Genomic DNA, 57,671 nt, shown 5'->3' with positions numbered 1-57,671 from the left:
TGTCGAGCAGGCGATTGCCCAGACGGAATGAATAACTATCGAAGGGGCCGGAGGTGGGAACACCCACATGCCAGTAACCCTGGCGTCCGGGGAAATCCTGAATGGTGGTTTGGGTTCCGCCTTGGATCACATCAATGCGTGCTGGCTTAAATACAAAGCTGTTTAAATAGCGCGTGGTCATTTTGCCTTGCTGTAATTTTTCATCCTGCAACAGGCTGCGCAAATAACCCAGATTGGTTTCAATGCCGTAAAGCTGGGTACTTGCCAGGGCATTGCTCAGGGTTGCCAATGCCTCGGTACGATCGCTGCCTTTGACAATAATTTTGGCGAGCATGGGGTCAAAAAACGCAGGCACTTCTATGCCGCTTTCAATCCAGTGATCGATCCGCAGTTGGTCATTAAGTGCGGGGAATTCAACCTTGCTGAGTAAACCGGCGCAGGGTTGAAAATTCAGTGCCGGATCTTCGGCGTAAACGCGCACTTGAATCGCGTGACCCTGGGGTGTGAGTTGATCGCGCAACTGGCGAATATTGCCCAGTTCGCCGGCGGCTTGCTTGAGCATCCACTCCACCAGATCCACACCATAAACCTCTTCAGTAACCCCGTGCTCCACCTGCAAGCGGGTGTTTACTTCCAGAAAATAAAATTTGTTGTCGAGCGAATCATAAATAAATTCTACGGTACCGGCGTTGCGGTAACTGACTGAGGCGAGCAATTGTTCCGCCACTTTTTGCATAGCGCTGCGCTGTGCGTCCGGCAAATTGGGCGCAGGGCATTCTTCTACCACTTTTTGATTGCGTCTTTGGCTGGAGCAATCGCGCTCGCCAATGGCGACGGCGGTGCCTTTGCCATCGCCAAATACTTGCACTTCAATATGGCGTGCGGCGGCAATAAATTTTTCCAAAAATACGCCGTCATCGGCAAAGTTATTTTTGCCCAGGCGTTTGACTGAATCGAAGGCCGCAACCAATTCTTCTTCGCTATTGCACAACTGCATTCCAATACCGCCGCCCCCGGCAGTACTTTTTAACATGACCGGATAGCCGATTTGCGCGGCCGATGCCCGTGCCTCCTCGATATTTTTTAAAAGGTCGGTGCCGGGGCAGAGGGGAACTTGTGCGGCCTGCGCCAATTCGCGCGCTTTATGTTTTAACCCGAAGGTGAGCATCTGTTCGGCGGTGGGGCCGATAAATACTATGCCCGCCGCTTCGCACTCCGCCACAAAGAGGGAGTTCTCGCTTAAAAATCCGTAGCCTGGGTGAATTGCCTGAGCGCCGGTTTGCTGTGCCAGTGCAATTATTTTTTTGCGATCCAGATAGGTTTGGGCGGCGGCGCCTTCGCCCAGTGAGTAGGCTTCATCGGCGAGGCGAACATGCAAGGAATCGACATCGGATTCTGCGTATACCGCGACCGATTGAATGTTGAGTTTTTTGAGGGTGCGAATAATGCGGGTGGCTATGGCGCCGCGGTTGGCGATCAGGACTTTGGTGAACATTTCCGGCTCCGGCGGGTCGTCCCGCAGGTAGTTTTTACGACAGTGGTCGTCCACTGAAGATGATTCAAAAATTTAATTCCAAACGATCACTTCAATCGGCGTAGGGTTATAGCCATTGCAAGGATTGTTTAATTGCGGGCAATTGGATATCAGCATCACAATATCCATTTTCGCTTTCAGCTCCACGTATTTTCCCGGGGCAGAAATGCCATCCTCAAAGGTGAGTCCACCTTGTGCGGTGACGGGAACATTCATAAAGAAGTTGATGTTGTGGGTAATGTCGCGCTTGCTGATATGAAATTCCGGGTGTTCGGCAATTGCCAGCATCCAGCTGTCGCGGCAGGCGTGCATGCAGCGCTTTTCCAGACTGTAGCGCACGGTATTGCTCTCGGTGGCGCAGGCGCCGCCCAAGGTGTCGTGACGGCCGCAGGTGTCGGCGACGATTTCCAATAATTCATTATTGGCGTTGGACATTAATTTGGTGCCTGCACTTAAATACAAATTGCCTTGCGTGCGAATGGTGTCCATCGCACTGTAGCGTTCGCTGGGATCTTTGGCGTTGTAAAATAAAACATCCGCCGCTTGATTGCCTTCCAGATCCACAATGCGAAAGGTTTGGCCTTGTTTAATTTCACCCAAAAAATAATCGCCGGCTTTTACATGATGGCGCGCGACAGACGTTTCAGGATGTAGATTGCTTGCTAGAAGTGACATTTTTTTGCCTCAATCAGTTGATCGTTTGCTCCACTCTCCTGGATAAGTATTTTTCACGACACGCCGTGAATCAATCCTTGGAGGCTCGTCGTCGACTTCCTTGTCTCCGACAGTCGTGAAAAATATTATCCCGGATAGCTCCGCCGACGTTTTTTAGCTGCTTTTTATTGGACAGCCAAATAATAGAGTTGGTTGTTGTGAAATCCGCGCTGGTTTTCCGGGCGGAAGTTTTTGCAGAAATCATCGTCGGTGACGGGGTCTGCTTCGCCCAATTCAATCTGTACGGATTTAAACGGGTATTTTTCAGCGGAGCTCAATGGATGGGGGCAAGCGTGCATCACCACCAGAGTGTCCATTTCAAAGCGCAAGGTGACGCTGTTGCCCGCCGCTTGATTTTGGGTATCCAGCGAAATATTGCCGCTGTCATCGGCAACGACTTTGCTAAACCAATTGATGTTAGCGGCCATGTCGGCGCGCCCCATACCGTATTTGGCCAGCTCTACCAGAAAGGCGTCATAACCATTTTGTAGCCATTGATTGCGATCGGTTTGATAATCGCGCTGGCCCCAGCGGCCCGCCACTATCTGTGCGTTGCTATTGCCGCATAGGGTATCGTGCCAATTGCCTGCGCCATTGGCAGAGTAGTCTTCTATGATGGAAGCGAAAATTCGTCCCATATCGGAATACAAACAATTGCCACGCTGCAATTTAAACGTGTGTTGGCATTTGAGTGTGTCGGGGGCGTTGTAGCGCTCCAATAAATTGCGCGGGTTGTAAAACAGCATGCCGAGGTTAGCACCGCCTTCGATGTCGGTGATTTTCATCAGGCTGCCGCGTCGCAATTCCAGCGACCAGTGGCCGTTGCCGGGAAGGGTGGTGGTGTACAACATCTTGCTCATGGTGATCGATCCGAAAAAATTAAAGTTCCAGTGGTTCTTTAGTCAGTGTTTGCAATTCACTGGGAAGTTCGCTGCTGCGGCGGGTAACCGGTAGGTCGTAAGTGATGCTGGCGCCATAGGCGTTGGGCGCTTGATTGTCGCGGCGTAATTTGTCGAATACCCAGAGGCGGGTGCCGAGATAAAAACCTTCACTTAAATCGTGAGTCACCATAAACACAGTTAACTGGTGCTCGCGCCAGAGCTTTAAAATCAATTGATGCATGTCGGCGCGAATGCCCGGGTCCAGGGCGCCAAAGGGTTCATCCAGTAATAAAATACGCGGTTGACGAATTAGCGCCTGGGCAATGGCCAAGCGCTGTTTCATGCCGCCAGATAATTCGTGTGGATAGCGATTAATCGCATGACTTAAGCCTACGGATTCCAGCAGTGCTTTGGCTTCCTCGACCACCTTGCGTTTGCGGCTGCCGAATAATTTTCCCAGCAAGGGCGAGTGTTCAAATTCCCGCGCGATTATCACGTTTTGCAATACGGTCAGATGGGGAAATACCGAGTATTGTTGAAAGACTATGCCGCGCGATTGATCCGGCTCGTCCGGAATAGGTTTGCCTTCCAGTAATAATTCACCGGAGCTGGGTGATTCCATCCCCAGCAGCATTTTCAAAAAGGTACTTTTGCCGCAGCCGGAGGTGCCGACCATGGTGATAAATTCACCGGCGTTGACGCTCACGTTCATGCGTTCCAGCACCACGTTATCGCCGTATTTTTTCCACAGATTTTTTGCCTTGATTAATGGCATGGCTTTAGCTCGTTTCTGTTCAAGAATTTTTTTATCGAACGGAAGAATTGTCATAGCAGTTTCCGTCCATTAATTCGCGTTAGGGTAATGCCAGGGGAAGCAAAACCGACTGATCTTGGCGAGTAGCCAGTCCACCAAAAATGCCAAGAGGGTGATCCAGGCCACGTAGGGCAAAATCACATCCATAGACATATAGCGGCGCACTAAAAATATGCGGTAGCCCAAGCCGTCGGTTGAGGCGATGGCTTCAGCGGCAATTAAAAATAACCAGCCCGCGCCCAGCGACAGGCGCACTGCATTAATCAGTCGGGGCAATAATTGCGGAATTAATACGCGGACTAAAATTTGCCAGGTAGAGGCGCCCAGCGTTTGCGCTTTGACTAATTGTTCTTGCGGAATTTCCTGCGCGCAGCGCTGAATATCGCGCGCAATAAAGGGCGCAACACCTATTACGATTAGGGCAACTTTGGAGAGCTCGCCCAAACCGAACACAATAAATAAAATCGGTAGTAGGGCCATGGGCGGCACCAGGGAAATAATCGTTAGCAGCGGCGCTACTGGTGAATGAATTGAAGGAATAGCTCCGGTGAGTAGACCTATAGTAAAGCCGAGCACGGCGGCGATAAAAATGCCCATGGTTAAACGGTAGAGACTGCTGAAAGTATCCTGCCAAAATAAATATTCACCGCTGCGTTTACTCGGTTCAAAGGCCAGCGAATGAATCGCATCGCCCATTTGCGCAAAACTGGGCAGGAGTTTGTCGGTAGCGTTTTCAGCCAGGCGTGCATCAGACGCTATTAAATAGACAAAAAAAATGGCGATGAAAGGTATAAGCCCAAGCAGTAAGCGCGTGGGTTTAGAGGGTGTAAGATTTATTAGTCTTTTCATAAGGTGGTAAAGCTAAGTAGTGGGAAAACTTTTTTACTTAATGTTAAAGGCTAAGGTCACCCCACCTCGCGCCGATGCTCTGGCGAGGCAGGGCGAGGTGCCGTGTTAAAGTTTTTTATCGGCAGCCATTTGCATGTAAGTGGTATCGAAGCGCAGTTTCACGTTCTTCTTATCACCATAGACGCCTTTGGGGCCTTCTACGCCGATATATTTTGCGTCCGGTGCGCCTTCCCCCAGTAGGCCGTGATCAAGAGAAAACTCGGCGACTTTTTGCATGGTTTTTAACAGCTCGTCGCTGTTCACCAGATCGAGTGCGGAGGCGGGGGTGTAGAACATCTTGGTGCTGGCCAGTTGGGATTCGAAACCAGCAAGGTCGGTGCCTGAGGCGGTCGCCATGGCAGTTTTTGCGGTCGCGGCGGCTTTATCTGCTCCGCTCATCACTCCCATAATTTCATACCAAGCGCCGACGAGAGCTTTGCCCAGCGCCGGATTGGCTTTGAGGGTTTTGGTGTTTACCACCATCAAATCCATAATTTCGCCGGGGATTTTGGAGGAATCGAATACTTTGGTGCTGTTGGGCTGGGTGAGGATTTCGCTCAACAATGGGTTCCAGGTAGTGACGGCGGTGACGTCTTTAGTGCCGTAAACCGCGACCATGTCGGCATCGGAGGTATTAACTACTTTCACGTCTGCTTCTTTCATGCCCACAGATTCAAGCGCGCGTGCCAGCAGGTAGTGAGACACGCTCAGCTCTACCAGGTTGACGCTTTGGCCTTTGATGTCCTTCAGGGTTTTGTTGGCGCCTTTGAGTACTACGCCGTCATTCCCGTTGGAGAAGTCGCCCACAATCAATGCGGTGGAATCTACCCCGCCGGCGGCGGGAATGGTGAGAGCGTCCATATTGGTCATCACACAACCATCAAACTGACCGGCGGTGTATTGGTTAATCGACTCAACGTAATCGTTGATTTGAACGATTTCGACCTCAATGCCGTATTTTTTTGCCCACTTGTCCATGATTTTCTGTTCGTCGGCATAGCCCCAGGGCATCCAGCCCACGTAAATGGACCAGCAGACTTTAAACGGTTCGGCAGCGGAGGTTAGCGCAGTGGAAAATAACAACGACAGAGCGACTAATGTTTTGGTCAGTCGGCTTTTGGTGAGGCGAGCGTGGTGCAACATGAGCAACCTCCAAGGGTATGGTGACAGCGGCTTTTTTAATAGGGAGCACTCTGGCGGTTAGGCCAACAATCTCCCGGGCTTTTATCCCGCCGTGTAACCCCTGTCGCTGATATCCAGCCTGAGGTCGAAAGCTCTCGGACCAGACATCGCAGAACAATTCTGCAACCGGAACCCTAGCTCTCTATTTACAAATTGTGGTTAACAAATTGTGTAGAACAGTTTGTCGAATAGCCAAAACCACCCAGAGTGCGGATCAGTTATTACAATAGTAGCCTTCGCAATATGGGTGCCAATGTGTTAACGGACTGATTTTTAAAGGTATTTGTATCTTGGGAGATATGCTGGATTATTTGTCATGCACCAATATGGGTTGTCATGGTGGTGCAGGGTGATTTGTTTTGGTGCAGTTCTTTTGTAACTAATTGTGGTGCTGATATCCTTATAAAATGTAATTTTTATCGACACATCAGGCAGTTACAAGAATATCGTGCTATTTTTAATCAAGTGCGTTTGTGTGTGGAACTATTTTTCCAAGCTGATAAGATTGGCGCACAGGACAACCTAATTAAGACTCACTCACGCGTCTCCAGGTTTTGCAGGCTCAGTTCTTCGAAGCAACAAATGATAAAAGTTGGGAGCTTCTGGGCTAGGGAAACATGACCATCATGGAAAAACACGGAATAACTATGCGCAACTCAGGCTTACCGGGCTCTGATACTCAAAAAACGTCGACTTACACATCAGTCGCTATGTCAGAGCAATTGGTTATCCAACATTTAAAACATTGTCGCGATCTTACGCGCGGCTTTGCTTATCGGGTTTTTCCCAATTTTTGGCGGCAGTGGTGCAAACAGGTTTTGGAAATTGCGGAGCAGGCCAAATCTAACAAAGAGCAAATTGCCCTCTATGAAATACAAAACCTGCTGTCCGCCGTTCAGCAAGCGGCAGAGCAGGAGTTTTGCCAGCATCTGGCAAATGGATTCGTAAAATTCAAAAACAAATCATTGAACACACTAACGGGTGAGGAACGTTTTAGCGGCGATATCCTATCCTTGGTAGAGCATTCAGACCTGGAAGAAACCATCGCAATTACCTCTATTACCCATCGCGCAGATAATTTTTTTGCCGATCACTTGTGGGCTTTTCAACAGCGCCTCGCGTTACTCAATGACGGTGAAAAAATTGATGAGCGTAGCAATCCGGTCAGCCCGGTGCAATTTTGTGAGGCGTTGCGCAAGTTGCTCGCGAATCTGGATGTGGATGTTAAAACCAAGATCATAGGTTACAAGCTTTTTGATCAAGACGTTGTCGGTTTGCTAGATGAACTTTATCTGGAATTAAATGATTATCTGGTTCGTCAAAACCTGTTACCCAATTTGCGCTTTGTCCAGAATAATCAGGAAAAGGCTACGGGTGCTGCCAAGCGCGAGGAAGTGGTCGCAGATGATCCCCTTGATACTGTGGTGACTCCGGCCGAGCAACAAACTGAAGAGGAAGCACAGCAACATCATCGCCGCGCGAGCGATAAATTACTGAGCGGTTCGCTGAACCCCAACGATATTCAATACCAAACCAGTTTGCTCAATGCAATTCGATTGTTGCAGGTCCATGTAACTCAGCAGTTACCTGCTGTGCAGGCAACCCAGGTGTTGCATCCGCAGTCAGTTCCGGGTGCGGGGGCGCAAGTTGCTGCAGGTGCTCCGGTTTTGCCGGCGAGTTTGCAGGTGTATTCCCAGCCGCAGTTGGTGGGCGTGCTGGAGCATATGCAAACCCAGGCCTTAAATTATACGCAGCAAGCATTGGCCAATCATGAGACTGGCCCAGTGGCGATTCAAATGCAAAGTGTGGCTGATGTGGGCCGCACTATGATGGAGAAAATCGCCAGCGAAAGTGAAAACGGTGCTGTGGAAGCGGGCGATATGCAGACCATAGATTTGGTCGGTATGTTGTTTGAATACATGTTGTCCGACGATCACTTACCCGATTCGGTGAAAGCGTTGCTCAGTTATCTGCACACCCCTTTCTTGAAAATTGCCTTTATCGACAAGAACTTTTTCGAGCAGCCGGAGCATCCAGCTCGCGTGCTGTTAAATAGCCTCGCTGAATCTGGCGTGCGCTGGGTCAGCAATGATGGCAGTGATCAATACGATATTTTTACCAAGATCAAAACTACCGTATTTCGCCTGCTGCAGGAATTCAAAAACGATGTACGTATTTTTGCCGAGTTGTTGATTGAATTTAATGCCTATACGCACAACGTTGCCCGTCGTCAGGAGTTAATGGAGCGACGCGCGCTTGAAAAAGCCCAAGGCGAAGAAAAACTGCGCGAAGCTAAAATTCAAGTGAACACTGAAGTGCGTAGCCGCACAGATAATCGCGAAATGCCTTCAGCGATTTTGCTGCTGTTGTTACAGCCCTGGTCAGATTATTTGTCATTTGTACTGCTGCGCTACGGCGATAAGTCCGATAGTTGGAAGCGCGCGCTGCAAGTGATTGACGATTTACTCTGGTCCATCGAACCCAAAACCAAGCAAGCGGATAAGGTTCGTCAAATGGAAGTGCAGGATGAATTGGCGAGTGCGCTGGAGCGCGGTTTTGAGACCATAGGTTACGAGCAGGCAAAAGGGCGTAAGCTTTTGGATGCTGTCGTCTCCCTGCAGCGCATGGCATTGTTGAGCCGTAAAGCGGAGCCGGCGCCGGCGCCTATGCGGACTAAACTGGAAAGCCTGGCGGCGGAAAAAGCGGGTCATATTTCCGAACAGTCGCAAGAGCCTTCGCCTGAAGAGGCGAAAATTGTCGACAGTTTGAAGATGGTGGAATTTGGCACCTGGTTTGAATTCGAAGGTGGCAAGCGTTTGAAGGTGGCTTGGTATAACAAAAAAACCCAGCACTATATGCTGGTGGATCAACAGGGGCGCAAGGTGTCCCTGGCGGCCGGTTTGCAATTGGCGCGCGACATGCTCGCTGGTCGCGCAAAAATTATTGCCGGTAGTACCAAACCTTTCTTTGAGCGCGCGCTGGAAAATATCTATCACACCTTGAACGAGCGTGCCGACGCGCTGAAAACCGGGAGCGGATCATGACCCATAGTTGCTCACGTGAACATGACCGGGAGTTGGAGCGCCACACTATCAACGGCGATGTAGACGTGTACGATAACCTGCGCGATTTATACGTTGGTCGTTTGGTCAATATTCATGCGCAGGGATTAATGGTGGTTGGCGATGTCGCCATGGAGGAAGATCGTATTTACACCTTGGATCTGCATGTGCCCGAACCGGTAAATGGCCAAATGGTTATCCAGTTGGGTGTCGATTGTTTGTGGACACGCGATGCCGATTTATCGGGGAAGCACTGGACGGGCTTTTCGATTATTGATGTTTCACCTCAGTCGTCTGAATCGATTCGGACACTGGTGAATATGCTTGGCGAATCGCTTTAAAACAAATCGGTAAATACAATACCCAACGCAAATACTTCCTGATCCGCGTTGTAATCAATCAGGCTGTGGCCATAGCCATTAAAATATTTAAATTGTCCGCGCAGGTTAGTGCGAACCGGAAAGCTCCAGCCTAGTTCCATAGCTCCTTTGTTATCGGCATCAAAATTATTACGTAACATGATGTTGAAAATGTTATCGCCTTTTTCATAAGCACCCGTAAATTCAAAATGCCCCATGTAATGAGTGATATCCGGATTGTCATCGCCGTCGGGATCGCCCGGGTATTTCTGCTCGGGTTCAGATATCCGATACCAGGGGCTTAGTGCAAAAATAAATCGGCCGCGCTCAAATACGCTGTTCATCATTACTCGGTTCCAACTGCGCGATTCAATTCCACCTTTACCGTTTGATTGATGTGTGAGGGCTACTTCGTTTAGTACATTGCGAAAACCAAAAATTTCCCAGTCATTGGTAAAGCTCAGCAATAGTTCGGGTTGATGATCAATTTCCCGAAACGGTGCTGAGTCGGCATCGCTATAAATTTGCCAAAACGAATGATTGGTATAACCCAGATACAAGTGCCCGTTATCATCAAAAATATTTTCATAAATCAGAATTTTGGTGCTGAATTGAAATTCAGCTTCCGCATGCCTTAAATCGGCAAGGGCTTTTTCTTCATCATCATTTTTAAGGTAGGGTTCGGTATTGGTGTGAGTTATATAGCTGATGGGCGAAAAATAATTGCGCTTGTGTGGAGTCAAAATAAAGCGGTTGGAGCGATTGAGTGCCTCCATGGTCATGCGGCGTTTTAATAACCGACCTTCCGGATTAGTTTCCGGGGATGTGGAGCTGACAACTTGCTGCTCTTCGATTTGCGGCGCCGTATCGGTGTTTTGGTTGAGATACAGTTGACGGCAGGCTTCGTGCAGTTCCGCAATTGTCATGGCGGTGTCGGCAGTAATTACCGATGATTGCAAACAGGTGTTGATGGCTTCAGTGGTGGGTTCCTGTGCGCCAAATGCCTGAGGGTGGAGTAGTGCAAGTGCGAGGGAAACGTAACGCAAAACTTGTTGTGATCGCATCGAGAGGCCTGAATGAGGTGCAGTGCATTAGGAGGCCTATTGTATGCCGTCAGACGCGATAGACAAGTTTGCCGGTTCAATTTCCGGAGTAAAGAAATAACAATGATGATCCGGTAAAAATAAATGGCTCTTTATTGCGCTAATACGACTGCACCCAGACTTCTATATCCTGTTCGTGCCAGAGGGTCAGCAGCTGCACGCCTTCATCCACCACTTTCAAATACACATCGATGATGTCAGTGGCCAAGCTAAACAGCCGATTGCTGTCGGCGTTAATCTGGTGTGGGTTCACGACATCTGCTTCGACCATGGAGAGCAAAAACTCCAGTTTGATTTCGTAACTTTTTAATTGGCTCAGCAGGGCTAAATCGCTGTCCAGCAAACCTTCCAGTCGCTTGGTTTGGTGGCGAAGCTTTTCATTGTTCACGCGCGTACACTGAATTACGTAGCGTAGTTTGCTGGCGAAATCTTTATCGCAATAACCTAGTGCAGCGGCATAGGTGGCTAGTGCGCGAATACGGCCAATTTGTTCGGCGACTGCCGGCATCAAGCGCGTTGCGAAGTGCAGCACTTCCAAATATTTGAAACGGTTGGGGTAGAGCGCTTCATCGGCGTGGATAACCTTGGGTTCCTGGGTATCCGGCATGCATTGCGAGGTTGGTTGTTCCAATTGCTTGCCTAGCGCAGCAACCATGCTCAGCAGTTGCTCGATCAGGTGGCAGTGCAGCTCGTAGTTATCGATAACAGAATCTTCCTGCCAGTTGCGACTGATGGTCAGCCAGGCATTGCTCAGATTGTCTTGGTCACGTGGGCTCAGCAAATTAATGGAGCGGGCAGAAAATGCTTGCAGCAGCTCCAGACGTCGTTCCAATTGCACTTGTAGGTGATTGAGATCGTCGCGGAATTGCTGGTTGCCTCCCAGGGTACCCATGGTCATGCCGCGATGTCGTTGCACAGCCTTAATCATGTGGATCAGTTGCTTGGCGAGGGTCAGTGCGTCCAGTCGTTGCTGATAGAGGTCGCAGAAGTGTGCAAATTGCCCGGCCTTATTGCCACGCGATGGTGCAATAGAGACTATGCCTTGAGAGTTAATGGTGCTTGCTGCCATTCTTTGCTTCACTCCAATCGTCCAAAAACGTTTTTTCTGCCGTTCAATTCCACCTGTAAACAACGGCATTGCCAATTTGCAGTCTTTACAGCAACTGCTATGCCAGTGAGGCAACTTTGGCTCACTATCGCCGCATTCAGCATGTTAATGTATGATTAATGATACTTTTAGCGTCAGTAAAACAATAATCTCTCGGGGCAATTAATCGCCTGCTGCATTTATCTGGAGCCTTTCAATGACCAAATCCATCAAAAAAATACTCATTGTGGGTGGTGGCACTGCCGGGTGGATGACCGCAGCATTTCTAGCGCGCTGGATCGCGAAGACGGGTGTGGAAGTCACACTGGTGGAGTCGGAGCAAATTGGAACTATTGGTGTTGGTGAGGCAACTGTGCCGGGTATCCATCAGTTCATGAGGGATTTGGGAATCAATGAAACCGAGTTTATTAAAGCGACTAATGCGACCTTCAAGCTGGGGATAGAATTTGAAGGTTGGTCTGCGCCCGACAAGCATTTTTTTCACCCGTTTGCCGGTTACGGTGTGCAAATTGAGGAGCGCCCCTTTTACCAAACCTGGTGGTCCGCCAAGCAGAAAGGTTATACGGAGGGCTTGGATAGCTTTTGCCTGTGCACCCAACTTGCCCGTCAGGGCAAATTTGCCCAACCTAGCTTCGATGAGGATAGTCGCCTTGCGTGGTACAACTACGCGTACCATTTTGATGCTTCTCTGTTTGCAAGGTATCTGCGCCAGTTTGCAGAACGGCTTGGAGTGACGAGGGTAGAGGGAAAGGTAGGCAGTATTAATCTGGACGAGACCAACGGATTTATTGCATCGGTACAAGTAGAAGAAGGCATGCTTCTCGAGGCCGATTTGTTTGTCGATTGCACAGGCATGTCGGCCTTGCTGATCCATAAAACCCTGGGTGTCGAATACGAGGACTGGAGTCACTGGTTACTTAGTGACAGCGCTTTGGCCGTGCAGACCAAGAGCGTTGTCGCACCAGACCCTTTTACCCGTTCTTCGGCGCGTTCAGCGGGTTGGCAGTGGCATATCCCGCTGCAGCACAGGGTCGGCAATGGCTATGTATATGCCAGCCAATTTATTTCCGATGAGCAGGCGCGTGAGGAACTGGTCGCAAATCTGCGTGGCGAGCTGGTGACCGAACCGCGTTTGATTCGCTTTACTACGGGAATGAGAAAGGACTTTTGGCACAAAAACTGTGTTGCCATCGGTCTCTCTAGCGGCTTTTTAGAACCCCTTGAATCCACCAGCATTTCGCTGATTCAAACCGGCATTTCCAAAATGGCGGCGTTTCTGGTGAATTTTGTCCTGGACGAAAAGTTGGTCGCCGAGGCCAATCGGCTTAATCGGCTGGAATACGAGCGTATCCGCGATTTCATTATTCTCCATTACAAGCTGAATGGACGCACTGGTGCCTATTGGAATCACGTGCGGGACATGGCTATTCCGGCAACGCTGGTCGACAAAATAGAGACATTTAAGGCCTCCGGGAGCATCCAGATGCTAGAACAAGAGTCCTTTCGAGAGGATTCATGGGTCAGCATGTATAGCGGTTTTGGTGTTGATCCGCAGGGTCTCGTGGCGTCCGAACATAGTGATCGGGCCTGGCTGTTGATGGACAAAATGAAGCGAGCAATTCTCAAGGGGTGTGATGTTGCTGGCAGTCACGAAGAGTTTTTGGGCACTGTTATTCCTTAGTCAGACTCCTTGGGCACGGGGAGATTCCTGCTGCCCTTCATTACCGCACCATTTTTCAAGCGAATAATTCGAGCGCTCCCACCTCACGGGCTAGGGTGGCGTTTCCTTTCGTATCACCCAAATTGGCATATTTTTTATCATATATGATATCTGTTGCACAAATAAAAACATTGCCTTAGTATCCCGCCAAATAGTCATATATACCATATTATAAAGTGACACTTTTGATGACGCCTTCTTTACCCCTGACACTACTGAATAGGTTCCTGGCCGGAGCTATCACTCCGCGACTTTTAGTTGTGCTGTGCAGCTTGTGCGTATGGGCTACAGACGTTGCAGCTGAATCCAGTATTCGTTTTGACCGACCGGCAAAGGATTGGGAAAGCGAAGGTCTGCCAATTGGCAATGGCGCCTTGGGGGCTGTCGTCAGTGGCGGGGTTATTACCGACAAGATTCAGTTTAATGAAAAAACGCTTTGGACCGGTGGCCCAGGGGCGGAAGGTTATGATTTCGGGTGGCCAGAAAAGCCACAAACTTCAGCCGTGAAGGAAGTGCGCAAGGCAATTGCAACGAATGGATCAGTTACTCCAGAGTTGGCGGCCGAACGCATGGGCAGAAAAATTACTGCCTACGGGGATTATCAAACCTTTGGCGAACTCGTTTTACGTTTTGCCGGAAATGACAGCGGTGTCACCCGCTATCAGCGCGCGCTCTCACTGGACAATGCGCAAGTTGATGTGAGCTTTGCGCAAGGTGGAGTCAACTATAAACGCGAATATTTGGCGAGTTATCCAGATGGCGTGATTGCCGTAAAAATCTCAGCCAGCCAACCTGGCAAGATTTCAGTAACGGCCGGTCTTGTTGTTCCCGATAATCGCACACTGACCGCGCGTGTAGAAAATGGGCGTCTAATTGCTACCGGTAAATTGCACAGCAATAGTTTGCAATTTGAAACCCAGATTCAATTTTTACCACAAGGCGGGACTCTTTCTGTTGTTGATAACCAGCAGGTGCAAATTAGCGGCGCAGACAGTCTGGTAATTTTACTTAATGCGGGTACTGACTACGCGCAGCAATTTCCGCGGTATCGCGGCACAAATCCTCACGAAAATCTGCAACAGCGTATGGATGCAGCGACTGCAAAAACATTCGCACAAATTCAACAGAATCACCGCCAGGATTATCAATCGCTATTTAATCGCGTACGGTTGGATATAGGCCAGCAAGCGCTTGCTAAAAATACCCCCGAATTACTTGGTCACTATAAAAAAGGTGATGCGATTCTGGATCGCACACTTGAGGCAACTTATTTCCAATTCGGTCGTTACCTGTTAATTGCCTCTTCGCGCGCGGGGTCCTTGCCAGCCAATTTACAAGGTGTGTGGAATAACTCAGTCACACCACCGTGGAATGATGACTACCACGTAAACATCAATTTGCAGATGAATTATTGGTTGGCAGAAACCACCAATATGCCGGAGTTGATGACGCCCTATTTTGATTTTGTTGATAGCCTGGTTGAACCGGGAAAAATTTCTGCCCGGCGTGTTGCCGGTGTCAATAAAGGCTGGACGCTTTTTCTCAATACCAATATTTGGGGTTTTACCGGTGTTATTCAATGGCCAACGGCGTTTTGGCAGCCGGAGGCCAGCGCTTGGCTCGCACAACATTATTACGAGCATTATTTATTTTCCAATGACCAACACTTTTTACGGGCGCGTGCCTACCCGCTCATGAAAAGTGCGGCGGAATTTTGGTTGGAATTTTTAATTAAAGACCCACGCGATGGCCAATGGATAGTCTCACCCAGTTTTTCCCCGGAGCAGGGGCCTTTTACCAATGGCGCTGCTATGTCCCAACAAATTGTATTTGATTTGCTGCGCAATACCTATGAAGCAGCAATGATTGTTGGTGATAAATCATTTGGAAAAAAACTGGACAAAAAATTAAAAAACTTCGATGAAGGTTTACGTATTGGTTCCTGGGGCCAGCTACAAGAATGGAAAGAAGATCTGGACGATCCGAAAAATGAGCATCGTCATATCTCCCATTTATTTGCCCTGCATCCTGGCCGTCAAATCGATGGGCATAAAAATCCAGAGTTACTAAAGGCAGCGCGTACAACATTAAATGCTCGCGGTGATGGCGGCACAGGTTGGTCGCAAGCCTGGAAAGTGAATATGTGGGCGCGCGCGCTGGATGGCAATCGGGCACATAAGGTTTTGGGTGAGCAATTGCAGCGCAGCACGCTCGCCAATTTATGGGATAACCATCCTCCTTTTCAAATTGATGGAAACTTTGGTGCAACCGCCGGTGTTGCTGAAATGTTGGTACAAAGCCACCACGGCGAATTGCATTTATTGCCCGCGCTACCAGACGCCTGGCCAACGGGCTCTGTTACCGGTTTGCGCGCGCGCGGTGGCATCAACGTGGATTTGAAATGGCACAATCGCGAGCTATCTGAAGCAAAAATTTCTCTAAATACTGAATCAAAAGCCGCAACCACGCTGCGACTGAGAAGCTCGCATTCATTCGCTAATTATTCGTTAATCGAAACGACTGGGAACACCACCATCGAGCTAACGCTTGAGGGTAATACGGGAGTATTTAAAGCACAGGGAAGAGGCACATATCTCTTACAAAAAAAATAAAGGGATAGCTTACGGGGTAGTCAAAAATAATGCTAACTGGAGAAAATCATGACCACAAAAAATAAAATGTTTTTGAAAAAGAAATTGCCGCACTACATAAAACTGGTTTCCGGCCTGTCACTGGCGATTGGATCGGCAGGTTTCGCGCTGCAGTCTGTTGCACAAGCGGCGGCGGATGAACAAGTTGAAGAAGTTATTGTTAGCGGTCAGCGCGCGAGTATTCAGTCCGCGCAGGACATAAAAAAGAATTCGAACGTAGTGGTGGATTCCATTGTTGCGGAAGACATCGGTAAGTTGCCGGATCGCAGTGTGACTGAAGCATTGCAACGTGTACCCGGCGTGACGGTAGGTCGTTATACCAACAATGACGCTGAGCATCCGGCCGCTGAAGGTAGCGGCGTCGCTGTGCGCGGTTTGTCGCAAGTTCGCGCCGAATTAAATGGTCGCGATGTGTTCTCTGCTGCAAGTGGCCGCGGTTTAAGTTTTGAAGACGTTCCGGCCGAATTGATGTATGCCGTGGACACTTACAAAAGTCCATCTGCCGATATGATTGAAGGTGGTTTGGGCGGTACCGTAAATCTGCGTACCCGTATGCCGTTTGATTCCGATGGTCAACTAGCAAGCGTCTCCGTGAAAGCCAACTACGGCGATCAATTAAAAGAAACCAATGGCGAATATTCTGGTTTGTACAGCAATCGCTGGGAAACCGGTGCAGGTGACTTTGGTGTTTTGGTTAACGCGTCTACCTCTGATTTATCCAGCCGCTCCGATCAGGTTTATACCCGTCCTTTTTTGCCTAGAACAATTGACGGTGAAAATGTATGGGTTTCTAAAGGTGTAGATTGGCGTCGCAACGATTATGAAAGTACCCGTGAAGGCAGTTACCTCGCATTGCAATGGGCACCTAACGATGCGACTGAGGTTTATTTCACTGCGTTCCAAAGTAAACATGACACTACTTATGATGAAAACGCCTTCTTCCTCGAAGGTGCTAATGGCGATCAAGCGCTATTCCCTACGGCGGAAGACGACTGGGGATATGATGAAAACGGTGCGCTTCAATCAGGTTCTGTGACTGTTTCTAATCCTGCGCAATGGGGATTGGATTTTGGTACCAGTACGCGTTGGGCTAACAATGTTTCAAAAACCACTGACTATTCTACTGGTATTAAGTGGAGCCCGGACGATCACTGGAAATTCTCTGCTGATTTGCAATTCGTAGAAGCAGAAGCAACTGTCGATGATTACACATTAGGTTTAAAAGTTATTCCTGAAGAAGCTTATATGGATGGTATTGGTACAAAGACCCCATCCATTTTGCTTGACCCTGAATATATGGCTGATTTCTCCAATTACAGCCTGGGTCAGGAAATGACGCACTTTGAGCGTAATAGTGCAGAAGCAAAAACTGGCCGGTTTGATGCAGAATACGATTTCGATGATTCAGTTATTAAGTCAGTAAAAGCGGGTATGAGATACTCCGAAAAAACTGCTGACAATATCAATACGGGATATGATTGGAATACACGTTACGCGACTTGGTTTAGTGGTTATGATAAAAATACTTTGCCAAAAGTTACTGCTGACCAGGCAAGTAAATATTTAACTGCGTACTCATTTGATGATTTTCAGCGCGGTGATGTAGATGTTCCGGCGATAGGTTATTTATATTCTGCAGATGCTACTAGAAATTTCAGAGCGACTACTGATGCTATCAATAGCACTTGTCCAAGCGAGCCATTTTCATGGGCATGTAATGATCAGGTTTATATCGATTGGAATCGTTTGAAGAACCCTGAATATCGCAATACTCAGGATGAAAAAACTGTAGCCGCTTATATGATGGCGAATTACGCATTTGACGATATTGCCATGCCTATCGACGGTAACATTGGTGTTCGTGTTGTGCAGACAGACTTGGTGGCTGACGGTTTCTTAATTTCAGAGCAATGGCAGCTACCTAACGGAGGCGCTGTTATTGCAGCCAGAACAGTGGAGGCGTTTGAGGCGAAAACTAGCCATAACCATGTATTGCCTAGCTTCAATTTAAGAATGCGAGCTACAGATGATTTGTTCATTCGTTTTGCTGCTTCAAAGGCAATTTGGTCTCCTAGCTTCGGTGATACTCAAGGAAAGATCATTATTACCCACTCGGTTAGATCTGGTGTAAATAATCCCACAATAAATGACTACAACCACGACGTAAATATTGAGACCAATCCGTACCTTGCGCCAATGGAAGCAAATCAATTTGATTTGTCTGCCGAGTGGTACTTTGATGATGCTGGCGGCATGGCTCATTTCGCATTGTTCAGAAAAGATATCGAAGGCTTCTTCAGAAAAAATTCACTACCTTACTCAATAGAGTCAATTACTGGTGGGGATTACAACGGCGGACTAAATTACTCTGGTAACGCCATTTATCTTCAGAACATTGGCTCTGGGGATATCAATGGCGTTGAGATCGGCGTGAGTAAATTCTTTGATTTCTTACCTGAGCCGTTTAATGGTTTTGGGGTGCAAGCGAACTACACCTACATCGATAGCGAAGCGGATGTTCCTCTTCCATCACAGAATGGTGTTTCTGGTGCCGCGCCAATCGATACAGACAAGACACGTTATGGAAGCTTGCCTATCGACCAGTTATCGAAGAATGCATTCAATATTGTTGGTATGTATGAGAAGGATGGTCTCTCGGCGAGATTGGCCTACTCCTGGCGCAGCAAGTACTTAATTGCTTGGGGTGGTAATGGATTCAACCCTGATTTCCCTGACTGGTCTGGTAAAGCATCAATTCCGGTGTATAACGACGACTACGGTCAACTGGATGCGTCAGTTAGCTACACTTTCCTGGATAACTATACGGTAACGGCTGAAGCTTCAAATCTGCTGAAAGAGAAAACTGTAGGTATCATCGACCAAAATGGCGCGGGTGATCATGTGGCATATTCCTATGCGCAGGACGCTCGTTTCGCAATTGGTCTGCGTGCGAAGTTTTAATAGGTTGTAGTCGTAAAACCTTGCTCTGAAAGGAGCAAGGTTTTTTCATTTTTGAAAAACCGATTTTTAAACTCAATACGCAATGTAAACATGGGTAAAACCCAATTACATGGTGCATGTATACAAAGCAATTTCTTATGGTTTATATGATAATAAGCCGCTGTATTGAATAATTAAATTCTGCACATTGGTTGTTATTCACCTATAAAAAATAACGAGAAAATCGTAAAGGCTTTATCTATGGCACACACCTCCTTTTTTAAATCGTCCTTGCGCTGGGTAGCGCTGGTATCTGGCACAAGTCTGTTCGCTCTGTCATTGCAGGCCACTGAGTTGCCGCAGCTGGTAACAAATAATGGCAAGCACGCACTGATGGTGGATGGCGCGCCCTACGTGATGCTGGGAGCACAAACCAATAACTCAAGTAACTATCCAGCCGCGCTAAAAGACGTGTGGCCATCATTTAAAAAAATGGGCGCGAATACCCTGAGTATCCCGGTTGCCTGGGAGCAAATTGAACCGGAAGAGGGAAAGTTTGATTTCTCTTACCTGGACGTCTTGCTAAAGGAAGCGCGCGAACAGGATGCCAAATTGGTACTGCTCTGGTTTGCAACCTGGAAAAACAACGCACCGCATTATGCGCCGGCTTGGGTAAAGCTGGACAACAAACGTTTTCCGCGTGTGGTTAAGCAAGATGGCGATACGCTAAATTCCATGTCGCCGTTTGGAAAAAATACTCTGGCCGCGGATAAAAAAGCCTTTGTTGAATTGATGAAATATTTGGCGAAGCGCGATAAAGAACACACTGTGATTATGGTGCAAGTGGAAAATGAAGTGGGCACCTACGGCAGTGTGCGCGATTTTTCCGCAACCGCCCAGGCGGTGTTTAACGCTCCCGTGCCCGACGAGTTGATTGGCAAGCTGCAATTAAAAGCAGGCACCTGGCAGCAAGTATTTGGCAAAGATGCTGACGAATTTTTCCACGCCTATTACATCGCCAAATACTGCGATGAAGTTACCGCAGCAGGAAAGGCGATAAAAAATCTGCCTATGTATGTGAATGTCGCATTGCGCAATCCGTTTAACCCTGGGTTGCCCGGCCAATATTCCAGCGGTGGTGGCACCGACAACGTGTTGCATATTTGGAAAGCAGCGGCACCTAATATTGATTTAATTGCGCCGGATATTTATTTTCGCGATTACAAAACCGCTACCAAAGTATTGGATTTATACGCGCGCCCTGACAATGCTTTATTTGTAGCAGAAATTGGCAGCGCTCAACCCTATGCACGCTACTTTTTCCCCACTCTGGGCAAAGGCGGTATTGGTTTCTCGCCCTTTGGTATGGACGATACGCCCTATACGAATTATCCATTAGGCGCTAAAGATTATAACGACGAGACCATCGACAACTTTGCGCAAGTGTATCGCTTGGTTTCACCCATGATGCGCGAGTGGGCCAAGCTGGCGTATGAAGGCAATGTGTGGGGTGTAGCGGAACCCTTGGACACGACTAGCGACACACAAAAAATCTGGAATGCGGAAGCAACGCCCGCTGAAAAAGAACAGTACGCCAAAGACAAGGCCGCAGCGCTGACGCAAACACTGGATTTAGGCTTGTGGAATGCGGAAGTGACTTACGGTCGCCCCATGTTTTGGATCGAACCACCTAAAGGCAATACCCCGGCATCGGGCGGTGCATTGATTGCGCAACTGGATGAAAATGAATATTTGGTGACTGCTTATAATGCGCGCGTAGAATTAAAACCTTCAACCGAAATCGCGACTAAAAAATACATGATCGTGCGCGTAGAAGAAGGTCATTACGAAAAAGGTAATTGGGTAATGCATCGCGTATGGAATGGCGATCAAACCGATTGGGGTTTAAATTTCCCCAATCGCCAGATTTTGCTGCGCATAAAAATGGCAACCTACGAAACGAATTAATCAGATCGGGTAGGTCGATTCTCCAAAGGCTTCCCATTTAATTGCAACGACACTTTTTGAAAAACACGCAGAACGAGGACTCAAACATGTTATCTGCAAAGAAACTGATCACGCATTGCATTCTGGGGATGGCTTCGGTCGCCCTGTTGCAAGCGTGTTCAAAGCAATCCGGCAATGAACCGGCCAGCTCCAGCTCTGCTCCAGTGGAGCAAGTAAAAAGTCTGGCACAATTTGAAAAAACCGCAGATGGCGTCATCGTCAGCTTGCTGCAAGGCCAAGTAAAAAAAGTGCGCCTGCAGGTGATGAGCGAAAAAATCATTCGCGTCACAGCCTTGCCGGGAGCTGATTTTGGTGTTGTGCCTGAATCTATCCAGGTGGTCGCCAAGCCGGCTACCAATGTGCCTTTCACTGCGGAACAAACAGGCGATAAATTAGTATTGAAAACCGCCCAAGTGAGCGCTGAATTATCGCTGGTTGATGGCACTGTCAGCTTCCGCGATGCTAAAGGCAATCTGTTATTGAAAGAAGAAAATCGCGGCAGCTTCGGCACTGTGACTGCTGATCCGATTAAGCCGGATGCAGATTCATTTGCTATTCGTCAGGAATTCAATCGTGGCAGCGATGAAGGATTCTTCGGCTTGGGCCAGCACCAAAATGGGCAAGTCAATTACGCGGGCGAAAATGTAGAGTTGACCACCTACAACCTGGTGATCTCTATTCCGTTTGTAGTTTCCAGCCGCAACTATGGTGTGCTTTGGGATAACAATTCGGTGACCCGTTTCGGCGATCCGCGCGAAACCCAACCATTAAATGTTTCCTTGAAACTGTTTGATGCCGAAGGCAAAGAAGGCGGCCTTACCGCGCGTTACTACGATGGCGATAAATTATTATTGACCCGCGTAGAAGCCGATATGAATTACCAATTCTTCAGCGATAACAGTGTGCGCGAAGTGCCGCTGCCGGAGGAAACCAAAGATGCGAAAAATCTGCGCATTGAATGGGAAGGTAGCATTCTCTCCGACGAAGACGGCATTCATCGTTTCAAAATGTATAACTCAGGTTATGCAAAACTGTATGTGGATGGCCAGTTAGCACTCGACCGTTGGCGTATGAACTGGAACCCCTGGTACCACACCTTCAACACTGAAATGAAAGCCGGTGTGAAAAAATCCGTGAAAGTGGATTGGACTGTGGGCGGGGGCTTCTTCCGGTTGACCCATCTGGACCCTATGCCTAAAGAAGAGCAGGGCGAATTGTCACTGGCTTCGGATACCGGTAAAGCGATCGACTATTACTTTGTGGCTGGTGAGACTAAAGACGACGTGGTTTCGGGTTACCGCCATCTGACCGGCGATGCGGTGATGTTACCAAAATGGGTTTATGGTTTCTGGCAAAGTCGCGAGCGCTACAAAACCCAAGACGAAATCATCGATACCTTTAAATATTATCGCGAGAAAAAAATTCCAATTGATAACATTGTGCTCGACTGGTCTTACTGGCCGGAAAATGCGTGGGGCAGCCATGATTTCGATAAGAAATTCTTCCCGGATGCCAAAGCCTTGACCGATAAGATTCATGCCATGAACGGGAATATCATGATTTCCGTGTGGCCAAAATTTTATCCCACCACTGATAACTACAAAGAGCTAAATGCTAAAGGCTATATGTTCAATAAAAATCTGGAGGAGAAAAATCTCGACTGGATTGGCCCTGGCTACCTGAACGCGTTTTATGATCCCTATCCGAAAGAAGCCCAGCAAATTTTTTGGAAGCAAATTAACGAGAAGTTGAACACCAAGGGCTTTGACGCCTGGTGGTTGGATGCGGCCGAGCCGGATATTCACTCCAACCTGAGCTTCACCAAGCGCAAAGAATTAATCAGCCGTGAGGGTGGTATAGGTTCGGGGGCGGAGTACTTCAACTCCTACGCGATTCCAAATGCGACTGGTGTGTACGAAGGTGAGCGTGCGACTGATCCGGAAAAGCGTTCATTTATTTTGACGCGTTCAGGCTTTGGCGGTATTCAGCGCACAGGCGCGGCCATTTGGAGTGGTGACACCTCATCGCGTTGGGAAAACCTCAAAGAGCAAATTGCAGCAGGCGCCAGCACAGGTATAGCGGGCATGCCTAACTGGAGTTTTGATATCGGCGGCTTCACCCCGGAAGATAAATATCGTTGGGGCTCAAAGAATGGCGGGCCGGCGTTGAACATTCACGACCTGAAACCGGAATTGGTGGCCGATTGGCAAGAGCTGAACCTGCGCTGGTTCCAATTCGGCGCGTTTGTGCCACTGTTCCGTTCGCACGGCCAGTTCCCTTACCGTGAAATCTATAGCCTGGCCGATGAAGGTACCGAGGCCTATACCACCTTGGAAAACTACATCAAGTTGCGCTACCGCTTGATGCCTTACATCTACACCTTGGCGGGTGACACCTACCACAAAGACGGCACCATTATGCGTCCACTGGTAATGGATTTCCCGAACGACAAAGCCGGTTGGAATATCAACACCCAATACATGTTTGGCCCAGCTTTCCTGGTCAATCCGGTATACGAAGACAAAGCGCGCTCGCGCGATGTGTACTTGCCGGCAGGTGCTGACTGGTACAACTTCTACACCGGTGAAAAATTAACGGGCGGTCAAACCATTAAAGCCGATGCACCTTTGTCGCAAATGCCATTGTTCGTAAAAGCCGGCTCAATCGTTCCGACCGGTCCGTTGATTCAACACACTGACGAAGGCTTGAATGCTCCAATCACCTTAAATATATACACCGGCGCTAACGGTAGCTTCGAAATTTACGAAGACGACGGTCGCTCAGTGAAATACGAACAAGGCGAGTGGTCACGCATTCCTGTAGCCTACGACGATGCCACCGGCACAGTCATCATCGGGGACCGCATTGGCGGCTTCACCGGCATGGCTAACGAACGCAAAATCAGCGTGCGTATAATCGCAGGCCCAAGCAAAGACGCCGCGAACTTCGATGCAGCTCCGTTGGAGACAATCGATTACGCCGGTAAAGCAGTGACGGTAAAATTGGCTAAATAATTTTATTAAGTTGCTGGTAATTAAAAAGCCCATCCGTTGAAAAACGGATGGGCTTTTTACTATCTACATAGTTACGTCGCGGCTGAATTAAAATCGATCTTGATACTTATGTGGAGCACTTGGCCGTTCGAAAATAAATCAATATTACCGTTGGCTTCGTTTGAATCGTTTCATGTCATAGTGCAGATTTTCGATGAAGAAAAAGGACGCTACATTCCATCCGATTGTTGCTTCTCCTAATGAGCCGGTTTCCAAAGTTGAAAACGGAGATCTCTGTCCAGGTAACAACGTGATTTCTGAAATAGTACTGTCCGAACGACGTATATGGCGCGACACATTATGGGCGTTGATCAGCATCCTGCCCTCAATAATTGCTACGAGTTCACCAGTTTTTGAATCAGCCAGTATGGCTTGCAACTCCAGAGTGCCAACGTTTGGATCTTTTTTGGATGCAGTTAGTGGATGAAACTCCATCATTCTAATTTCTATTGCCAGTACATTTTCTCCACCTTTTTTTGCCAAGCGAAATGAGCCGGATTGTTTAAATTTATTGGTCGCTGCCCGGTCGAAAAAATTACAATATTCATTCATCTCTTCAAACGTGGATTTCATCCAGGCTTTGGCAACGCTTTCCTTGGTTTTCTCAGAAATTTTTAAGCGATCAAATGTGGTGGGGAATAAGATGACACGATTGTATTTCGTGAAATCGACTTTTTCGTTGACAAAGAATTTGGTGAATCTGGATTTGTTCCAGTAGCTGTACGAGCTGGCACCTTCCGGCGCTGCCTCCGCAGCGCGCAGGGGATAATCTAGCGCAATTTTGTTTGATGCCAGGGGTTCCATTTTTTTGGTAGGTTGGATTTCATCGACAGCGGCAATACGCTCGCTTTTTTCCGGTTTCAGCAATTGCTTTAACTCGGCAGTATTTAATTTGTATTCGTTCAGGTCAGCTTTCGCCTCTTCCTGATTTACATAGTCGATGGCCGCTTGAGTGGCGAGTGAAGGAGACTCCGCTTTGTTATTCATCTGCGCTACCGGCGCCGGCTTTTGCGTTGGTTTGACGTCAGCCTCAATCGCAGGTTTGGCAACTGCTGCCACCTCAGCTGTTGTGACTGGCGCGTCTGTCGCAACAGCAGTGGGCGCTTGCTCCAGAGCTGCTAATTGTTCTGTTTTAGATTCCTGAAACGCTAGGTTAGCGGGAGCCGCGCTTTGAATAGGTGCTGCCACCGGCGCTGAGACTTCAGTCGGGTTTTTCTCCTGGTTAGACGTTTTTGCGGTCGAGTAAGGTACGGCTTGAATATTCATGGCCATAACCATTCCCAGCATCGCTATCAGCGCTGAGCTAAAAAACTGGAAGGTTGTTTTTTCGTTGGGTTGATCGCCAAACAAGCGCTTCACTCTGTTTAATACTGAATACTTATCGGCGTTTGCTGCAAGGGCCAAGCGGTTGCTTAGGCCCAGTTCAGTGAGTGCGCTAATGCTGCTTGCGTAGGTCAGTGTACTCGCGCAATGAGAAACCGCCAGATCATCACAGGAGTTCTCCCGCTCCTGATCAATTTTTTTGGACAAATAAACCAAAAAAGGATTGAAAAAGAAAATGCTTTTAACCGCGCACTGCAGTAGGTTCACCAAATAATCGTTGCGTTTTACATGCGCAAGCTCATGTAGCATAACCGCTTCTATTTGCGTTGGCGTGAGGCTCAATAATACCGCTGGAGGAATTAAAATGACGGGTTTAAATACGCCGATTACACAGGGGGAGCTTACCATTGCCGAGGTTTTGTAAATAACCTTGGTGGTTGTGCCGATCACCTGTTCCAATGCAGCAAATTTGCCGATCCATTGTTGATCGAGATCATGGGAACCAAACTGCACCAATTTTCTGCAATTAATAAAATCCAGCGTTGTGCGGCTCAGATGTAATAGAAATCCGAATGCCCAGATATACATGATCCAGTGAATATTGCCGTTAAAAAAGCGGATCGCGTTGCTGAACGTAGCTTGAGCTTGCGGTTGGGCTGCACTTGGGAGGCTTGTAGCAAGTGTTTGTTGAGCATCAACGATGCTGGAATAGTAATGCTGGAAAGTCAGTGCGCTGACCAGCGCGCACAGGGAAAACAAGCCCAGCGCAAATTGGTAGCGCAAGGCAGAGGTTTTAATAAAGCGGCTAAAGCATACATAGCAGAACGCAAAAATCGCGAATTGCCAAATTGAATGTAACAGTGTCCATGCGAGCGCAAAGCCAAGATCATCGAACATTTGATTAAACAAATTATTCATTTCCTTAGTTCTCCAGTTTTTAGCATTATTTTACAGTCGCGGTCATTTTAGATTTATAGGCTTTTTCCAATCGTTGCAGAATGAATGCAGTTGTTTAAGAAAAGCTAACGGCTTTCTCGCTTTAGCTTCTTCATGTCGTCATGAATTTTTTGTGCAAAAATACGTGATGCGCCGGCCCAACCAAGTGCGGCCTGGCCGCCTGAACTCCCTTGCGCAATTGCAACAGGCGAGCTGCTACCGGGTAGCGCTGCTGAGCCCGAACCACTACCACCGGAATATGCCACGCGATGAAAAGCGTAGTAGCCATTCACAGGTAGTTGGTCTTCAATAACTGCTACCAAGGCTCCGCTTTTTGTATCAACCAGTACAGCTTGTACTTCTAAAACACCAACGTTAGGCTCTTTTCTAGACGTGGAGTTTGGGAGAAGCTCGATCATGCGAATCTCCATCGCCAGTACATTGTCTCCACCTTTATTCGTTAAGCGGAATGCACTGGATTTATTAAATTTATTTTTAGCTGCATGGTCGAAATAATTGCAATATTCATTCATTTCTTCGAAAGTTGATTTCATCCAAGCCTTGGCAACCTTTTCCTTGGTTTTCTCAGAAATCTTTAAGCGATTGAAGGTGGTGGGGTATACGATCACTTTATTGTATTTTGAGAAATCGACATTTTCGTTGATAAGAAATTTTGAGAGTTTGGTTTTTTCCCAGTTGACATAGGAATTGCTGCCGGATGGACTTGTTTCACTATTCGGGCGTGTGGAATTGCCTATTTCCTCCGGGTTTGTTTTATTCGCTGTTTGAACCGCATTGACGGGTGCAATTTTTCCAACCCTTTCAGTCGTCAATAGCTGGTTTGGCTGTGCAGTATTCAGGTTTTCCGGGTTTGTTTGTTCTTTGTCTTCAGGCAAATTTACATAGTCGATTGCCGCTTGAGTGGCGAGTGAAGGAGACTCCGCTTTGTTATTCATCTGGGCTACCGGCGCCGGCTTTTGCGCTGGTTTGACGTCAGCCTCAATCGCAGGTTTGGCAACTGCTGCCACCTCTGCTGTTGTGACTGGCGCGTCTGTAGCAACAGCAGTGGACACTTGCTCCAGAGCTGCTAATTGTTCTGTTTTAGATTCCTGAAACGCTAGGTTAGCGGGAGCCGCGCTTTGAATCGGTGCTGCCACCGGCACTGAGACTTCAGTCGGGTTTTTCTCCTGGTTAGACGTTTTTGCGGTCGAGTAAGGTACGGCTTGAATATTCACGGCCATAACCATTCCCAGCATCGCTATCAGCGCTGAGCTAAAAAACTGGAAGGTTGTTTTTTCGTTGGGTTGATCGCCAAACAAGCGCTTCACTCTGTTTAATACTGAATACTTATCGGCGTTTGCTGCAAGGGGCAATCGGTTGCTTAGGCCCAGTTCAGTGAGTGCGCTAATGCTGCTTGCGTAGGTCAGTGTACTGGCGCAATGAGAAACCGCCAGATCATCACAGGAGTTCTCCCGCTCCTGATCAATTTTTTTGGACAAATAAACCAAAAAAGGATTGAAAAAGAAAATGCTTTTAACCGCGCACTGCAGTAGGTTCACCAAATAATCATTGCGTTTTACATGCGCAAGCTCATGTAGCATAACCGCTTCTATTTGCGTTGGCGTGAGGCTCAATAATACCGCTGGAGGAATTAAAATGACGGGTTTAAATACGCCGATTACACAGGGGGAGCTTACCATTGCCGATGTTTTGTAAATAACCTTGGTGGTTGTGCCGATCACCTGTTCCAATGCAGCAAATTTGCCGATCCATTGTTGATCGAGATCCTGGGAACCAAACTGCACCAATTTTCTGCAATTAATAAAATCCAGCGTTGTGCGGCTCAGATGTAATAGAAATCCGAATGCCCAGATATACATGATCCAGTGAATATTGCCGTTAAAAAAGCGGATCGCGTTGCTGAACGTAGCTTGAGCTTGCGGTTGGGCTGCACTTGGGAGGCTTGTAGCAAGTGTTTGTTGAGCATCAACGATGCTGGAATAGTAATGCTGGAAAGTCAGTGCGCTGACCAGCGCGCACAGGGAAAACAAGCCCAGCGCAAATTGGTAGCGCAAGGCAGAGGTTTTAATAAAGCGGCTAAAGCATACATAGCAGAACGCAAAAATCGCGAATTGCCAAATTGAATGTAACAGTGTCCATGCGAGCGCAAAGCCAAGATCACCGAACATTTGATTAAACAAATTATTCATTTCCTTATTCCTCCAGCTTTTTTAAATATTCTTTTAATTCACGAATCTCATCTTTGCTAACTTTTTCCTGCCCCAGTAGTCGCATCAATAGCTGACTGCGGGAGCCCATAAATGTTGAATCAATAAAACGACTTAGCAGGTTTTCTTTGATCTCATCTTCCTGCAGTAGTGCTTGATAAATGTGACTCTTTCCCTCCATGCGCCGATCCAGCCAGCCTTTCTGAGCCATCAACTGCATTGTTTTAAGAGTGGTTGTATAACCAATAGGGCGAAGCTTGTTTAACTCATCGTTAATTAACTGAACACTGGCTTCTTTATGACGCCAGAGCAGATTCAGTATTTCCAGTTCAGCTTGCGAGGGCGTAGCCATTGAACTCTCCTTCTACGGTGGATGCCGTAGGTAGTATGTACGGTGAATATCGTAGTTGCAAGTGTCGGCAAAAAAATAGTTTAAGGGTGGGTGCTTGAGGTGGTGATGGGCGGCGCTAATCAGCGCCTTGGGTAAAGCCAACAAGGCAAAATAGGTCAGATGGATGGATAATTTTGTGCAGCCAACAAGTCTATCCAGCCCGGCGGTAGATGGGCTTTTATATTGTAAGTTGAGTAATTAAAAGCGATCTATGGCGGTTCCCAATACACAGCCGTAAATTATTAATAGGTATAAAACGAGAAACAATGCCAGCAGCGGTAGGGATCATTAATCACCTTCGCACACCATCACAAATTTTTTCGCAATATTAGCATCGCATCCGGATTTGCACTGGTAGGTTTGCTCATCAATATTTTCGGCGTCCAGCTCATAAACCAACGTCCCCTTATTTTCCTTTGCTGCGGAACACTGTAAAACACTGTACCCGCTATCCATTTCACAATAACCATAGTTATTGGAGCCGCTCAGGCCGTAAGTGGGAGGGGTTACTTCGATATTTTTGAGTGCTATTTCCCGGTTATCAACTACAGCTCGGAGAAAACACTCGTCAGCCCCGATAGCAAAGACCTGTGATGCATTGAAAGTTATAATTAATAAAATTGCACGCATGCTTTTAAAACTCCTTCAGCTAATTATTTTTAAATTTGATGAAGTCGGTTATCCATCAACGAGGTATGAAAGCCGGAAAGGCTACCGAATTTCGCATAACGGCCATTGCGGACCTTGGTGGCAGTATACAAAGCAAGAGCGAAAGATGATTTTAATGCCGAGTCAACCGATTTTTTACCACAGTCACTGGTTAGGCTGACTATGCGCATGGCCAAGGTTCATTTGGATGCTCCTTGCTCCAATAATACTCAAAAAAATCAGCGTCTTTCCAAGGAGTGTCTTTATATACATGGTTTATGTTGCTTAGCCAGTTCATTAAGCGTGGAGCGCCATGCCGCCCACCTGCCTGTTCAAAATGAAGATTCGCAGCTTGCTGTACTTCAGGATAGCGAAGATCTCTCATGCAAAAAAGCAATATCCATTCTGAAGACTTAACCTCTCCATTTGCAATTTTTACGAAGCAGTTGATAAATAATTGTTTATATTGCGAATTATTTTTTATGTAATTAAGTATTGCCATAAGTGATGGCTCCAAATCAGGAACATCAGTATCAAACTCCACTGAGTCTAGATGATTAACTGCCTCACAAAGTCTCCAAAACTTTTCCTCAATTTCATCTGTGTTCATGATCTGCTTTTAAGCCTAACGCCGCAATAAATGATGGTTGTTAAGTAGCACTTTTGCCATTAAATGGAACGAAGCGGAATGGCAAAAATGCTACTTAAAAACCATCCGTTTGATTGCTTTGATAGAGTTTTTTTAAAAATCCACAATGAAAAAATGTAAAAATTTAGTAAGGTTTTTTCCGGTGAAAATTCAAGTATAGGTCTTTCAGGTTTTCTGGCAAAGTATTCCAATATAATTCACTAGCGCTTGATGACACATTCCAAAATAGATTTTCAACAAATGCTGTGTCAATTGCGTTCTTTGTGTCTTCGTCGCCTTTTAGAAAACCATTGCTGACGAATGAAAACAAATCTTGATAGTCTTTGCGTGGAATACCTTTGCCCATTTCAATATTTAACGCATTAGCCAGAGATTCAAACCAACTATACGAATATAGATCGGTTTCGAAGTCACCCCACTGACGAATATATTCTCTATCCGCTTTAGCAGATATTGCGGGAAATTTAGCTTTTACTTCTTCGCAAAATTTATCTCGTGACATTCCAGCTCCTTGTGACACTCTAACAGTTTCTTAAATTGCACCAACTATATAATCCACAAACCGTTTTTCCAACTAATTTAGTGTGGTGCTGCATAACTCCAAATGTACGTGGCCATCATTCGATTTGACTCGTGCTAAATCAAAGGGTTAGCTGTCACTCCGAGTTAATTATGGAGTTATACAGTACAAACAACCTTAATTAGTTATTGCGCGCATTTGGCCGGATGCCCGCTTTGGGGACATTCCCAACCTAAAAACTATTGTAGTCGCAAGCTCAGCTTACCTGGTCCACCTCAATCTACGGGCCTTAACCAAAAACACGTTGCGGTTCGCAGGCTCAGCCTGTGTGGCTCGCAGCAACCTACGGTGTTATCTGGTATTTGGCGTGTAACAGGTCGGTATGATTGAAGCATAAGAACGTTAAATAACAAAACGTAACTGCCACTGCAATTACTCCTCACTACTTCGTAAAGAATCAATAATCCAAAACCCCAATCCATCAATTGCACTTAGAATAGCGCAGGTGAATATTGAGTGAGGTAGTTATGTCTGTCGAATTTTCATTGCTGGAGCTTGCTGCTATAAGAATTAATGAAACTCCGCGCGATAGTTTTACTCATGCCGTGGCTTATGCGCAGGCGGCGGATGTGTTGGGGTTTAAGCGGTTTTGGTTGGCGGAGCATCATAATATGCAGGGCATTGCCAGTTCAGCGACGGCGGTGTTGATTGGGCATATTGCGGGGCAGACGCAGCAGCTGCGTGTGGGCTCGGGTGGAATTATGTTGCCTAACCATTCGCCGTTGGTTGTGGCGGAACAATTTGGCACGCTTGCGTCGCTCTATGGTGAGCGCATCGACTTGGGCTTGGGCCGCGCGCCGGGCACTGACCCTGTGACTAGCCGTGCACTTAAACGCGATGATTCGGCGGCAGAAAATTTTGCGCAAGAAGTGCAAGTCATTCAACAATTGTTGCAGCCGAGCCAACCGCAACAGCGCTTGCGCGCCGTGCCGGGTGAGGGTACACAAGTGCCTATCTGGATTTTAGGTTCCAGCCTTTATAGCGCGGGCCTTGCCGCACAATTGGGTTTGCCCTATTCATTTGCGGGGCATTTTGCACCGACGTATATGCGCGCTGCATTGAAACGGTATCGCGCGGAATTTCGCCCCTCAGTGCATTTGGATAAGCCTTACTTTATGTTGGGTTTGCCAATTGTTTGGGGTGAAACATCTGAGCAAGCTGCCTTCAACGCAACCACCAGCTTTCAGCGAATTACGGCGTTATTTCGCGGTGAACCTCTGTGGTTGTGCCCACCAAAACCCATTGAGCAACTCGATTGGTCAGTGAGCGAAAAGCACAGCGTGCTCGATTTTCTGGGCTTGTCACAAATTGGTGATGAACTGGAAATATTGGATGGTTTACAACAGCTGCGCGATGAGCTTGCCGTCGATGAGTTTATGTTTACGATTGATGTGTATGATCGCGCGCTACGTATTAAAACCCTGGAGACACTTGCGCAAATTAAACGGCATTTGCGCTAAATGGCTGCTGAAAGCATCGAAACACATCTACTTAATTTTCTCTGGAAATAGATAAAGCATACTAAGAAGATGTTTAATGTTTTCAGCAGCTTTCCGTTAGTGAGGTTAATATTAGACTTTTGTAGCTCTTGATCTCTGTGCGCGCAAGATGGCAACAAGTGCAATCAGAGCTAACCATAGCGAAGATGGTTCAGAAACTTGAATTGACTCAACAACTTCTATGGTCACTCGATATTCCCAGGAGAGATCAAAGGAACCGGTATTTGAAAGTCCTGCTGCTTGATTCAAGATAAAATTATTAAAACCGGACAGCGGAAATTCACCGATGTTAGCAAATGGTGCGGTTTCAGCAATCCGGGTGTATCCATACCATTTGAAATCATAAGACCAATCTTGGAGTGTCCACATAGCGGTGGCCCAAAGATTTTCAAGCGTCTGGCTAGATATCAGAACTGGATTAGTGATTTCCGTGGTAATTGATTTGATGCTCAACCCATCTTGCAGCGTTAAACCAAACCAATCACGCTCCGTAAATTGGAAGGGGTCTATTTCATCACCAGCCCAGCGTGATGAACCCAAAATTTCATTTGCACCAATTTGCAAAGTGAGAGAGGGCATGCTGGCAGAGTTACCATCAATGCTTTCATCCCAAATGACGGTTGCATTGGCAGATAATGCGAACGCAGACGAAAGTGTAATTGTCAGTAATGCAAAAAATTTCATAGGTTTCTCCTTGAATAAAACTAAATATAACTTCCAAAACGACGGAAAGCTTGACGCATCTAATATTGAACTCGACCTTCAGGCATAAAGGACGAGGGATTTTATCCTGTTTTATTAAAACAATAAAAGTTTCAAATGCGGGTTTTCTACAGTCACTTCCAATTGTTTTAGCTGGTTTAACACGACAAGTGTTTCGCCCGATTCGGTAGCGAGCTTTATACATTCCTCTCGCAGTTCGTCACTGACAGTATCAACAGCTGCACCCTCAATAATTTCACCTGATTTTAGCGTGAGCTTTACCGGGTAGCGGTACATGCAAACAATTTCGATATAGTCGTGCTGATTGCAGCTGATCATTGCGCTTCCTTTTCATAGATATGTACGGGTAATGAAGGTTCGCTTGTCATTAACGCTTGTTGGCGTCGGGGGTAATGCCCAACAAACCCAGCACTTCTTTGCCGGGGAAACCGTCGGCAATCATGCCCTGTTGATGTTGGAATTCGCTAATTGCACGGCGAGTTCCAGGGCCGAGAATGCCATCAGGTGTGCCGGTGTTGAAACCCTTTTGATTGAGTTGTTCTTGCAGCGCAATGACTTGGTCACGGTGTAATCGCGGCGCATCTTCCGGGGGAGGTTGTAATAATTTTCCACCGCCGGCAATTTGATCAGCAAGTTGACCGACAGCAATGGCATAAAACTCCGAACGATTCCAACGCATAATCACATTGAAATTGTCGTACACCAAAAATGCCGGGCCTTGATGGCCAGCGGGTACCAGGAGTGAGGCCGTAAATTCGGTGGTTGGTAGTGCGGCATTATCCGCGCGCATCACGCCGAGTTTGCGCCACTCATTGGTCGCTTTGGTATTTTTTAATCCTGCTTCCAGGAAGGGGAAATCGCGCGGCAATTTGACTTCGCGACCCCAGCGTTGATCCGCTCGCCAACCCAAATTGCGTAAAAAATTAGCCGCAGAGGCGAGCGCATCGGGTTTGCTGTTCCAAAGATCGCGTTTATGGTCGCCATCAAAATCCACCGCGTTTTGCAAAAATGATGAAGGCATAAACTGGAAATTGCCCATGGCGCCAGCCCATGAGCCAATCATTTTATTAGGGGCGATATCGCCGGCATCCAGAATGCGTAATGCATTAATTAATTCTGTGGTAAAAAATGCGCTGCGGCGTGCATCACACGCCAGTGTTGCAAGTGAATCCACCACCGGGATGTTGCCAAAATAATTACCGAAGTTGGTTTCCAAGCCCCAAAAGGCAAGCAAATAAGGTGCAGGCACACCGTATTGTTGTTCAATGCGCATGAGTAATTCGTGGTGTTTACTCAACAGTGCGCGCCCCTCATTCACGCGCTGCGCAGTAACACGACGATTAAAATAATCGGCAAAGCTGGTGGTAAATTCCGGCTGCTTGCGATCCAGTTGTACGACTTGCATGTTCAATTTGGCGTTTGCCAAGCTGTTATTGATCGTTTTGCTCGAAACGCCCGCCGCTTTGGCTTTTGTGGTGAGCTCAACCAGGCATTTGGAAAAATCTTGTTGCGTTAGTAGCGTAAGCGCGGGTGCGGTTTGTGATGTCGATACTGTTTGTGTTGTTGATGTTGGGGCCGCTGCGATTTGTTTTTCACTCACAGCGCTGTTTGAATTATTTGTTGCGGTTTGATCAGTTGTTTTGTCGCTCACTTGCGCGCAAGCAACAAGGCTCATACAACAGGTAACGGAGAGTAAATTCCGCAGATATTTCATAACAACTCCACTATGTTGGGCGGCCTTAATTTGGGCCACACCAATACCACTTTATTGATTTTCTTTACCAGCGGCATGATACCGCTAAATGACATTAAATCCCTCCCCGGCTCCCTTGTAAAAGGGAGGTATTTTCCTCCTTCCCTTTGCAAAAGAGATGCTTGGATAGATTAAGCCGAACCTCAATTATCTTATGGTTAAAATAACCAAAACTCTCATTTTCTGGCGATTTTTGATTGCCGAGCTATAACAGATATAACCACTCATCGCTTCATGCGCCAGATCGATGGCTTTTTAATCTGTGGCGCATTTTTCTACATGCTAAACTACACCCAGAATGATGGACGCAAGAGCATGGCAGCTTGAACAATCGGCACACGCAACTCATGCAGGTCTTCTATGAAGCTTTCCTCGGTATTGACTTTGTTGGTTAGTAGTCTGTTCGCGTTTTCTACCAATGCGCAAACTAGTTTAAAAATCAACGCCGTAGATGACGGTAACGGGCGCTATGCAATGGCAATGGTGAAGTTGGCGCTTAGTAAAGTTGAGACTACTTACAAAATTGAAATAGATAATTCCGAGATTTCACAGGCGCGCAATATCACTGACGTATCTGAGGGACGCTTGGATATCATGTGGGCCGCAACCAATCAGGAGATGGAAGATCAACTGCAACCAATACGGATTCCTCTCTACAAGGGCTTGTTGGGACACAGGATTTTTATTATCAATCCTGCGTCGCAAACAAAGTTTGATCGCGTAAAAACGTTTGCAGATTTAAAGCAAATTTCCCTTGGGCAGGGGACTACTTGGGCGGACTCAGCAATTTTGGCTAGCAATGGTTTGAATGTTGTGCGTGCCAACAAGTATCAGAGTCTGTTTTATATGGTTGAGGGTGGGCGGTTTGATGCGTTTCCTCGGGGAGTGCATGAGCCCTGGGCGGAACTGGAGTCACATCCTAATCTATCGCTTGCGGTGGAGAAACGCATAATGTTGGTTTATCGCATGCCGTTTTATTTGTTCACTGGCAAGCAGAACAAAAAGCTGGCTGCTGATCTGGAGTCGGGTCTGAATCGTGCCATTGCGGATGGTAGTTTCGACAAGACCTTTTACAGTGACCCCATGGTTAAGGCAGTGCTAGAGAAAGCCAATCTTGAAGAGCGAGTGGTGTTTGAATTGGATAACCCAACCTTGCCCAAAGAAACCCCTTTGGATCGCTCCGAGTTATGGTTGGATATTAAAAACATGCACCAGCCAGTTAGTGTCGGGCCAGCAGCCGCGCCGGTTGCCGAGACGGCGCCAATTAATTGAACAAAACCTTGCTATTAAATAGGGCGGTTTTCCAGCATTCCTGAATTAATGTCCTCAACGCGCGCGCAGCCGGATAACGCCATGGCTACGCGCATCTCCTTGGCAAAAATCTCCAGAATTTCTTGCACTCCGCGTTTCTGGCGGGCGGCCAAGGCGTAAACCCAGGGGCGGCCGATCATCACCATCTTTGCGCCCAACGCCAACGCGCGCACCACATCCAGCCCCGAGCGAACGCCCGAATCCAGTATCAGGCTAAGGTCGTCACCCACTGCATCAGCAATACGGGGAAGGGCTTTGATGGAGGAGAGGGCGCCATCCAACTGGCGTCCGCCGTGGTTGGAAACGATTAAACCGTCGCAACCAATATTCGCCGCCTGTTTTGCGTCATCGGCATCCAGAATACCCTTAATGATGAAGTTGCCGTCCCATTCAGTACGAATACGGTCAATGTCGGCCCAAGTCACTGTGGGGTCAAAGTTGTTTCCCAGCCAGCTCCAAAACTCATCGATGCCCGCATTTTCGCCGAGAATGGGCGCAATATTGCCTAGGTTATGAGGGCGGCCCCAGAGGCCGACATCCCACGCCCAGTGAGGCTTGGTGAGCACCTGGCCCATGCGGGTGAGTTTGCGCTGCAACAAGCTGCCGCCGGACAGGCCTGAGCGCATGTCACGGTAGCGGGTCGCTGGAACCGGCATATCTACAGTGAATAAAAGGGTATTGGTGCCCGCCGCTTTGGCGCGCGCGAGCATATCGCGTAGAAAGCCCCGGTCGCGGATCATGTATAACTGGAACCAAATGGGGTTTTGGACCCCCGCGCGCACCTCATCGATCGCACAGGCGGAGACTGTGGACAGGCAAAAGGGAACGCCGGCTTCTTCCGCTGCCTGGGCTGCCTGAACTTCTCCGCGTCGCGCGTTCAAGCCGGCAATCCCGACGGGGGATAAACCCAAGGGCATGGAAAAAGTCTGCCCAAACAGGCTGATTTGCGTAGATACATTGGAGATATCGCGCAGCACTCGTTGGCGTAAAGCAATTTGCTGCATGTCCAACTGGTTATTGCGCAGGGTGGTTTCGCTGAAGGCTCCACCATCTATATATTCAAATAAAAAATGCGGCAGACGTTTGCGTGCAAGGGTGCGGTAGTCGTCGATATTGGCGAGAATCATGGCGGGGCAACCTGTAAAAAGCTGTTATTGTTTGTTTGACTCTATGGTAGCATCTTTTATGGATAAACCATCTTTTACTTGTAAATCGTGGTGCCAACAAAACAAGCTTTTTGCCTGACTAATAACAATAACTAGGGTGACGGCTAATGGGCCGTTGCTCCCTGGAGAGCTCATGAACAATAACGATAAATCTGTGTCCGTGCTATTGCCCCTGATTCTGATCATCAGTCTATTTTTCCTGTGGGGAATGGCGAATAACCTTAATGATATTTTGATTACCCAGTTTAAAAAGGTATTTACCCTTTCCGACTTTAAGGCGGGGCTAGTCCAGTCAGCTTTTTACACCGGCTATTTTGTGTTTTCTATTCCGGCTGCGCTGTGGATGAAGCGCTACGGTTACAAAGCGGCGGTGGTCTTTGGTTTGCTGCTCTATGCGATCGGTGCCTTTTTGTTTTACCCGGCTGCGGCACAGCGGGAGTATGTGCTGTTTCTGGGTGCGCTCTTTGTAATCGCCAGTGGCCTGGCATTTTTGGAGACCTCCGCCAACCCCTTAATTGTTGCCATGGGGGACCCGGCAACCGCCGAACGGCGCTTGAATTTTGCTCAATCGTTTAACCCGTTTGGCTGCATTGCGGGGATTTTGATCGGGCGCGAATTTATTCTCTCCGGCCACGAGCCCTCTGCCGAAGAGCTTGCTGTGATGAGCGCCAGCCAGCTTGAACAGTTTTATCAAACCGAATCCCATGCGGTACAGGGGCCATATCTAGTGATTGGGTTGCTGGTATTGGCCTGGGCGCTGTTGGTGTTGGTTGTAAAATTTCCGGCTATCGCCACCCAGGCGGCAAAAGATGAAACTACGGGTTCCCGGCGTGATTACCAACAATTGCTCGCTAATGCGCCATTTATGTTCGGCGTTGCTGCGCAGTTTTTCTATGTGGGCGCTCAGGTTTGTATCTGGAGCTTTTTGATTCGTTACGGGCAGGAAGCAGTTCCAGGTACCGGTGAGAAAACTCTCGCTAACTACTTGTTAGCTTCTCTGGTGATCTTTATGGTCGGCCGCTTTGTGGCCACGGCGTTAATGACACGGATAAGTGCTGCTCGTTTAATGTGGGTTTACGCCTCGATTAACGTGTTGCTGTGCGCCTATGCCATTGTGCAACCCGGTCACCTGGGGTTGCTGGCGTTGACCGCAACCAGCTTCTTTATGTCGTTGATGTTTCCTACTATCTTTGCGTTGAGTTTGAAGGGGTTGGGGCCGCTTACCAAGCCGGCGGCATCGTTCCTAGTGATGGCGATTATCGGCGGTGCTGTGCTAACGGCGCTGATGGGGCTGGTATCGGACCTAAGCTCGATCCACACGGCAGTCATAGTGCCGCTTAGCTGTTTTGTAGTCATAGCGATATACGCACGCTTTAGCGATAGGGCAGGGAGTTTCAATGATTGATGCGCATCAGCATTTTTGGCAGCTTGGCCGGCATGACTGTGCCTGGCCAACAGCGGATCTTCGCGCGATTTACCGGGATTTCGGAGTTCAGGATTTACTGCACCAGGCCCAGGCTTGTGGGGTAACCGGGTCGGTGGCGGTGCAATCGCAAACCAGCGATGCCGATACGGATTACCTGTTGCGTCTGGCGGATGAGTCAAATTTCATCAAGGCGGTTGTGGGCTGGGTAGATTTGGCGTCACCAGCTGCTCCCGTGCGCATCGCTCAATTAGCCTCACACCCTAAATTTCGAGGCATCAGGCCGATGTTGCAGTCAATGCCCGATGACGCCTGGTTGCTACGCCCTGAGCTTGAGCCTGCCATTGCTGCGATGAAGCAACATCGGCTCAGTCTTGATGCGCTGGTCTATGCCCGGCACCTGCCGCACTTGTATCGCTTTGCGCGTCGCCACCCGGATCTGCCCATAGTGATTGATCACGCGGCCAAGCCGGCGGTTATTGTGAATGACCAGCCTGCCGATGATTGGCGCGAAGCAATGCGCCAGATGGCGAGCTTGCCGCAGGTCTATTGCAAGTTGTCCGGGCTGGTCACTGAGGCAGGAAAAGGTCAGGGCAACGAGGTATTTACGGCCTATATCAAGTTTCTGGTATCGCTCTTTGGTGAGGAGCGGTTGATGTGGGGTAGTGATTGGCCTGTCATAGGTTTGGCGCCAAACCCTCAACTCTCCATCTATAAAAACTGGCTAGCGCTTGTAAATCATGCACTTGCTGAGTGTAAAAGCATCAATTCTGAAAGTGTTTTCATAGGTACAAGTTTGCGTTTTTATCGAATTACGTAAAGTGGAACGCCTTGGGATCAAGGCTGTGCGTAGAATTCACCCGGCAGCGACGAAAAACCCGCTTAGGGGATTCATACTAATAACGAGAACTACTATGACAGTAACTATGACCAAAGAACTCGATAACGCCTTACTCGAGGCGCAAGATGAAAGCGAACGTAAATACCGTGCTCCGGCTCTGGAAAAAGGGTTGGATATCCTGGAATTGCTCGCGCGTAACTCCCACCCCATGACGACTTCACAAATGGCCGCCGCCCTGGGGCGTTCGGTAAGTGAGTTGTTCCGCATGGTGTTGGCCCTGGAGTATCGCGGCTATATCGCGCAGATGCCCGACGGGCGCGATGGCTACATGCTCACTAACAAGCTGTTTACCTTGGGTATTTCCCAGGGTACGGCAAAGACCTTGTTGGAAGTTTCCCTGCCAGTGATGAAAGAATTGAGCCGCGAGCTGGGCCAATCCTGTCATTTGGTAGTGCCTTCCGGGGATCAAATCGTGGTGGTAGCCCGTCAGGAAAGCCCTATGGATTTGGGGTTCTCGGTGCGCGTAGGTTATCGCCGTCGTTTGATCGACACCAACTCCGGAGCGCTCTTATACGGCTTCGCCACTCCGGATGTGCAAGCGGGCTGGTTGCCGCAACTCTCCGCCACAGTGGATCTGGAGCGCATTGAGCGCTTTTTGGCCAAAGCGCGAAAGGGGGTGGACCAAGGTTGCATCCAATTGGCGAGTGACTTTGTAGATGGCGTGATTGACTTCTGTGTGCCCATCATCGGTGTACATGGCGCAGTAGCGGTGTTAATTATTCCGTTTATCCATATCAAGGCGCAGTCTATGACACAGGAGCGAGTGCTGGAACGCTTGCACCAGGCGGCAGAAAAAATCTCCCAAGGGTTGATTGATTAAGTTTGCACGATGGGTAAAAAAGCCGATCTTTGATCGGCTTTTTTATTGTTGAAGTTTAAGTTTACCGGCTATTAAAAAGTTCAAGTTTCTATTTGTGCATGAGTTTGTACTAATTGGCGACACAAATTTATTCAAAAAGTCTAAATAACTATATGTGATTTACACGGAGCTTCAGATAAAATTAATTTTATTGGCGATTCCAATTTTAATTATAAAAAAGAGGTTCTGTGGCTCAGTCCAAATCCTTATCTTTTCGTGCCTTGGGGGCTACGGAGATTAATCTGTCACTCTTGGGGTTCGGTGCGGCCCCGATCGGCAATTTATATCAACCTTTGAATGATGTGCAGGCTCAGGCTGCTGTCGGCTCGGCCTTATCGGCCGGGATCCGCTATTTTGATACCGCTCCCCATTACGGGTTTGGGTTGAGCGAGCAGCGCTTGGGCACTGCACTTAAGCAATCCAGTGAAGCTGTGGTTATATCATCCAAAGTGGGGCGGGTCCTTGTTCCCACTGAATCGACCGCAAGTGTGCGTCACGGCTTTGCCGATGCCCCGCCGCTAGAACCGGTATTCGACTACAGCTATGACGGGGTGATGCGCTCGTTTGAGGCGAGTCTGAAGCGTCTGCAGGTAGAGCAAATAGATGTACTGCTTGCCCACGATTTAGGCCCTTTAACCCATGGTGCTGATCACCCGGAAAAGTTTCGCGAGTTTATGGATGGTGGTTACCTTGCCATGAATAAGCTCAAGGCCGATGGCCTGGTTAAGGCAATTGGCCTGGGCGCTAACGAGTGGCAAATTTGCGACGCAGCATTACGGCATGGCGACTTTGACGGATTTTTATTGGCCGGCCGGTACACCCTTTTGGAACAAGCTCCCTGTGAACACTTTTTCCCGCTGTGTGCTAAACGCAAAGCCTCGGTGATCCTTGGGGGACCGTTTAACTCAGGCATTTTGGCCACCGGCGTTAAAGCGGCGTTAGCGGGCCAGAACAGGCAGATCCTGTATTACAACTATGAGCCAGCCTCGGTGGCGATAGTGGATCGCGTGGCGCGGATTGAAGCCGTGTGTGATGAATTTGCTGTCCCGCTTGCGGCGGCTGCGTTGCAATTTCCGGCGGCACATCCACAAATTTGCTCTGTATTAGCGGGCCTGGCGAATAGCGAACAGGTAGAGCGTGCGGTATCCCTGATTAATAGTGAGATTCCCTCGGCGTTTTGGGATGCATTGCGCGAACGTGAGTTGTTGCATCCCGCTGCTCCCATACCTGTCACAAATTGATTGGGCCAATACCATGACCGAACAAATAACCACGCGCATCGCCCCACTGATTTTGCTGCATCCGAACGACAATATTTTGGTTTGTGTAAAGCAAATTCGCGCGGGCGATGAAATTCGTATTGAGCAAGAAACCATTGTCAGCCCGATCGATATCGGGGTAGGCCACAAGGTTGCGCGTTTCGCGTTGGCGACCGGCGACAAGGTGTATCGCTACGGTGCGCCCATTGGCTCAATGATTGAAGCTGTTGCTCCTGGGCATCACGTGCATATGCACAATATGAAAAGTGATTACATTCCCAGTCATACCCGGACGCGCCAAACCCAATATCGGAGTGAATCATGAGTTCAGAATTACATTTTCCTGGCTGGTTGCGCGCCGATGGACGCAAGGGAATTCGCAATGTCATCGTGGTGGCTTATCTGGTGGAGTGTGCGCATCATGTATCGCGCATGATCGTGAATCGTGCCGATAATATCGACGTGCATTTAATCGGTTTTCCCGGCTGTTACCCTAATCAATATGCCTACGAAATGATGCGCGCCGTATGTACTCATCCGAATGTCGGTGGTGCGCTATTAATTTCGCTCGGCTGCGAAAGTATGAACCGCGAAAAATTATTAAAAGATATTCGCGCGAGTGAACGCCCCGCGGAGTTGTTAGTGATTCAGGAAGCAGGCGGTACCAAGGCAACCATTCAGGCAGGTTTGGCAGCAGTTGCACGTTTGCAAGCGCAAGCCGCGCAGGTTGAGCGCGTGCCTATGTATTTGAACGAATTAGTTGTCGGCACTATTTGTGGTGGCTCTGATGGGACTAGCGGAATTACTGCCAACCCGGCGGTAGGGCGTTGTTTTGATGCGCTGGTAGCTGCGGATGCGACCTGTATATTTGAAGAGACGGGTGAATTAATCGGTTGCGAAACCATTATGGCAGATCGCGCAATTACGCCTGAACTAGGGGCGGAAATTGAAGCCTGCGTGGCCAAGGCAGAACACTATTATCGCGTGATGGGGTTCGGCAGTTTTGCGCCGGGTAATGCTGACGGTGGGTTGACGACGCTGGAAGAAAAATCCATGGGCGCCTATTCAAAATCGGGTTCATCGCCCATTAGCGGTTTAATAAAGCCGGGCGACCTACCTCCTGCGGGTGGCTTGTATTTATTGGACGTAGTGCCCGATGGTGAACCGCGTTTTGGCTTCCCTAATATTTCGGACAACGCGGAAATAGTGGAATTAATTGCGTGCGGCTCTCACGTGATTTTATTTACCACCGGACGAGGTTCGGTGGTTGGCTCGGCAATTTCTCCGGTTATCAAAGTGTGCGCGAATCCGGAAACCTATCGTCGCCTGGCGGAGGATATGGATGTGAACGCGGGTCGTATTCTGGAAGGCGAAGCGACACTCGATCAGGTCGGTGAAGAAATTTTGCAAAATGTTATCGATGTGGCGTCAGGTAAACGCAGTGTCTCGGAAGATTTGGGACACCAGGAGTTTATTCTGACTTATAAAGCGTTTGAGCCTATAGGTCCGAGTTGTTTGCCGGTGAGAATGATATGAAACGATTAGAAGGTAAGGTTGCGTTGATTACCGCAGCGGCCCAAGGGATTGGTCGTGCCAGTGCAGAATTATTTGCAGCAGAAGGCGCGCGTGTTATTGCAACGGATATAAATCTCGAAGGCTTACAAGAATTGCAAGGCTGTGAAGTTTATGCGCTTGATGTATTGAAATCCGATGAAATTCGTATGCTCGCTGAGAAAATCGGGGCGGTGGATATTTTATTTAATTGCGCTGGCTTCGTGCACAGCGGCACGATTCTGGATTGCGATGAAAAAAATTGGAATTTCTCGTTTGATCTCAATGTGAGTTCCATGTATCGCATGATTCGCACGTTTTTGCCGGGAATGGTCAGTAAGGGCGGTGGATCTATTATTAATATGTCGTCGGTGGCCAGCTCCATTAAAGGTGCACCTAATCGCTTTGCCTACGGGATGACCAAGGCGGCGGTAATAGGTTTGACTAAGGCGGTAGCCGCCGATTTTGTTACCCAGGGAATTCGTTGCAACGCCATTTGTCCTGGAACGGTACAAACTCCCTCACTTGAGCAGCGGTTGCACGCAACGGGCGATTACGAAACTGCTTACAAAAATTTTGTTGCGCGGCAGCCCATGGGACGCTTGGGGACTGCGCGTGAAATGGCAGAGCTGGCGTTGTATTTGGCGAGCGATGCATCCGCGTTTACTACCGGCACTATCAATGTAATTGATGGTGGGTGGAGCAACTAAACGATAAGCCAACATACCCACTCCTCCTATCGTTGGTGGACGGAGATAGCTTCCTCACTTTGAATATCTGGAAGTAGCGGGAAAGTAAAAAAATTCAATTCACGAGAGATCGCTATGAAATTATTACGTTACGGAAATGCTGGTCAGGAGCGCCCTGGTATTTTGGATACACAGGGCAATGTTCGTGAACTGGGGTCAGTGGTGTCAGATATTAGTGGCAAAACCCTGACCGAAGAAACGTTGAAAAAAATCGCCAGCGTCAATGTCGAATCTCTGCCCGTCGTTGAATCGCCCGGTCGTTTTGGCCCTTGCGTAAGTGGTGTGGGTAAATTTATTTGCATCGGCTTGAACTATGCTGATCATGCCGCTGAATCCGGTGTTGCTGTGCCATCTGAACCGGTAGTGTTTATGAAAGCCACCAGCGCCATTACCGGCCCCAACGACAATATTATTAAACCGCGCAATTCCACCAAGCTGGATTGGGAAGTGGAATTGGGGATCGTTATCGGCAAGCATGCCAGCTATGTCGAACTGGATGATGCCATGGATTACATCGCGGGCTACTGCGTTGTTAACGATGTGTCCGAGCGCAATTTCCAATTGGAACGCCCTGGCGGTCAGTGGGACAAGGGCAAGGGATGCGATAGCTTTGGTCCTATAGGGCCTTATCTGGTCACTAAAGACGAAGTACCCGATCCGCTGAAATTAAATTTGTGGTTAAAAGTTAACGGCAAAACCTTTCAAAACGGCTCTACCGATCAAATGGTATTTGGACCCGCATTTTTGGTGCATTACCTCTCGCAATTTATGAGCCTGCAACCGGGTGATGTAATCAGTACTGGAACGCCCCCCGGTGTTGGGCTCGGTCAAAAACCGCCGCTGTATTTAAATGAAGGTGATGTGGTGGAATTAGGCATTGAAGGAATGGGCGTACAAAAGCAGGTTGTTGTTAACGCGAAATAAATTTTATGTGTAGGTTGCTGGTGAGCTTGCGAACCGCAACATAACCATGTTGGAGTGCGCCCCGAAACCAGCTTGACGCTCGACTTGGAATTGGGTTGGTGGTGCGAGATGGTCGTGTTGCGGTTCGTTCCTCACCAGCAACCTACATGAAAAAACTCCAGAGAACCGCACAATGAAAAAAATCCATCAACTCGCCAGCATAGGCTTGATTGCCGCTGCTATTTTTACCGCAAATTATTCTGCTCACGCCGAACAAAAAACCAATATCAAACTTTGGCCCAGCGCTGAGTCACCTATCAAAGACTCCGCTGAATTCAATGCAAAATTAGAAACCATTTTGCAGAAGATGACACTTGAAGAAAAAGTTGGCCAAATAATGCAGGCGGAAATTCAAACCGTAACACCGGAAGATATTAAAAAATATCATCTAGGGTCGGTGTTGAATGGCGGTGGCTCCATGCCCAATCGCATTGAAAATGCCAAAGCGAAGGATTGGGTGGAATTTCTCGATAAATTTTACGACGCTTCCATGGATACCAGTGATGGCAAACAAGCCGTGCCGATTTTCTGGGGCTCTGATGCGGTTCACGGCCACAACAATTTAACCGGCGCAACTTTGTTTCCACATAATATCGGCTTGGGCGCAGCGCATAATCCGGAATTAATTCGTCAGATCGGTGCCGCGACGGCAAAAGAAGTACGCGCGACGGGTGTTGAATGGGTGTTCGCGCCAACGCTGGCTGTTGCGCAAAATGATCGCTGGGGTCGCACCTACGAAAGCTACTCGGAAGATCCAAAGCTGGTTGCTGAATATGCATCGGCTATGGTGGAAGGTTTGCAGGGCAAGGTAAACAGCAGCGAATTCCTTAGTGAGAATCATGTGATTGCAACAGCCAAACATTTCCTTGCCGATGGCGGTACGGATGGCGGTGATGACCAAGGGAATGCGCGCATTGCAGAAAAAGAATTAGTGAAAATTCACAACGCCGGTTATGTTCCTGCACTGGATGCTGGCGTACAAACGGTGATGGCCAGTTTCTCTGAATGGAATGGCGAGAAGATGCACGGCAATAAATATTTGTTGACCGAGGTATTAAAAAATCGCATGGGATTTGATGGTTTGGTCGTTGGTGACTGGAATGGTCATGGCCAGGTTCCCGGTTGCACGAATGACTCCTGCCCACAAGCCATTAATGCCGGTATCGATTTACTCATGGTGACCTACGACTGGAAAGCCATGATTGAAAAAACACTTAAGCAAGTAAAATCTGGTGAAATATCGCAAGCGCGTCTGGATGATGCAGTACGCAGAATCCTGCGCGTAAAAATGCGCGCGGGCTTGTGGGATAAAAAACCGTCGCAACGCGCTAACGCGGCAGATCAATCGGTTGTTGGCAGTGTCGAACATCGTGCGATTGCGCGTCAGGCGGTGCGTGAAAGTCTGGTGCTGTTAAAAAATACTAATTCAGTGTTGCCGATCAAACCGCAGCAAACCATTTTGGTGGTGGGCGATGGCGCCGATAATATTGGCAAGCAAGCGGGTGGTTGGAGCGTCTGGTGGCAAGGTATTAGTGATGCCAGTGAAAATCATCGTTTCCCTGGTGCTACATCTATTTACAGCGGAATTAAAACGGCGGTAGCGGCTGCTGGTGGTAAAGCACTATTATCGGTTGACGGATCATTTGCGCAAAAGCCGGATGTAGCCATTGTTGTCTTTGGTGAAAATCCCTACGCCGAAGGCAGCGGGGATCGCGATACGTTGGAATTCGAACCCGCGAAAAAGAAAAGCCTCGCGTTGCTGAAAAAATTAAAAGCGCAGGGTATTCCGGTTGTGTCAGTGTTTTTATCGGGTCGTCCACTCTGGGTTAACCCGGAATTAAACGCATCCGATGCATTTGTTGCCGCCTGGTTACCCGGTACCGAAGGCGCCGGTATTGCCGATGTGTTGATTGCAAAAACGGATGGCACACCTAATTTCGATTTCCGCGGCACACTCTCCTTCTCCTGGCCGAAGTTGCCACTGCAGGATGTGTTGAACCCACATCACAAACACTACGATCCTTTATTTAAACTGGATTACGGTTTGAATTATGCCGCTGGTAAAACTGGCCCAACTAATTTACCGGAAGATGTGAAAGGTGTTGCTAGCGGCGAACCACAGGACATTAAACTTTATGTGCGTCGCCCGTTAGAGCCTTGGCATATTTTTATTGAAAATTACGAGCGCCAGCAAATTTTGAGCGGTGCGTTTGCCGCCTTACCTAAGGGCGATGTAAAAATACAAACCAGTGATAAAGATGTACAGGAAGATGCGCTGAACTTTAGCTGGAAAGATACCTGGCGGGCAGGTATGACCCTGGAATCCGGTGAGCCATTGGATTTAAGCGCGCATATGAAAACCGGTGTGTTGTCATTGAATATAAAAATCAATGAACTGGCGAAAGGCGGCGTGTCTTTCAAAATGGAATGCAAGAAAGAAGGCTGCGATCGCCAGGTGCCATTCACTTTGCAGGCGCGCGAATTGGTAGGTAAGGGCTGGCAGAAAGTATATGTGCCATTGCGTTGTTTCAAACATGATGAGGATAATTTTAGCGCTGTGACAATGCCGTTCGCATTGGAAACCGGTGGTGCAGGTGACGTATCTGTTGCCAATGTTGAATTGTTAATCAATACGCCCAAAGCAGTTGTTTTGCAGCAGTGTGCTGATTACCGCACTCAATCCGTAACACCGGATATGTTGAATGAGTGGTGGTCGATTGATTGGTGGTTGCCGCGTCACCAACAAAAAATTGCCGATGCCAAAGCTACTCTGGCCAATGGTGGAAAAATTGATGTACTGATGATTGGCGATTCAATTACTCAGGGTTGGGAGAAGGAAGGCCTGGAAGCATGGAATAAATACTTGGCTCCACTTAACGCATTTGGAATTGGGTTTGGTGGTGATCGCACCGAAAACGTGCTTTGGCGTTTGCAGCATGATGCAGTGACGGGACTAAATCCCAAGGTCGCTGTATTGATGATTGGCACTAACAACGCGGGCCATCGCCGTGAGAATCCGCAAACAACGGCAGCAGGTATTAAGAAAATTATTGCCGATTTGCAACAACGTTTGCCGAGTACAAAAATTTTGCTATTAGCGGTTTTCCCACGCGACGCTAAGCCGGATGGAGAATTGCGTTTAATTAATGAGCAGGTAAACGCCATTATCAAAAATTACGCCGACAACAAACGTGTTTACTTTACCAATATTAATTCAGTGTTCTTAACCAAAGACGGCATTCTGGAAGAAAAGGTTATGCCAGATTTATTGCATCCCCATGAATATGGTTATGAAATTTACGCGAAAGCACTTGTGCCGGAATTAAACAAATTGCTCAAATAATGTTTTGAACTGTTGCGCATTCGCAGTGAGACATATTCACAAGTTGTAATTCGCTTGTAACAAAGTCGTCATATAGTGCCCGCCGTTATCCAACGGCGGGCTTTTTTTTGCCGCTGCTGGACAAATTCTCTCCCCTCGTCAGCAGAGCATCCCTATGTCCCCCAAACACCACAAGCACATGCATTACAACGTGGCCCTGGTTGATAAATTATGGAACTTGAAGCGGTTGTGCGAAGCGCATTTAAAAATGCACATTCCGTTGAATATGGTGCTTAAGGATGAAGAATACCGAGCCGAATTATTGGAAAAAGCCTTGCAGGCTAATAATGAAGAGTTAACCCAACTAGTGTGGGACGTGCGCCAGATGGAAGATACCATTGTGACCGCGACCCATACGGGTGACGAGTTCAAGCTTAAAAAGAAAAGCCGCAATGTGATAAAAATGGGTGGTTATGCAACAACGGCGTGCGCCTTATTGTTAATTATGGGCGGATATTTGCTGCGGTCGTTTTTACCTTTGGATGCCGGCGAAGTGTTTTTATTGGAAGCGGTTACTGCCAGTAAAGTGCAATCGGCGATAAAAACTCGTGAACAGGCAAACTATGTTCCTGCAGGGCAATTGGTGCGCGCCACCAAACCGTTGTTTCGCGTACATGGGTCCAATACTGTCGGTGAAAAGCTTGCCCCGCGGTTAGTGGAATCTTATTTTATGTCGCGCGGTGCCACTAATATTAAGACCCAACAAGGCAATACCCCGGTTGAAAAAGCCGTAAGTGCTGAATTGAACGGGCATATAGAATTTATTGAAATTCATGCTCACGGGTCCAGCACAGCGTTTACCGATTTGCAACAGGATAAAGCGGAATTGGGAATGTCGTCGCGTCGCATTAAAGAGCAGGAGCGCGAACAACTCGTCAGTAAAAGTGGCGACTTAACGGAGCCGGGCGCGGAACATATTATAGGGCTCGACGGTTTAGCGATTATTACTGATACAAAAAATCCGCTCACTCAACTTGCGATCCCTGATCTGGTCAAAATATTTTCGGGTGAAGTCACTAATTGGTCTGAGCTGGGGGGGGCAAATCTACCCATTAAGGTTTACGCACGCGATGAAAATTCTGGCACTTGGGATTCGTTTAAAAGTATGGTGCTTGATCCCGCCAAAGCAAGCTTGGTGATGACCGCTAAGCGTATTGAGTCGAGTACCGCTTTATCCGATGCCGTCGCACAGGAGCCGGGTGCCATTGGGTTTATCGGTTTGCCGTATGTGCGTCGTGCACGGTTGATGGCAATTTCAGCCTCCAAGTCTTCCAAGGCAATTATGCCGACCCATTTTACCGTGAGTACGGAAGATTACCCTTTAGCACGCCGTCTGTATTTTTATTTGCCGCAAAAAAATATGAATGCCGAGGCTGAAGAGTTTGTTAAGTTCAGTGCAACCGAGCGCGGTCAAAGTATTGTGGAAGATATCGGCTTGGTGTCGCAAAATATTAAAACCGGTCAGCCGTTTAATAACAGCTTCTACCCGGAAGAAATGCGTGATCTAACGCTGCGCTCCCAACGGCTGTCCATTAATTTTCGCTTTAAGGATGGTAGCGACGAGTTGGATACCAAAGCGATTAGCGACCTTGAACGCTTGGTAAAATATATGGAAGTTAATGCACCCAAACGTGTGCAATTGTTCGGCTTCTCCGACAGCGAAGGCGATAAAGCCCAAAATGAGGAGTTGTCTGTGCGTCGCGCCAAGGTGGTCGAACAACACTTGATTGCGCGTGGTATTTATCCGCTTGTGGCCCGGGGCGTGGGCGAAGAAGCGCCTTTGGCAAGCAGCAAGACGGAAGAGGGGCGACGAATGAACCGCCGTGTTGAGGTTTGGATTCTGTAAGTTTCTTAACGCGTTACGTTTTTACTTATAGGCCAATGATCACTGATATGCAGATGATCATTGGCCTACTGTTTTGATTGTCCTTGTAAGACCTTGCTACATTCGATCAACAAGTTATTGCCGTGATTCTTTGTTCGTTCAAGTAGACTAGTTCTTTTGTCCAGGGTTATGTTGTTGTCCGTCGATAAAAGTATCGCTGGAATATCAGCGTTTTTATGATTTGACGCTCTCAATGCCAGAAGCAAGGCGGGGCCATTTAGCACTTGAAGCTCGCGCGCAATGATCAGAACACTGTAGGGCACGGTGAGCAATTGCCGTAATCCTTCTATGCCGTCGTTTATAATGTCGTAATTAATTTTTAAACTGGATATTACGGTGCCGTAATACTTACATAGCGATTGCGATGATTCTAATATCAAAATCCGCTTCGACGATGATTGATGATTGTTATGTAGCTTCAGCAAAAACTCATCGACAGACAAGAAATCAAACTTTCCAGCTTTTAGCGTTAATAGGATTTGCCTGAGCTGATCTATGCAATGCAATAGAATTTGGTAGCTCTCAGGAGATGTCATCTGCTCATCGTTATATTGTATCAGGACTGCTTCGGCAAGGTGACACACACGAGTGATAATGTGTAGCCCAAACGTGCCTCCCGAACCTTTCAAACTATGCACGTGCCGGTAGACTTCGTTAAAACAATCAATGTCTTTATTTTTTTCGAGTTGCAGCAGAAGTAGTTCTATGCGATTGATTTTCTCGGGTAACTCATCGATAAAACAATCCCGCATTTCATCGAGTAGTAATTGTATTGACTCACTTTGGGGAGTAGGAGAGGTGCTCATGATTTACTGCTCAATACATGGAAATTCAATGAAGAACCGGGTTCCATTTTCCGACGATGTAAATCCGATTGCGCCGTTCATGGATTCGGTTAATTTTTTGCTTACGGCTAGCCCCATGCCGGTTCCCCCCTTCTGGCGACTATCTGAACCGTCAGCTTGAGAAAAGCTTTGAAATATCCGTGCGCGAAATTTTTCAGGTATTCCAGGGCCCTTGTCACTGATTGTGATAGTAAGCTGGCTCGCGGTTGAGGATGCACTTATCGCAACGGCTTCACCGGGAGGCGAATATTTCACCGCATTGGATATTAGATTCGACATGATTTGCTGAAATCTGAGCGGGTCGACCAAAATACTTATACTTTCGTCAATGACGTTGAGTTGTAAGTCGACCTTATAGCTTTTAGCAAAGGGGGCGTTGTCCGTAGCGCTTTGTGTTAATAGCTTGGCTACATTGTAAGGCTGCATGTGTAGCTCCATTTTGCCTGCTGAAAGTTTTTCAAAATCAAGAATATCGTTAATTAGTAAACTGAGCCGCTTGGAGTTTTTGTTAGCAATTTGAATCAGTTCTTTTGCCATGTTCGGAAGCTCGCCGAGCAGTCCGCTTTCCACCGTTGCCAAGGCAGCGTTGATTGATGTGAGTGGCGTTCTCAGCTCATGACTGACGGTAGAAACAAACTCCGTTTTTAATTTTTCCAAACGCTTCTTCTCGGAAATATCTCTTACAGCGCCGACGAATAATGGTTCATTTTGCTGTTTAACTTCCGCCAGTGTTAGTTCAATAGGGAATACCTCGCCGTTTTTGCGTTGGGCTTCCAGTTCTCGACCTATACCCAATATTTTTGCCTGACCTGTGCGTAGGTAGTTTCTCAGGTACCCGTCATGTTCTCCTTTAAGCGACGGCGGTAAAAGCTTGCTGACATTTTCTCCGATGAGTTCTTGCTCCGAGTAACCAAATATTTTTTGGGCAGCCAGGTTGACGAAAGAGATCTCCCCAACAGAATTTATTGTGATAATCGCATCTGCTAGGCTTTGTAGAATACTTTGCGTCTGTTCCGATGCATTTTGCAGTGCTACCTCAACTTGGTGTTTTTGATATTGAATGCGTGTAGCCTGAGTCAAATGTGCAATGGTGCTCGTGATGGGTTTAAGTAAGCTGGTGTCTATTTCTGAAAATCCTGTTTCTTTGTTCGCTAGTAGTAATATTGCTAACGGCCTTCCATTGTAGAAAATGGGAATTCCCAAGTAGGAACTTATACTGGAAAAGTATTGCGGCACTTCGGAAAAATTTGTAGTAGTACTGGGGGAGTTAACAATAACCGGGATATCGCTAGCTAGCGTGGTTCCAAAGATTGAATGGGTATCGTGAAACTCTATTCCGTCGGATATGCGCGACTGGTTGATGGTTCTTGCCTTTTCGTCCCACTTCTGGTTTGCAGCGGCGTGAATTTTTACGTAGGGTTTAAGTTTGTTATCAAATAGAGCTTCACCAATAAATCCGCACTGACTTTGTGTTAATGCAAGAATGTCATCGATAATTGCGCCGAAGGAATCCGTGAGCTTCTCCTTGGTAATAAACGTCTCCTGTGCTCGTGCAATGATGCTGGTAACTTTCTGTTGAGTTGAAATTTCTTCTTGTACTTTAATTTGCTCGGTCCGTAACTCCACATTTTCCTTCAGGGATTTTCCCATGCGGGAAGAGCTTGCAATTGTGAATACAGAGAAGAGCAGGATCATGGTTCCCATCAAGCGGTAATTCTGTAAATCATTCATTATCAGGCTTACCGCCAGCGGGGTCGTGCTAGCCCCGATAAACAGCACAATTGAGCATCTATCTATTGCGAGCGATGCAGCAGCACCGGAGCAAATGCCGCCCAGAATAAACGCGTAAAATGCCAAGTCTTCAATGTGAACTTCAAATCCCTGATAGAGAAGGATCGGGGCTATGCCCCAGGTTACGCCAGTCACTCCAACGCCGATTCTGAACCAGATGAGCCAGCGATGAGTTGCTTGTGAGTTAGAGCGCTGAAAAAGAAGGTAAATAGCCCCGCGTACACTGAGGCTTATGGCGAGCAAAAACAGCCAGCTAAAAACACTGATTTCAAAAAAAGCGTACCAATATAAAAATGCCAGGGTGAGCGCAAGCAGCCCGTTCATGGTGATGGCTTGCGGGACGCCTTTATAGAGCAATAGGTTTATTTCTTTAATGTACTGCTCATTGAGGTGAGTTGATTGCGCGCTAATTTTCATAATGCGCAGAAGAAATTACCAAAATCGATGTCTGATTTTTTGTAGTGGTAATTCATACTGTTTGTCCCTCGCGACTTTTTTAATTGGGTTGGATAGGTTTTACTGCAAGGTAAAATACTCCATGGTTTGCTGTAATTGCGTGGCTTTATTGGTAAGTTCTTCAGCGGTTGAATAAAGCTCTTCGGCGGATGATGAGTTTTGCTGGGTGGCAATACTAATTTGTGAAATGGCAATGGTGATTTGATTCGCGCCCATGGCTTGCTCATCGCTTGCGGCAGAAATTTCCTGTACCAGATCGGCGGTTTTTTTAATGGCCGGAACAATCTCATCCAGTAATTTGCCTGCGCTCTCGGCTAATTTCACCGAGCCTCCTGCGAGCTCTCCAATTTCCTTGGCGGCCGCTTGGCTGCGTGCCGCCAACTTGCGCACTTCGCTGGCTACGACGGCAAAGCCGCGCCCATGTTCACCGGCGCGCCCGGCTTCAATCGCCGCGTTGAGAGCAAGTAAATTAGTTTGATAGGCGATGTCATCAATCACGCTAATTTTTTCGGCGATTTTGCGCATAGCATCCACTGTGTTTTTCACTGCGGTGCCACCATCGTTGGCCTCTTTGGCGCTCTTGCTGGCGATGTTGTCAGTTACCTTGGCGTTGTCATTATTCTGGCTGATGGACGCGGTAATTTCCTCCATGGATGCGCTGGTTTCTTCAATGCTAGCTGCTTGCTGTGTTGCAGATTGGCTAAGTGATTGCGCCGTTGCACTTAATTCTTCGGACGCAGAGGAGAGTGAATCGGCGGTGGAGCGAACGTCGCCAATAATTTCAGATAACTTGCTGACCATCTGCCGAATGGCAAACAGAATACTGCTCTGATCCTTGTGATGAATATTTACCTTCACCGATAAATCACCTTCCGCAATGCGATAAATTACATTGGCGGTGTAATTGGGTTCGCCTCCTAATTGCTGGATAAGGCTGCGGGTAATTAAATAGCTCAGCGTAATCGCGATCAATATGCTGAGAATAATAATGCTGGTGTTAATGGTGAGCGTGCTTTCGTAACGGTGGGTTGAGCGTTCGTATTCTTCTTTCGCAACGTGGACTTGTAATTTATTGAGCGCTGTGAAAACTTCGTTGAGCGGATCAAATATCGGGTAGATGCCGGTTTGGGTAAAGTTGTTAATAGCCGTTACGTTGTTATCGGAGTACCAACGTTGCAGATCTGCTAATTGTTTGTGGGTCTGTTCAATCAGTGGCGCTGCTTGTTTGATGAGTTTTTTCTCGTCATCAATTAAAAAGGTTCGTAAATACGCTTCCCAAATTTTGTCGGTGGCGGGCAATGTTTCGCGGGTAATTTTTAATGCTTCTTGCGGGCTGATTATGCCTTTTACAGTTTTTTGCGGGACATCCACTAATATCAGCGCGTAATTATCGATTACTTCTTTTAGATCGCGCATGGGCTCAACGCGATCCACATAAACTGTGTGCATTCCGTGATTTGCATCGCGCATTCCCATAATTCCTAATATGCCGATCAGAATCATCAGTAATACCAAGGTCCCCGCCAGCAGGCTTAAGCGCATGGCGACTTTCATATTTTGAAACATGGAATGCTCCTTGGGGCCAAAAGGTGTAGAGGCTAGATAGACCTAGGCCGAATGCTTTCTAGGTGTGAGCTAGTTATAGGTTTGAAATAGCTACAGGTATGAATTAACAAGGCGCTTCCAGGAAGCGCCTTTATTATCAACCTTAGTAAGGGGCAGGATTTTTGTCAAAAAGCGGAGTTTGCAGGGATCTGCGCGGCATTTTTGCAGAGCAGCGGGAAAAGGGGGGTTAGTTATTGCTCGTCGTTTGCTATGGCATTGAGTAGCCATTGCCTGGCTGTGTCGACGTCAGTAAAAAGGCGCCCTTTACCAATCAACCGATTGGCCAATACATTGCGAATAAATTCGGTCATTTCTCGTGTGCGCGGATTTTTATCCACCCAGGCGACCCGGTGTTTGTTGGTAATACCTGCTTTTTTAAATAAAGCGGGATAATTCAAGGCTTCGTGGGTGCTCAGGGTGCCGAATAGGTATTGTTCACCCAGAATGTTGTAACACTGGTGTTTTTCACAGGCCTGCGCGATTTGCTGCCACATATCCAGCGCGCCTTCGTAGCTACCTAATCCTTTTGCGTTCACATGCAAATGATTGCCTAGGTGGGTAATAGTGATTTCGTAATCCAGTTCGGTCTCCATTGTCCATCAACCCCCTACACGCAAATCCGCAATCAATTTTCCTGCGGCGAGAATTTCAGTTTCATGATCTGGCTCGCGCCAGGTTTCTTTCAGGCCGGCGCCATACCATTCCAGCATTGCCGGTAGCGCAAGTAATTGTTGCAAGTAACCGGCCGCTGCGCCAGTAGCAGGTATTCCGTAGGTTTGAAAGCGAAAGGCGACTGGAGCGAAAAAAGCATCCGCAGCGGTAAAGCTTTTTCCTGCTAAAAAGGGCCCGCCAAATTTGGCGAGGCCCTGATTCCAAATTTCGTTAATACGGTCTATGTCTTTTTGCAGTGCTGGGCTCATTGCATGCAATTGAACGCGATGGCCGCAGCTCATACCGCAGGTATTGCGCAAGGTTTGAAAGCCGGAGTGCATTTCGGCGCTGACCGAGCGCGCCCAGGCGCGGGCACTTTTATCGGTGGGCCACACCAGGGGATAGGTTTCAGCAAGGTATTCGGTAATGGCGAGGGAATCCCAAACGGTTTGTTCACCATCAACCAGGCAGGGTACCCGCCCCGTGGGGGAGAAGCTGCGGTAGCTTGCCCAACTGGTGCCAACTTCCAGCGGATGTATCTGTTCGATAAAAGGAATGTTGAGCGCGCGCATTAATACCCAGGGGCGCAGCGACCAGGACGAGTAGTTTTTGTTGGCAATATGGAGAGTGAGCATCGGCAGGTTCCTTGTGATGATCCGGGGGGCGGACGTTACCACAGGCCCCCCAGGCAATGATGCAAAGATTAACCAAATCTAACAAAAAGGATCCTTGGCTGACTAGACCTTAGGCTGCAATCTGTTGAGCGGGTTCCGGCCTGCGAGTCTTAGAGCGACTCCAGCGCCGCCAGGCTCCATTCAATGGCTTGCGAATAATGCTGGTCGGGCAGCAAATCCCCCAGTAAAACCAGAGTTTCGCGCACTTCGGTGACCGTATTGCCCACAATATTGATATGTCCCACTTTACGGCCCGGCCGTACTTCCTTGCCATACCAATAGGTGCGGGCACAAGAAAGGTCGCGCCAAGCTGGGTTATAGTCGGTGCCGATCAGGTTAATCATGACATTCTGCCCTACAACTTGTGGCTCCGGCGTCGCCATGTTGGCTACAGCGCGCAGATGATATTCAAATTGGCTGATGCTGGCGCCGGCCTGGGTCCAATGGCCGGAGTTGTGCACGCGCGGGGCCAACTCGTTGATAAGTAGTTTGTCGCCAACCCGGAAGGTTTCCATCGCCATAACACCGACGTAATCCAAGGCATTCAGAATTTTGCCGAGCATCTCTTCGGCCTGCGCCTGCAATGCTTGCAAGCGGGCGAGGGGGGCAACAGAGGCGTAGAGAATACCGTTCAAATGAAGGTTGAGCGTAAGCGGATAAAAAACGCAGTCGCCGGCAGCATTGCGCACCCCAACCAGAGATACTTCCTCGTCAAAGTTGATAGCCTGTTCGGCGATAGCTTCGCCTTGCCAATCTTCAGGTACCTGGTCATCGTCGGTGCGCAACCAGTGTTGCCCTTTGCCGTCGTAACCACCGGTGCGACGTTTGAGTAGCACGCGCTCGCCCAGCTGATCGCGCAGTTCATTGGCGGTGATATCTCCGGCGACATTACGCCAAGGGGCAGTGGCTATACCGAGGGTGTCGATTAACTCTTTTTGGGTTTTGCGATCCGCCAAACGGCCAAAGACATTCTTATTAATGAAGCGGGTGTGTTGCGCAAGGGCATTGGTGACCAGGGTCTCCGGCCACTGCTCACGTTCGGCGGTCACCAGGTCATTGGCCGCTAATGCTGGCGCAGTAGCTTCATTTATATCGACGGGGCACACATCCAAATCCAGCGGCATGCCTGCATGTTTCAGCATGGCACCTAATTGGCCTGCGCCCAAAATCCAAATACGTTGGCTCATAAAACCCTCGCTCAGCTTATTGATCGCGCGGATCGGGGTTGTCCAGCACTGCCTGTGTTTGATCCTGGCGGAATTGCTCGATCTTCGCAGCCAGGCTCGCATCTGTCACGGCTAGAATTTGGCACGCCAAGAGGCCAGCATTAAATGCACCGGCAACCCCAATCGCCAAGGTACCCACGGCAACACCTTTAGGCATTTGCACGATGGAATAAAGGCTATCAACGCCGCTCAGCGCCTTGCTCTGTACGGGCACACCCAATACTGGCA

At 48.1% G+C, this 57,671-nt stretch carries 44 protein-coding genes and 1 riboswitch (2 of these 45 running past the window's edge); of the genes, 19 read left to right on the top strand and 25 right to left on the bottom strand.

Translation table 11 applies throughout. The features are described from left to right. The 6 genes from uca to D0C16_RS11165 all read right to left on the bottom strand — a co-directional run. Positions 1-1,495, bottom strand: the start of a protein-coding gene (gene uca, locus D0C16_RS11190) for an urea carboxylase (RefSeq protein ID WP_151032463.1). Its footprint begins 2,105 nt before the window's first position; 1,495 of the gene's 3,600 nt are visible here — the first part of the coding sequence; it begins with the start codon at positions 1,493-1,495; its stop codon lies beyond the left edge, outside the window. 72 nt (positions 1,496-1,567) lie between these two features. Further along, the gene (locus D0C16_RS11185) at positions 1,568-2,209 is read right to left on the bottom strand and encodes an urea amidolyase associated protein UAAP2 (protein WP_151032462.1); all 642 of its coding nucleotides are present in this window, start codon (positions 2,207-2,209) and stop codon (positions 1,568-1,570) included. 164 nt (positions 2,210-2,373) lie between these two features. Next, entirely contained in the window at positions 2,374-3,108 is a 735-nt protein-coding gene (locus D0C16_RS11180) for an urea amidolyase associated protein UAAP1 (RefSeq protein WP_151032461.1), read from the bottom strand. Positions 3,109-3,127: 19 nt separating this feature from the next. Then, a complete protein-coding gene (locus D0C16_RS11175; RefSeq protein ID WP_151034898.1) occupies positions 3,128-3,904 on the bottom strand; it encodes an ABC transporter ATP-binding protein in 777 nt (258 codons plus the stop codon). A gap of 69 nt (positions 3,905-3,973) precedes the next feature. After that, on the bottom strand, positions 3,974-4,792 hold the full coding sequence (locus D0C16_RS11170) for an ABC transporter permease (protein ID WP_151032460.1): 819 nt from the start codon (positions 4,790-4,792) through the stop codon (positions 3,974-3,976). Between the two features lie 105 nt (positions 4,793-4,897). Beyond that, positions 4,898-5,974, bottom strand: coding sequence for a putative urea ABC transporter substrate-binding protein (locus D0C16_RS11165; RefSeq protein ID WP_151032459.1), 1,077 nt, complete (start codon positions 5,972-5,974; stop codon positions 4,898-4,900). A 68-nt stretch (positions 5,975-6,042) separates the two neighbouring features. Then, a riboswitch (guanidine-I (ykkC/yxkD leader) is annotated at positions 6,043-6,162 on the bottom strand. Positions 6,163-6,660: 498 nt separating this feature from the next. On the opposite strand from D0C16_RS11165, the gene D0C16_RS11160 reads away from it, so the two are divergent. Continuing rightward, on the top strand, positions 6,661-9,057 hold the full coding sequence (locus D0C16_RS11160; RefSeq protein WP_225318989.1) for a DUF1631 family protein: 2,397 nt from the start codon (positions 6,661-6,663) through the stop codon (positions 9,055-9,057). Beyond that, positions 9,054-9,416: a PilZ domain-containing protein gene (locus D0C16_RS11155; RefSeq protein ID WP_151032457.1), complete on the top strand. Its 363-nt coding sequence runs from the start codon at positions 9,054-9,056 to the stop codon at positions 9,414-9,416. The genes D0C16_RS11160 and D0C16_RS11155 overlap by 4 nt, the downstream gene beginning before the upstream one ends. On the opposite strand, the gene D0C16_RS11150 is transcribed toward D0C16_RS11155, so the two are convergent. Continuing rightward, entirely contained in the window at positions 9,413-10,498 is a 1,086-nt protein-coding gene (locus tag D0C16_RS11150; RefSeq protein WP_151032456.1) for a phospholipase A, read from the bottom strand. The genes D0C16_RS11155 and D0C16_RS11150 overlap by 4 nt on opposite strands. A gap of 139 nt (positions 10,499-10,637) precedes the next feature. Beyond that, on the bottom strand, positions 10,638-11,606 hold the full coding sequence (locus D0C16_RS11145) for a hypothetical protein (protein WP_225318988.1): 969 nt from the start codon (positions 11,604-11,606) through the stop codon (positions 10,638-10,640). A gap of 235 nt (positions 11,607-11,841) precedes the next feature. Between D0C16_RS11145 and D0C16_RS11140 the strand changes: the two genes are divergently transcribed. The 5 genes from D0C16_RS11140 to D0C16_RS11120 all read left to right on the top strand — a co-directional run bounded on the left by D0C16_RS11140 (position 11,842) and on the right by D0C16_RS11120 (position 23,977). Beyond that, positions 11,842-13,326: a tryptophan halogenase family protein gene (locus D0C16_RS11140; RefSeq protein ID WP_151032455.1), complete on the top strand. Its 1,485-nt coding sequence runs from the start codon at positions 11,842-11,844 to the stop codon at positions 13,324-13,326. Between the two features lie 227 nt (positions 13,327-13,553). Further along, positions 13,554-15,977: a glycoside hydrolase N-terminal domain-containing protein gene (locus D0C16_RS11135; protein WP_151034897.1), complete on the top strand. Its 2,424-nt coding sequence runs from the start codon at positions 13,554-13,556 to the stop codon at positions 15,975-15,977. Between the two features lie 48 nt (positions 15,978-16,025). Further along, entirely contained in the window at positions 16,026-18,977 is a 2,952-nt protein-coding gene (locus D0C16_RS11130) for a TonB-dependent receptor (RefSeq protein ID WP_151032454.1), read from the top strand. A 240-nt stretch (positions 18,978-19,217) separates the two neighbouring features. Further along, positions 19,218-20,924 (top strand): DUF5597 domain-containing protein, encoded by a 1,707-nt coding sequence (locus tag D0C16_RS11125; protein WP_151032453.1) that lies wholly within the window; start codon positions 19,218-19,220, stop codon positions 20,922-20,924. An 86-nt stretch (positions 20,925-21,010) separates the two neighbouring features. After that, positions 21,011-23,977, top strand: coding sequence for a TIM-barrel domain-containing protein (locus D0C16_RS11120; protein ID WP_151032452.1), 2,967 nt, complete (start codon positions 21,011-21,013; stop codon positions 23,975-23,977). A 144-nt stretch (positions 23,978-24,121) separates the two neighbouring features. On the opposite strand, the gene D0C16_RS11115 is transcribed toward D0C16_RS11120, so the two are convergent. The 6 genes from D0C16_RS11115 to D0C16_RS11090 all read right to left on the bottom strand — a co-directional run bounded on the left by D0C16_RS11115 (position 24,122) and on the right by D0C16_RS11090 (position 30,693). Continuing rightward, positions 24,122-26,257: a M56 family metallopeptidase gene (locus tag D0C16_RS11115; protein WP_151032451.1), complete on the bottom strand. Its 2,136-nt coding sequence runs from the start codon at positions 26,255-26,257 to the stop codon at positions 24,122-24,124. Between the two features lie 104 nt (positions 26,258-26,361). Continuing rightward, positions 26,362-28,485, bottom strand: a complete 2,124-nt coding sequence (locus D0C16_RS11110) for a M56 family metallopeptidase (RefSeq protein ID WP_151032450.1) — start codon at positions 28,483-28,485, stop codon at positions 26,362-26,364. Positions 28,486-28,489: 4 nt separating this feature from the next. Beyond that, positions 28,490-28,855 carry a BlaI/MecI/CopY family transcriptional regulator gene (locus tag D0C16_RS11105; protein WP_151032449.1) on the bottom strand — a complete coding sequence of 122 codons (366 nt, stop codon included), beginning with the start codon at positions 28,853-28,855 and terminating at the stop codon, positions 28,490-28,492. A 327-nt stretch (positions 28,856-29,182) separates the two neighbouring features. Then, positions 29,183-29,524, bottom strand: a complete 342-nt coding sequence (locus D0C16_RS11100; RefSeq protein WP_151032448.1) for a hypothetical protein — start codon at positions 29,522-29,524, stop codon at positions 29,183-29,185. 199 nt (positions 29,525-29,723) lie between these two features. Beyond that, positions 29,724-30,152 (bottom strand): hypothetical protein, encoded by a 429-nt coding sequence (locus tag D0C16_RS11095; protein WP_151032447.1) that lies wholly within the window; start codon positions 30,150-30,152, stop codon positions 29,724-29,726. A 163-nt stretch (positions 30,153-30,315) separates the two neighbouring features. Next, entirely contained in the window at positions 30,316-30,693 is a 378-nt protein-coding gene (locus tag D0C16_RS11090; protein ID WP_151032446.1) for a hypothetical protein, read from the bottom strand. A 545-nt stretch (positions 30,694-31,238) separates the two neighbouring features. On the opposite strand from D0C16_RS11090, the gene D0C16_RS11085 reads away from it, so the two are divergent. Then, a complete protein-coding gene (locus D0C16_RS11085; protein WP_151032445.1) occupies positions 31,239-32,231 on the top strand; it encodes an LLM class flavin-dependent oxidoreductase in 993 nt (330 codons plus the stop codon). A gap of 111 nt (positions 32,232-32,342) precedes the next feature. Here D0C16_RS11085 and D0C16_RS11080 read toward each other — a convergent pair whose 3' ends face one another. The 3 genes from D0C16_RS11080 to D0C16_RS11070 form a co-directional block, all read right to left on the bottom strand. Next, positions 32,343-32,954, bottom strand: a complete 612-nt coding sequence (locus tag D0C16_RS11080) for a hypothetical protein (RefSeq protein ID WP_151032444.1) — start codon at positions 32,952-32,954, stop codon at positions 32,343-32,345. A gap of 114 nt (positions 32,955-33,068) precedes the next feature. Then, complete coding sequence (locus D0C16_RS11075; RefSeq protein ID WP_151032443.1) at positions 33,069-33,311, bottom strand: Rho-binding antiterminator; 243 nt, start codon at positions 33,309-33,311, stop codon at positions 33,069-33,071. Positions 33,312-33,360: 49 nt separating this feature from the next. Beyond that, the gene (locus D0C16_RS11070; RefSeq protein WP_225318987.1) at positions 33,361-34,707 is read right to left on the bottom strand and encodes a lytic murein transglycosylase; all 1,347 of its coding nucleotides are present in this window, start codon (positions 34,705-34,707) and stop codon (positions 33,361-33,363) included. Positions 34,708-35,106: 399 nt separating this feature from the next. On the opposite strand from D0C16_RS11070, the gene D0C16_RS11065 reads away from it, so the two are divergent. Next, positions 35,107-36,018 carry a transporter substrate-binding domain-containing protein gene (locus D0C16_RS11065; protein ID WP_151032442.1) on the top strand — a complete coding sequence of 304 codons (912 nt, stop codon included), beginning with the start codon at positions 35,107-35,109 and terminating at the stop codon, positions 36,016-36,018. Positions 36,019-36,032: 14 nt separating this feature from the next. Here D0C16_RS11065 and D0C16_RS11060 read toward each other — a convergent pair whose 3' ends face one another. Further along, on the bottom strand, positions 36,033-37,184 hold the full coding sequence (locus D0C16_RS11060; RefSeq protein WP_151032441.1) for an L-lactate dehydrogenase: 1,152 nt from the start codon (positions 37,182-37,184) through the stop codon (positions 36,033-36,035). A gap of 172 nt (positions 37,185-37,356) precedes the next feature. On the opposite strand from D0C16_RS11060, the gene fucP reads away from it, so the two are divergent. From fucP to D0C16_RS11010, 10 genes are all read left to right on the top strand, one after another. Continuing rightward, positions 37,357-38,628 (top strand): L-fucose:H+ symporter permease, encoded by a 1,272-nt coding sequence (gene fucP, locus D0C16_RS11055; protein ID WP_151032440.1) that lies wholly within the window; start codon positions 37,357-37,359, stop codon positions 38,626-38,628. Further along, entirely contained in the window at positions 38,621-39,466 is an 846-nt protein-coding gene (locus D0C16_RS11050; protein WP_151032439.1) for an amidohydrolase, read from the top strand. Before fucP ends, D0C16_RS11050 begins: the two co-directional genes overlap by 8 nt. Before the next feature lie 94 nt (positions 39,467-39,560). Continuing rightward, the gene (locus D0C16_RS11045) at positions 39,561-40,367 is read left to right on the top strand and encodes an IclR family transcriptional regulator (protein ID WP_225318986.1); all 807 of its coding nucleotides are present in this window, start codon (positions 39,561-39,563) and stop codon (positions 40,365-40,367) included. Positions 40,368-40,594: 227 nt separating this feature from the next. After that, positions 40,595-41,647, top strand: a complete 1,053-nt coding sequence (locus tag D0C16_RS11040; RefSeq protein WP_225318985.1) for an aldo/keto reductase — start codon at positions 40,595-40,597, stop codon at positions 41,645-41,647. 13 nt (positions 41,648-41,660) lie between these two features. Beyond that, positions 41,661-41,990 carry a UxaA family hydrolase gene (locus tag D0C16_RS11035; protein WP_151032438.1) on the top strand — a complete coding sequence of 110 codons (330 nt, stop codon included), beginning with the start codon at positions 41,661-41,663 and terminating at the stop codon, positions 41,988-41,990. Further along, positions 41,987-43,201: a UxaA family hydrolase gene (locus D0C16_RS11030; RefSeq protein WP_151032437.1), complete on the top strand. Its 1,215-nt coding sequence runs from the start codon at positions 41,987-41,989 to the stop codon at positions 43,199-43,201. The genes D0C16_RS11035 and D0C16_RS11030 overlap by 4 nt, the downstream gene beginning before the upstream one ends. Then, positions 43,198-43,926: an SDR family oxidoreductase gene (locus D0C16_RS11025; RefSeq protein ID WP_151032436.1), complete on the top strand. Its 729-nt coding sequence runs from the start codon at positions 43,198-43,200 to the stop codon at positions 43,924-43,926. Before D0C16_RS11030 ends, D0C16_RS11025 begins: the two co-directional genes overlap by 4 nt. 114 nt (positions 43,927-44,040) lie before the next feature. Beyond that, positions 44,041-44,889 carry a fumarylacetoacetate hydrolase family protein gene (locus D0C16_RS11020; protein WP_151032435.1) on the top strand — a complete coding sequence of 283 codons (849 nt, stop codon included), beginning with the start codon at positions 44,041-44,043 and terminating at the stop codon, positions 44,887-44,889. A gap of 172 nt (positions 44,890-45,061) precedes the next feature. After that, the gene (locus tag D0C16_RS11015) at positions 45,062-48,271 is read left to right on the top strand and encodes a glycoside hydrolase family 3 N-terminal domain-containing protein (protein WP_151032434.1); all 3,210 of its coding nucleotides are present in this window, start codon (positions 45,062-45,064) and stop codon (positions 48,269-48,271) included. 154 nt (positions 48,272-48,425) lie between these two features. Then, entirely contained in the window at positions 48,426-50,156 is a 1,731-nt protein-coding gene (locus tag D0C16_RS11010; RefSeq protein WP_151032433.1) for a phosphate ABC transporter substrate-binding/OmpA family protein, read from the top strand. A 65-nt stretch (positions 50,157-50,221) separates the two neighbouring features. Here the strand turns inward: D0C16_RS11010 and D0C16_RS11005 are convergent, their stop codons facing one another. The 7 genes from D0C16_RS11005 to purE all read right to left on the bottom strand — a co-directional run. Beyond that, on the bottom strand, positions 50,222-51,001 hold the full coding sequence (locus D0C16_RS11005; RefSeq protein ID WP_151032432.1) for an Hpt domain-containing protein: 780 nt from the start codon (positions 50,999-51,001) through the stop codon (positions 50,222-50,224). A 3-nt stretch (positions 51,002-51,004) separates the two neighbouring features. Then, entirely contained in the window at positions 51,005-53,248 is a 2,244-nt protein-coding gene (locus D0C16_RS11000; RefSeq protein WP_151032431.1) for a PAS domain S-box protein, read from the bottom strand. A gap of 99 nt (positions 53,249-53,347) precedes the next feature. Beyond that, complete coding sequence (locus tag D0C16_RS10995) at positions 53,348-54,853, bottom strand: methyl-accepting chemotaxis protein (RefSeq protein ID WP_151032430.1); 1,506 nt, start codon at positions 54,851-54,853, stop codon at positions 53,348-53,350. Between the two features lie 230 nt (positions 54,854-55,083). Further along, positions 55,084-55,485: a hypothetical protein gene (locus D0C16_RS10990; RefSeq protein ID WP_225318984.1), complete on the bottom strand. Its 402-nt coding sequence runs from the start codon at positions 55,483-55,485 to the stop codon at positions 55,084-55,086. A 6-nt stretch (positions 55,486-55,491) separates the two neighbouring features. Beyond that, the gene (locus D0C16_RS10985) at positions 55,492-56,178 is read right to left on the bottom strand and encodes a glutathione S-transferase family protein (RefSeq protein ID WP_151032429.1); all 687 of its coding nucleotides are present in this window, start codon (positions 56,176-56,178) and stop codon (positions 55,492-55,494) included. Positions 56,179-56,327: 149 nt separating this feature from the next. Next, positions 56,328-57,404, bottom strand: a complete 1,077-nt coding sequence (purK, locus tag D0C16_RS10980) for a 5-(carboxyamino)imidazole ribonucleotide synthase (protein WP_151032428.1) — start codon at positions 57,402-57,404, stop codon at positions 56,328-56,330. A gap of 16 nt (positions 57,405-57,420) precedes the next feature. Next, positions 57,421-57,671 carry the 3' portion of a 5-(carboxyamino)imidazole ribonucleotide mutase gene (gene purE / locus D0C16_RS10975; RefSeq protein ID WP_151032427.1) on the bottom strand. Its footprint extends 241 nt past the window's final position, so 251 of the gene's 492 nt are visible here — the last part of the coding sequence; the start codon falls outside the window, past its right edge — the gene reads right to left on this strand; it ends in the stop codon at positions 57,421-57,423.

Source organism: Cellvibrio sp. KY-GH-1, assembly GCF_008806975.1.
GTDB lineage: Bacteria > Pseudomonadota > Gammaproteobacteria > Pseudomonadales > Cellvibrionaceae > Cellvibrio.
The sequence above is the reverse complement of the archived record's forward strand: the minus strand, read 5'-3'. Positions and strand labels throughout refer to the sequence as shown.

Excerpts from the sequence above, each read along its gene's own strand:
- D0C16_RS11140 (WP_151032455.1), top strand. The coding sequence starts at position 11,842 with ATGACCAAATCCATCAAAAAAATACTCATTGTGGGTGGTGGCACTGCC.
- D0C16_RS11095 (WP_151032447.1), bottom strand. The coding sequence starts at position 30,152 with ATGAACACAGATGAAATTGAGGAAAAGTTTTGGAGACTTTGTGAGGCA.
- D0C16_RS11075 (WP_151032443.1), bottom strand. The coding sequence starts at position 33,311 with ATGATCAGCTGCAATCAGCACGACTATATCGAAATTGTTTGCATGTAC.
- D0C16_RS11005 (WP_151032432.1), bottom strand. The coding sequence starts at position 51,001 with ATGAGCACCTCTCCTACTCCCCAAAGTGAGTCAATACAATTACTACTC.
- D0C16_RS11080 (WP_151032444.1), bottom strand. The coding sequence starts at position 32,954 with ATGAAATTTTTTGCATTACTGACAATTACACTTTCGTCTGCGTTCGCA.
- D0C16_RS11070 (WP_225318987.1), bottom strand. The coding sequence starts at position 34,707 with ATGAAATATCTGCGGAATTTACTCTCCGTTACCTGTTGTATGAGCCTT.
- D0C16_RS11130 (WP_151032454.1), top strand. The coding sequence starts at position 16,026 with ATGACCACAAAAAATAAAATGTTTTTGAAAAAGAAATTGCCGCACTAC.
- D0C16_RS11150 (WP_151032456.1), bottom strand. The coding sequence starts at position 10,498 with ATGCGATCACAACAAGTTTTGCGTTACGTTTCCCTCGCACTTGCACTA.
- D0C16_RS11165 (WP_151032459.1), bottom strand. The coding sequence starts at position 5,974 with ATGTTGCACCACGCTCGCCTCACCAAAAGCCGACTGACCAAAACATTA.
- D0C16_RS11135 (WP_151034897.1), top strand. The coding sequence starts at position 13,554 with ATGACGCCTTCTTTACCCCTGACACTACTGAATAGGTTCCTGGCCGGA.
- D0C16_RS11160 (WP_225318989.1), top strand. The coding sequence starts at position 6,661 with ATGCGCAACTCAGGCTTACCGGGCTCTGATACTCAAAAAACGTCGACT.
- D0C16_RS10990 (WP_225318984.1), bottom strand. The coding sequence starts at position 55,485 with ATGGAGACCGAACTGGATTACGAAATCACTATTACCCACCTAGGCAAT.
- D0C16_RS11110 (WP_151032450.1), bottom strand. The coding sequence starts at position 28,485 with ATGAATAATTTGTTTAATCAAATGTTCGGTGATCTTGGCTTTGCGCTC.
- fucP (WP_151032440.1), top strand. The coding sequence starts at position 37,357 with ATGAACAATAACGATAAATCTGTGTCCGTGCTATTGCCCCTGATTCTG.
- D0C16_RS11025 (WP_151032436.1), top strand. The coding sequence starts at position 43,198 with ATGAAACGATTAGAAGGTAAGGTTGCGTTGATTACCGCAGCGGCCCAA.
- D0C16_RS11100 (WP_151032448.1), bottom strand. The coding sequence starts at position 29,524 with ATGCGTGCAATTTTATTAATTATAACTTTCAATGCATCACAGGTCTTT.
- D0C16_RS11155 (WP_151032457.1), top strand. The coding sequence starts at position 9,054 with ATGACCCATAGTTGCTCACGTGAACATGACCGGGAGTTGGAGCGCCAC.
- D0C16_RS11020 (WP_151032435.1), top strand. The coding sequence starts at position 44,041 with ATGAAATTATTACGTTACGGAAATGCTGGTCAGGAGCGCCCTGGTATT.
- D0C16_RS11090 (WP_151032446.1), bottom strand. The coding sequence starts at position 30,693 with ATGTCACGAGATAAATTTTGCGAAGAAGTAAAAGCTAAATTTCCCGCA.
- D0C16_RS11180 (WP_151032461.1), bottom strand. The coding sequence starts at position 3,108 with ATGAGCAAGATGTTGTACACCACCACCCTTCCCGGCAACGGCCACTGG.
- D0C16_RS11000 (WP_151032431.1), bottom strand. The coding sequence starts at position 53,248 with ATGAAAATTAGCGCGCAATCAACTCACCTCAATGAGCAGTACATTAAA.
- D0C16_RS11015 (WP_151032434.1), top strand. The coding sequence starts at position 45,062 with ATGAAAAAAATCCATCAACTCGCCAGCATAGGCTTGATTGCCGCTGCT.
- D0C16_RS11120 (WP_151032452.1), top strand. The coding sequence starts at position 21,011 with ATGTTATCTGCAAAGAAACTGATCACGCATTGCATTCTGGGGATGGCT.
- D0C16_RS11145 (WP_225318988.1), bottom strand. The coding sequence starts at position 11,606 with ATGGCAGCAAGCACCATTAACTCTCAAGGCATAGTCTCTATTGCACCA.
- D0C16_RS11185 (WP_151032462.1), bottom strand. The coding sequence starts at position 2,209 with ATGTCACTTCTAGCAAGCAATCTACATCCTGAAACGTCTGTCGCGCGC.
- D0C16_RS11115 (WP_151032451.1), bottom strand. The coding sequence starts at position 26,257 with ATGAATAATTTGTTTAATCAAATGTTCGATGATCTTGGCTTTGCGCTC.
- D0C16_RS11125 (WP_151032453.1), top strand. The coding sequence starts at position 19,218 with ATGGCACACACCTCCTTTTTTAAATCGTCCTTGCGCTGGGTAGCGCTG.
- D0C16_RS11010 (WP_151032433.1), top strand. The coding sequence starts at position 48,426 with ATGTCCCCCAAACACCACAAGCACATGCATTACAACGTGGCCCTGGTT.
- D0C16_RS11045 (WP_225318986.1), top strand. The coding sequence starts at position 39,561 with ATGACAGTAACTATGACCAAAGAACTCGATAACGCCTTACTCGAGGCG.
- D0C16_RS10985 (WP_151032429.1), bottom strand. The coding sequence starts at position 56,178 with ATGCTCACTCTCCATATTGCCAACAAAAACTACTCGTCCTGGTCGCTG.
- purK (WP_151032428.1), bottom strand. The coding sequence starts at position 57,404 with ATGAGCCAACGTATTTGGATTTTGGGCGCAGGCCAATTAGGTGCCATG.
- D0C16_RS11175 (WP_151034898.1), bottom strand. The coding sequence starts at position 3,904 with ATGCCATTAATCAAGGCAAAAAATCTGTGGAAAAAATACGGCGATAAC.
- D0C16_RS11035 (WP_151032438.1), top strand. The coding sequence starts at position 41,661 with ATGACCGAACAAATAACCACGCGCATCGCCCCACTGATTTTGCTGCAT.
- D0C16_RS10995 (WP_151032430.1), bottom strand. The coding sequence starts at position 54,853 with ATGTTTCAAAATATGAAAGTCGCCATGCGCTTAAGCCTGCTGGCGGGG.
- D0C16_RS11170 (WP_151032460.1), bottom strand. The coding sequence starts at position 4,792 with ATGAAAAGACTAATAAATCTTACACCCTCTAAACCCACGCGCTTACTG.
- D0C16_RS11050 (WP_151032439.1), top strand. The coding sequence starts at position 38,621 with ATGATTGATGCGCATCAGCATTTTTGGCAGCTTGGCCGGCATGACTGT.
- D0C16_RS11030 (WP_151032437.1), top strand. The coding sequence starts at position 41,987 with ATGAGTTCAGAATTACATTTTCCTGGCTGGTTGCGCGCCGATGGACGC.
- D0C16_RS11085 (WP_151032445.1), top strand. The coding sequence starts at position 31,239 with ATGTCTGTCGAATTTTCATTGCTGGAGCTTGCTGCTATAAGAATTAAT.
- D0C16_RS11065 (WP_151032442.1), top strand. The coding sequence starts at position 35,107 with ATGAAGCTTTCCTCGGTATTGACTTTGTTGGTTAGTAGTCTGTTCGCG.
- D0C16_RS11105 (WP_151032449.1), bottom strand. The coding sequence starts at position 28,855 with ATGGCTACGCCCTCGCAAGCTGAACTGGAAATACTGAATCTGCTCTGG.
- D0C16_RS11060 (WP_151032441.1), bottom strand. The coding sequence starts at position 37,184 with ATGATTCTCGCCAATATCGACGACTACCGCACCCTTGCACGCAAACGT.